The 56173-nt window shown below is 41.0% G+C and carries 69 protein-coding genes, 1 rRNA gene and 2 other annotated features; of the genes, 2 read left to right on the top strand and 68 right to left on the bottom strand.

Features of this window, described 5'->3' with window-relative positions; all coding sequences use genetic code 11:
- Positions 1–150: 150 nt before the first annotated feature.
- Positions 151–699, bottom strand: a complete 549-nt coding sequence (locus Q8G36_RS22575) for a TetR/AcrR family transcriptional regulator (protein WP_305161990.1) — start codon at positions 697–699, stop codon at positions 151–153.
- A gap of 172 nt (positions 700–871) precedes the next feature.
- Here Q8G36_RS22575 and Q8G36_RS22570 point away from each other — a divergent pair, with 172 nt between their 5' ends.
- A complete protein-coding gene (locus Q8G36_RS22570; protein WP_305161989.1) occupies positions 872–1045 on the top strand; it encodes a hypothetical protein in 174 nt (57 codons plus the stop codon).
- Positions 973–2325: a DHA2 family efflux MFS transporter permease subunit gene (locus Q8G36_RS22565; RefSeq protein ID WP_336622982.1), complete on the top strand. Its 1353-nt coding sequence runs from the start codon at positions 973–975 to the stop codon at positions 2323–2325. Before Q8G36_RS22570 ends, Q8G36_RS22565 begins: the two co-directional genes overlap by 73 nt.
- A gap of 183 nt (positions 2326–2508) precedes the next feature.
- On the opposite strand, the gene rpsI is transcribed toward Q8G36_RS22565, so the two are convergent.
- From rpsI to rrf, 67 genes are all read right to left on the bottom strand, one after another.
- A complete protein-coding gene (gene rpsI, locus Q8G36_RS22560; protein WP_034304957.1) occupies positions 2509–2901 on the bottom strand; it encodes a 30S ribosomal protein S9 in 393 nt (130 codons plus the stop codon).
- A gap of 20 nt (positions 2902–2921) precedes the next feature.
- Entirely contained in the window at positions 2922–3359 is a 438-nt protein-coding gene (gene rplM, locus Q8G36_RS22555) for a 50S ribosomal protein L13 (RefSeq protein WP_034304960.1), read from the bottom strand.
- A gap of 267 nt (positions 3360–3626) precedes the next feature.
- Positions 3627–4367, bottom strand: coding sequence for a tRNA pseudouridine(38-40) synthase TruA (gene truA, locus Q8G36_RS22550; protein WP_305161988.1), 741 nt, complete (start codon positions 4365–4367; stop codon positions 3627–3629).
- 14 nt (positions 4368–4381) lie between these two features.
- Complete coding sequence (locus tag Q8G36_RS22545) at positions 4382–5179, bottom strand: energy-coupling factor transporter transmembrane component T family protein (protein WP_305161987.1); 798 nt, start codon at positions 5177–5179, stop codon at positions 4382–4384.
- The gene (locus Q8G36_RS22540) at positions 5179–6045 is read right to left on the bottom strand and encodes an energy-coupling factor ABC transporter ATP-binding protein (protein WP_305161986.1); all 867 of its coding nucleotides are present in this window, start codon (positions 6043–6045) and stop codon (positions 5179–5181) included. Before Q8G36_RS22540 ends, Q8G36_RS22545 begins: the two co-directional genes overlap by 1 nt.
- A complete protein-coding gene (locus Q8G36_RS22535) occupies positions 6021–6860 on the bottom strand; it encodes an energy-coupling factor ABC transporter ATP-binding protein (RefSeq protein ID WP_034304970.1) in 840 nt (279 codons plus the stop codon). The genes Q8G36_RS22540 and Q8G36_RS22535 overlap by 25 nt, the downstream gene beginning before the upstream one ends.
- A 367-nt stretch (positions 6861–7227) precedes the next feature.
- Positions 7228–7590: a 50S ribosomal protein L17 gene (rplQ, locus tag Q8G36_RS22530; RefSeq protein ID WP_034304973.1), complete on the bottom strand. Its 363-nt coding sequence runs from the start codon at positions 7588–7590 to the stop codon at positions 7228–7230.
- A gap of 83 nt (positions 7591–7673) precedes the next feature.
- Positions 7674–8618, bottom strand: coding sequence for a DNA-directed RNA polymerase subunit alpha (locus tag Q8G36_RS22525; RefSeq protein ID WP_034304976.1), 945 nt, complete (start codon positions 8616–8618; stop codon positions 7674–7676).
- A 177-nt stretch (positions 8619–8795) separates the two neighbouring features.
- The gene (gene rpsK, locus Q8G36_RS22520; protein ID WP_028390438.1) at positions 8796–9185 is read right to left on the bottom strand and encodes a 30S ribosomal protein S11; all 390 of its coding nucleotides are present in this window, start codon (positions 9183–9185) and stop codon (positions 8796–8798) included.
- A 22-nt stretch (positions 9186–9207) separates the two neighbouring features.
- Complete coding sequence (gene rpsM, locus Q8G36_RS22515) at positions 9208–9573, bottom strand: 30S ribosomal protein S13 (RefSeq protein WP_034304978.1); 366 nt, start codon at positions 9571–9573, stop codon at positions 9208–9210.
- A gap of 22 nt (positions 9574–9595) precedes the next feature.
- Positions 9596–9709 (bottom strand): 50S ribosomal protein L36, encoded by a 114-nt coding sequence (gene rpmJ, locus Q8G36_RS22510; protein WP_003156543.1) that lies wholly within the window; start codon positions 9707–9709, stop codon positions 9596–9598.
- A gap of 40 nt (positions 9710–9749) precedes the next feature.
- Positions 9750–9968 (bottom strand): translation initiation factor IF-1, encoded by a 219-nt coding sequence (infA, locus tag Q8G36_RS22505; protein WP_028390440.1) that lies wholly within the window; start codon positions 9966–9968, stop codon positions 9750–9752.
- A gap of 565 nt (positions 9969–10533) precedes the next feature.
- Positions 10534–11187, bottom strand: a complete 654-nt coding sequence (locus Q8G36_RS22495; protein WP_305161985.1) for an adenylate kinase — start codon at positions 11185–11187, stop codon at positions 10534–10536.
- A 58-nt stretch (positions 11188–11245) separates the two neighbouring features.
- Positions 11246–12541, bottom strand: coding sequence for a preprotein translocase subunit SecY (secY, locus tag Q8G36_RS22490; RefSeq protein WP_305161984.1), 1296 nt, complete (start codon positions 12539–12541; stop codon positions 11246–11248).
- A complete protein-coding gene (gene rplO / locus Q8G36_RS22485) occupies positions 12541–12981 on the bottom strand; it encodes a 50S ribosomal protein L15 (protein ID WP_034304982.1) in 441 nt (146 codons plus the stop codon). Before rplO ends, secY begins: the two co-directional genes overlap by 1 nt.
- Positions 12982–13013: 32 nt before the next feature.
- Entirely contained in the window at positions 13014–13196 is a 183-nt protein-coding gene (rpmD, locus tag Q8G36_RS22480) for a 50S ribosomal protein L30 (RefSeq protein WP_034304984.1), read from the bottom strand.
- Between the two features lie 16 nt (positions 13197–13212).
- Positions 13213–13713, bottom strand: coding sequence for a 30S ribosomal protein S5 (gene rpsE / locus Q8G36_RS22475; protein ID WP_034304987.1), 501 nt, complete (start codon positions 13711–13713; stop codon positions 13213–13215).
- Between the two features lie 22 nt (positions 13714–13735).
- Positions 13736–14098 carry a 50S ribosomal protein L18 gene (rplR, locus tag Q8G36_RS22470; protein ID WP_053349055.1) on the bottom strand — a complete coding sequence of 121 codons (363 nt, stop codon included), beginning with the start codon at positions 14096–14098 and terminating at the stop codon, positions 13736–13738.
- A 32-nt stretch (positions 14099–14130) separates the two neighbouring features.
- A complete protein-coding gene (gene rplF / locus Q8G36_RS22465) occupies positions 14131–14667 on the bottom strand; it encodes a 50S ribosomal protein L6 (protein ID WP_251436452.1) in 537 nt (178 codons plus the stop codon).
- A 30-nt stretch (positions 14668–14697) separates the two neighbouring features.
- Positions 14698–15096 carry a 30S ribosomal protein S8 gene (rpsH, locus tag Q8G36_RS22460; RefSeq protein ID WP_034304995.1) on the bottom strand — a complete coding sequence of 133 codons (399 nt, stop codon included), beginning with the start codon at positions 15094–15096 and terminating at the stop codon, positions 14698–14700.
- Positions 15097–15126: 30 nt separating this feature from the next.
- Positions 15127–15312, bottom strand: coding sequence for a type Z 30S ribosomal protein S14 (locus Q8G36_RS22455; RefSeq protein WP_034304998.1), 186 nt, complete (start codon positions 15310–15312; stop codon positions 15127–15129).
- Between the two features lie 25 nt (positions 15313–15337).
- Positions 15338–15877: a 50S ribosomal protein L5 gene (rplE, locus tag Q8G36_RS22450; RefSeq protein ID WP_063235797.1), complete on the bottom strand. Its 540-nt coding sequence runs from the start codon at positions 15875–15877 to the stop codon at positions 15338–15340.
- A gap of 29 nt (positions 15878–15906) precedes the next feature.
- Complete coding sequence (gene rplX / locus Q8G36_RS22445; protein WP_034305002.1) at positions 15907–16218, bottom strand: 50S ribosomal protein L24; 312 nt, start codon at positions 16216–16218, stop codon at positions 15907–15909.
- Positions 16219–16261: 43 nt separating this feature from the next.
- Positions 16262–16630 carry a 50S ribosomal protein L14 gene (gene rplN, locus Q8G36_RS22440; protein ID WP_034305005.1) on the bottom strand — a complete coding sequence of 123 codons (369 nt, stop codon included), beginning with the start codon at positions 16628–16630 and terminating at the stop codon, positions 16262–16264.
- Between the two features lie 41 nt (positions 16631–16671).
- On the bottom strand, positions 16672–16935 hold the full coding sequence (rpsQ, locus tag Q8G36_RS22435; RefSeq protein WP_034305007.1) for a 30S ribosomal protein S17: 264 nt from the start codon (positions 16933–16935) through the stop codon (positions 16672–16674).
- A gap of 18 nt (positions 16936–16953) precedes the next feature.
- Positions 16954–17157 (bottom strand): 50S ribosomal protein L29, encoded by a 204-nt coding sequence (gene rpmC, locus Q8G36_RS22430; protein ID WP_034305010.1) that lies wholly within the window; start codon positions 17155–17157, stop codon positions 16954–16956.
- Complete coding sequence (gene rplP / locus Q8G36_RS22425; RefSeq protein ID WP_034305012.1) at positions 17147–17581, bottom strand: 50S ribosomal protein L16; 435 nt, start codon at positions 17579–17581, stop codon at positions 17147–17149. Before rplP ends, rpmC begins: the two co-directional genes overlap by 11 nt.
- A 1-nt stretch (position 17582) precedes the next feature.
- Entirely contained in the window at positions 17583–18239 is a 657-nt protein-coding gene (rpsC, locus tag Q8G36_RS22420; RefSeq protein WP_063235795.1) for a 30S ribosomal protein S3, read from the bottom strand.
- 3 nt (positions 18240–18242) lie between these two features.
- Complete coding sequence (rplV, locus tag Q8G36_RS22415; protein ID WP_034305017.1) at positions 18243–18584, bottom strand: 50S ribosomal protein L22; 342 nt, start codon at positions 18582–18584, stop codon at positions 18243–18245.
- Between the two features lie 17 nt (positions 18585–18601).
- The gene (gene rpsS / locus Q8G36_RS22410) at positions 18602–18880 is read right to left on the bottom strand and encodes a 30S ribosomal protein S19 (RefSeq protein ID WP_034305018.1); all 279 of its coding nucleotides are present in this window, start codon (positions 18878–18880) and stop codon (positions 18602–18604) included.
- 60 nt (positions 18881–18940) lie between these two features.
- Positions 18941–19771: a 50S ribosomal protein L2 gene (gene rplB / locus Q8G36_RS22405; RefSeq protein ID WP_034305021.1), complete on the bottom strand. Its 831-nt coding sequence runs from the start codon at positions 19769–19771 to the stop codon at positions 18941–18943.
- Positions 19772–19797: 26 nt separating this feature from the next.
- A complete protein-coding gene (gene rplW, locus Q8G36_RS22400) occupies positions 19798–20082 on the bottom strand; it encodes a 50S ribosomal protein L23 (protein WP_057915217.1) in 285 nt (94 codons plus the stop codon).
- Positions 20082–20705 carry a 50S ribosomal protein L4 gene (gene rplD, locus Q8G36_RS22395; RefSeq protein ID WP_034305025.1) on the bottom strand — a complete coding sequence of 208 codons (624 nt, stop codon included), beginning with the start codon at positions 20703–20705 and terminating at the stop codon, positions 20082–20084. The genes rplW and rplD overlap by 1 nt, the downstream gene beginning before the upstream one ends.
- A gap of 25 nt (positions 20706–20730) precedes the next feature.
- Complete coding sequence (gene rplC / locus Q8G36_RS22390; protein WP_034305028.1) at positions 20731–21360, bottom strand: 50S ribosomal protein L3; 630 nt, start codon at positions 21358–21360, stop codon at positions 20731–20733.
- A gap of 40 nt (positions 21361–21400) precedes the next feature.
- Positions 21401–21709: a 30S ribosomal protein S10 gene (rpsJ, locus tag Q8G36_RS22385; RefSeq protein WP_019244375.1), complete on the bottom strand. Its 309-nt coding sequence runs from the start codon at positions 21707–21709 to the stop codon at positions 21401–21403.
- A gap of 422 nt (positions 21710–22131) precedes the next feature.
- Complete coding sequence (gene tuf / locus Q8G36_RS22380; protein WP_251436454.1) at positions 22132–23319, bottom strand: elongation factor Tu; 1188 nt, start codon at positions 23317–23319, stop codon at positions 22132–22134.
- A 120-nt stretch (positions 23320–23439) separates the two neighbouring features.
- Positions 23440–25518 carry an elongation factor G gene (fusA, locus tag Q8G36_RS22375; protein ID WP_061440380.1) on the bottom strand — a complete coding sequence of 693 codons (2079 nt, stop codon included), beginning with the start codon at positions 25516–25518 and terminating at the stop codon, positions 23440–23442.
- A 44-nt stretch (positions 25519–25562) separates the two neighbouring features.
- Positions 25563–26033 carry a 30S ribosomal protein S7 gene (rpsG, locus tag Q8G36_RS22370; RefSeq protein WP_048677878.1) on the bottom strand — a complete coding sequence of 157 codons (471 nt, stop codon included), beginning with the start codon at positions 26031–26033 and terminating at the stop codon, positions 25563–25565.
- 41 nt (positions 26034–26074) lie between these two features.
- A complete protein-coding gene (rpsL, locus tag Q8G36_RS22365) occupies positions 26075–26497 on the bottom strand; it encodes a 30S ribosomal protein S12 (RefSeq protein WP_034305038.1) in 423 nt (140 codons plus the stop codon).
- 104 nt (positions 26498–26601) lie between these two features.
- Positions 26602–26850 (bottom strand): 50S ribosomal protein L7ae-like protein, encoded by a 249-nt coding sequence (locus tag Q8G36_RS22360; protein WP_034305040.1) that lies wholly within the window; start codon positions 26848–26850, stop codon positions 26602–26604.
- Between the two features lie 291 nt (positions 26851–27141).
- Positions 27142–30741, bottom strand: a complete 3600-nt coding sequence (gene rpoC / locus Q8G36_RS22355) for a DNA-directed RNA polymerase subunit beta' (RefSeq protein WP_305161983.1) — start codon at positions 30739–30741, stop codon at positions 27142–27144.
- Positions 30742–30921: 180 nt separating this feature from the next.
- On the bottom strand, positions 30922–34491 hold the full coding sequence (gene rpoB / locus Q8G36_RS22350; protein WP_305161982.1) for a DNA-directed RNA polymerase subunit beta: 3570 nt from the start codon (positions 34489–34491) through the stop codon (positions 30922–30924).
- 238 nt (positions 34492–34729) lie between these two features.
- Entirely contained in the window at positions 34730–35335 is a 606-nt protein-coding gene (locus Q8G36_RS22345) for a class I SAM-dependent methyltransferase (protein ID WP_251436487.1), read from the bottom strand.
- A gap of 195 nt (positions 35336–35530) precedes the next feature.
- The gene (gene rplL / locus Q8G36_RS22340) at positions 35531–35890 is read right to left on the bottom strand and encodes a 50S ribosomal protein L7/L12 (RefSeq protein WP_053349071.1); all 360 of its coding nucleotides are present in this window, start codon (positions 35888–35890) and stop codon (positions 35531–35533) included.
- A 63-nt stretch (positions 35891–35953) separates the two neighbouring features.
- Positions 35954–36454 carry a 50S ribosomal protein L10 gene (gene rplJ / locus Q8G36_RS22335; RefSeq protein WP_305161981.1) on the bottom strand — a complete coding sequence of 167 codons (501 nt, stop codon included), beginning with the start codon at positions 36452–36454 and terminating at the stop codon, positions 35954–35956.
- A gap of 39 nt (positions 36455–36493) precedes the next feature.
- Positions 36494–36644 (bottom strand) — a sequence feature (ribosomal protein L10 leader region).
- A 46-nt stretch (positions 36645–36690) separates the two neighbouring features.
- Positions 36691–37386: a 50S ribosomal protein L1 gene (gene rplA / locus Q8G36_RS22330; protein WP_061440375.1), complete on the bottom strand. Its 696-nt coding sequence runs from the start codon at positions 37384–37386 to the stop codon at positions 36691–36693.
- A 104-nt stretch (positions 37387–37490) separates the two neighbouring features.
- Positions 37491–37916, bottom strand: coding sequence for a 50S ribosomal protein L11 (gene rplK, locus Q8G36_RS22325; RefSeq protein WP_034305057.1), 426 nt, complete (start codon positions 37914–37916; stop codon positions 37491–37493).
- A gap of 174 nt (positions 37917–38090) precedes the next feature.
- Positions 38091–38624 (bottom strand): transcription termination/antitermination protein NusG, encoded by a 534-nt coding sequence (gene nusG / locus Q8G36_RS22320; protein WP_048677866.1) that lies wholly within the window; start codon positions 38622–38624, stop codon positions 38091–38093.
- A gap of 257 nt (positions 38625–38881) precedes the next feature.
- Positions 38882–39064 carry a preprotein translocase subunit SecE gene (gene secE / locus Q8G36_RS22315; RefSeq protein WP_214751063.1) on the bottom strand — a complete coding sequence of 61 codons (183 nt, stop codon included), beginning with the start codon at positions 39062–39064 and terminating at the stop codon, positions 38882–38884.
- Between the two features lie 50 nt (positions 39065–39114).
- The gene (gene rpmG / locus Q8G36_RS22310; protein ID WP_251436461.1) at positions 39115–39264 is read right to left on the bottom strand and encodes a 50S ribosomal protein L33; all 150 of its coding nucleotides are present in this window, start codon (positions 39262–39264) and stop codon (positions 39115–39117) included.
- Positions 39265–39464: 200 nt separating this feature from the next.
- Positions 39465–40097: an RNA polymerase sporulation sigma factor SigH gene (gene sigH / locus Q8G36_RS22305; RefSeq protein ID WP_094246690.1), complete on the bottom strand. Its 633-nt coding sequence runs from the start codon at positions 40095–40097 to the stop codon at positions 39465–39467.
- Between the two features lie 85 nt (positions 40098–40182).
- Positions 40183–40692 (bottom strand): NYN domain-containing protein, encoded by a 510-nt coding sequence (locus Q8G36_RS22300; protein ID WP_305161980.1) that lies wholly within the window; start codon positions 40690–40692, stop codon positions 40183–40185.
- A 4-nt stretch (positions 40693–40696) separates the two neighbouring features.
- A complete protein-coding gene (gene rlmB / locus Q8G36_RS22295; protein WP_063235788.1) occupies positions 40697–41440 on the bottom strand; it encodes a 23S rRNA (guanosine(2251)-2'-O)-methyltransferase RlmB in 744 nt (247 codons plus the stop codon).
- The gene (locus Q8G36_RS22290) at positions 41437–41859 is read right to left on the bottom strand and encodes a Mini-ribonuclease 3 (protein ID WP_034305071.1); all 423 of its coding nucleotides are present in this window, start codon (positions 41857–41859) and stop codon (positions 41437–41439) included. Before Q8G36_RS22290 ends, rlmB begins: the two co-directional genes overlap by 4 nt.
- A gap of 3 nt (positions 41860–41862) precedes the next feature.
- Positions 41863–43260, bottom strand: a complete 1398-nt coding sequence (gene cysS, locus Q8G36_RS22285) for a cysteine--tRNA ligase (protein WP_305161979.1) — start codon at positions 43258–43260, stop codon at positions 41863–41865.
- A 1-nt stretch (position 43261) separates the two neighbouring features.
- Positions 43262–43912 (bottom strand): serine O-acetyltransferase, encoded by a 651-nt coding sequence (gene cysE, locus Q8G36_RS22280; RefSeq protein ID WP_305161978.1) that lies wholly within the window; start codon positions 43910–43912, stop codon positions 43262–43264.
- Positions 43913–43996: 84 nt separating this feature from the next.
- Positions 43997–44244, bottom strand: a binding site (T-box leader).
- A 43-nt stretch (positions 44245–44287) separates the two neighbouring features.
- The gene (gltX, locus tag Q8G36_RS22275) at positions 44288–45745 is read right to left on the bottom strand and encodes a glutamate--tRNA ligase (protein WP_305161977.1); all 1458 of its coding nucleotides are present in this window, start codon (positions 45743–45745) and stop codon (positions 44288–44290) included.
- Between the two features lie 90 nt (positions 45746–45835).
- Positions 45836–46315 carry a 2-C-methyl-D-erythritol 2,4-cyclodiphosphate synthase gene (gene ispF, locus Q8G36_RS22270; RefSeq protein WP_305161976.1) on the bottom strand — a complete coding sequence of 160 codons (480 nt, stop codon included), beginning with the start codon at positions 46313–46315 and terminating at the stop codon, positions 45836–45838.
- Positions 46316–46329: 14 nt separating this feature from the next.
- Positions 46330–47019 (bottom strand): 2-C-methyl-D-erythritol 4-phosphate cytidylyltransferase, encoded by a 690-nt coding sequence (gene ispD, locus Q8G36_RS22265; RefSeq protein WP_305161975.1) that lies wholly within the window; start codon positions 47017–47019, stop codon positions 46330–46332.
- A gap of 21 nt (positions 47020–47040) precedes the next feature.
- Positions 47041–48138 carry a PIN/TRAM domain-containing protein gene (locus tag Q8G36_RS22260; protein ID WP_305161974.1) on the bottom strand — a complete coding sequence of 366 codons (1098 nt, stop codon included), beginning with the start codon at positions 48136–48138 and terminating at the stop codon, positions 47041–47043.
- A gap of 226 nt (positions 48139–48364) precedes the next feature.
- A complete protein-coding gene (disA, locus tag Q8G36_RS22255; RefSeq protein ID WP_305161973.1) occupies positions 48365–49438 on the bottom strand; it encodes a DNA integrity scanning diadenylate cyclase DisA in 1074 nt (357 codons plus the stop codon).
- Positions 49439–49440: 2 nt separating this feature from the next.
- Positions 49441–50829 carry a DNA repair protein RadA gene (gene radA, locus Q8G36_RS22250; protein ID WP_305161972.1) on the bottom strand — a complete coding sequence of 463 codons (1389 nt, stop codon included), beginning with the start codon at positions 50827–50829 and terminating at the stop codon, positions 49441–49443.
- A 198-nt stretch (positions 50830–51027) separates the two neighbouring features.
- Complete coding sequence (clpC, locus tag Q8G36_RS22245) at positions 51028–53469, bottom strand: ATP-dependent protease ATP-binding subunit ClpC (protein ID WP_305161971.1); 2442 nt, start codon at positions 53467–53469, stop codon at positions 51028–51030.
- Positions 53470–53599: 130 nt separating this feature from the next.
- Positions 53600–54676 carry a protein arginine kinase gene (locus Q8G36_RS22240; RefSeq protein ID WP_305161970.1) on the bottom strand — a complete coding sequence of 359 codons (1077 nt, stop codon included), beginning with the start codon at positions 54674–54676 and terminating at the stop codon, positions 53600–53602.
- The gene (locus Q8G36_RS22235; RefSeq protein ID WP_305161969.1) at positions 54673–55224 is read right to left on the bottom strand and encodes a hypothetical protein; all 552 of its coding nucleotides are present in this window, start codon (positions 55222–55224) and stop codon (positions 54673–54675) included. Before Q8G36_RS22235 ends, Q8G36_RS22240 begins: the two co-directional genes overlap by 4 nt.
- Before the next feature lie 21 nt (positions 55225–55245).
- Complete coding sequence (locus Q8G36_RS22230) at positions 55246–55707, bottom strand: CtsR family transcriptional regulator (protein WP_048677843.1); 462 nt, start codon at positions 55705–55707, stop codon at positions 55246–55248.
- A gap of 375 nt (positions 55708–56082) precedes the next feature.
- Positions 56083–56173: ribosomal RNA gene (gene rrf / locus Q8G36_RS22225) — 5S ribosomal RNA — on the bottom strand; the annotation flags it as partial.

Here is a 56173-nt window from a genome sequence, read left to right as displayed (position 1 = left end):
GATTTTACAAAAAAATATGTATTACATAAATAAACTCATGTGTAAACAAATGGAACATACCTGTCACCAACGTCGCTGAGCGTTTCATTTGGAACTGATGCTGAAGATGTGGTCAAATCTTTTTCCGGACATAAAAAAACACCCCCAACATCATTGCACTCTGTACATTAAATAAATTTGATTGGCCATATAATCTGAACTAAAATGAAGCCCCTTTCTTAACCACCATATGATAATGCCTACCAATGAGGCCGTTTTAATATCAATATCAACATAATCAGCAGGTAAATCCTCCTTGGTATTTTTCCTTCTTATTTCTACTAATTGCTTTAATAATGAAAACAATTGTTCCTCAAACTGATTCGTTTTAAATAAAATAAGCAAATAATTTCGATGGATATATAAATAATCAAGTAATTGAGTTAGCTGTTGTTTTTCTGATAAATCTTTTGCATGTATTAAAGCAAAAATTTTATCAGATAGCTCATTTAAAATCTCATCGGTGATTTGCGTTAGTAAATCTTGAATATCCTGATAATGCAGGTAAAATGTTGTCCGATTTAACCCTGCTTTGGCTGCAATTTTCTGAACCGTTAAATTCGAAATAGCAGGGTCCTCGCATAAGAGAGCAATGACAGCGCTTTTAAACATTTCTCTTGACCGAATAGTACGAGGATCTTCTTTTTTAGGTATAGACATTTTTAACTCCTTTATCGATTTTTCTCTGACTTTCTCAACAGCATATATTTCTATGTCGATTAGTGAACATTTCCAAGAAAACTGTTCATGGTAAGCAACATATATTTTTGTTACCATCGATTTTATCGACACGATGTTGAGAATGCAAGTCAAAAATAAAGGGGTTTTACGAATGAAAAATGACATAACGGAAAAAAATAAAAAAGTTTTATTGATTGTACTGATTGCTGGCTGTTTTTTATCAACATTAAATCAGACTTTATTAAATGTTGCATTGAGTGGTTTAATGGACGTATTTCATGTAACTGCTGCAACTGTACAATGGTTTCAACAGGATTTATGCTAGTAAACGGTGTTTTAGTGCCGATTACGGCTTTTTTAATGAAACATTTTACAACAAGGCAGCTGTTTATTAGCTCGATGTTCTTTTTGTTCATCGGATCTGCACTTTGTGCATGTGCGGTGAATTTTGGCATGCTGTTAACGGGAAGAATGATTCAAGCAATTGGTGCCGGGATTATTATGCCTCTAATGATGACAATTATTTTATATTTATATCCTAGCGAAAAGCGTGGAAGTGTTATGGGGACAATCGGATTTGCGATGATTTTTGCTCCAGCCATAGCTCCTACATTATCTGGTTTTATCATTGAATATGTTTCATGGAGATGGCTATTTATTGGGTTAACCCCATTTATAATAATCGTCATTGTTCTAGCGTTCAAAAATTTAATGAATGTTGCAGAGACAACAAAAGCAAAATTAGATATCACAAGTGTCATTTTATCAACGATTGGTTTTGGCTGCATTTTATTTGGATTTAGTAGCGCAGGAAGCAAGGGATGGGATAATCTCGTTGTCATTACTACAATAATCGCCAGAATAATCGTGACGACTCTATTCTGTTTACGTCAAATCAAATCCAGCGATCCATTATTAAATTTATCTGTATTTAAGTATAAAGTTTTCACTCTAACATCTTTCATCAATGTACTAATTACCATGATTATGTATGCGGATTTAATTCTTTTACCAATTTACTTGCAGAATGGACGAGGTTTTACAGCATTTGAAGCAGGTTTACTGTTATTACCTGGAGCTGTGATTAATGCCTTCTTGTCCCCTGTCACTGGTAAAATGTATGATAAATACGGTGCTAAACCACTCTTTATTACTGGTTTAGTATTTATCATTGTTTCGATGTGGGGAGTCATAGATATAAACGAATCCACAACCTATATCTATTTAATGGTTCGTACCATTATCCTACGAATTGGATTAAGCTTTATTACCATGCCTTTAAATACAGCAGGGTTGAATGCTTTACCAAGAGAATTGGGTTCCCATGGTTCAGCTGTAAATAATACCATTCGCCAATTGTCAGGTGCTATTGGTACAGCAGTTGTCATCACAGTGTATACAAGGCAAGCAACTTTACATGCCTCTGAGCTATCAATGCAAAATGAAAACATTACAGCTATACAACTAGAGGCATTAGCTTCTATCTTTGGCTCAAGTGATGCCTATGTTTTTATGTTGATCTTATCTATTGTGGCGTTAATTTTTACATGTTTCATGCCGAAAAAAGCCGCAATTAAAAAAAGTGAAAGTGAATCTCCTAACTAAAATTGTTAACAATAGAGTCTTTAAAATAAAGCATATCTGGGATATCCCAGATATGCTTTTTCTCTAATATATTCCATCACCACAGAATAAGGTTCATGAAGCATGATATGGTCAAATCTTTTTCCAAGCATAAAAAAAGACTCCCAACCAAAATGGTTGAGAGCCTTCGAAACGGTAATAGAATTAACGTTTTGAGAACTGAGGTGCACGACGTGCGCCTTTAAGACCGTATTTTTTACGCTCTTTCATACGTGGGTCACGAGTTAGTAAACCAGCAGTTTTAAGAGATGGACGGTATTCTGGATCAACTTGAAGCAATGCACGAGCGATACCGTGACGGATTGCTCCAGCTTGACCAGTGTATCCACCACCGCTAACGTTTACTAGAACGTCGTAATTTCCAGTAGTTTCCGTTGCAACTAGTGGTTGGTTAACAACTTCACGTAATGCTGCGAAAGGAATATATTCATTGATGTCACGACCGTTAATAACGATGCGACCTTCGCCTGGTACTAAACGTACACGAGCTACTGAGCTCTTACGGCGACCAGTACCATAATATTGAACTTGTGCCAAGATAGTAACCTCCTTAGTAATTATCCGCGTAATTCGTATACTTCTGGTTGTTGAGCAGCGTGTGGGTGCTCAGCTCCAGCGTATACGTGTAATTTTTTGTAGATTTGACGACCAAGAGAATTCTTTGGAAGCATACCTTTGATAGCAAGTTCAAGCATTCTCTCAGGGTAGTTTGTACGCATTTCAAGAGCAGTTCTAGTTTTAAGACCGCCTGGATGCATAGTGTGACGGTAATAAATTTTGTCAGTCAATTTTTTACCAGTCAAATGGATTTTTTCAACATTGATTAGAATTACATGATCACCAGTGTCAATGTTCGGTGTAAAAGTTGGTTTATGTTTACCACGTAAGATGGATGCTACTTCAGTAGAAAGGCGACCCAAAGTTTTGCCTTCAGCGTCAATCACATACCATTTACGTTCTACTTCATTAGCTTTCGCCATAAATGTCGTACGCATGGTTAACCTCCTAAAAAACTTTTTAAATTTTTATATTTATTTTCAATCACAATAAACTTCCGGGGCTTATCGTGGGATTAAAATACATACCATATTATATTAACTTCTCCCAGATTCATTGTCAAGGGAATGTTACACTAGGATAAGTTGTCTATAAAACACTCTCTGCAACTCCATGAAAAGTTCAGAATAGCGTCAAACCGCACCATTACTGATTTCAACTCGTTTCCCAGTTGTAAAAAAACTGGTATCAATTCGAAGATATTTTTATTTGTAAAATACTTTCCATAAATACAACCCTTGGGCTGGTGCTGTTTTCCCCGCAAAACTGCGGTCCTTTTTGTCCAAAATCCCGCTCATATCACGGGGTGACATCTTGCCGCTGCCGACATCCAGGAGCGTCCCAACCAAGATACGCACCATATTATACAAAAAACCTTCGCCAACGAAGCGGAAAATCATGAAATCATCGCTCTCTTCAAAATCCATTTCTTTTATGGTTCGAACTTTATCGATCACTTCCGTTTTTGCCGAACAAAAACTTGTAAAGTCATGTGTCCCTATCAAATAGGAGATTGCTTCCCTCATCGCCTCCCCATCTAATGGGTAGGGATAATGATAGGCGTAATTTCGTTGGAACGGATCCCGTAGTTTCGAACGGGCTATGATATAACGGTACTCTTTCCCAGTCGTATGGAACCTCGCATGAAAATCATCAGGCACGATATCGACTTCCAGAACGATGATATCGGTCGGAAGAAGGGCACTGAACGCCTTTACCCAATTTTCAGTAGGGAATGTAAGGGGCGATTCAAAGTGAAGTACCTGCCCCTTTGCATGGACCCCTGAGTCTGTCCTGCCTGAAGCAGTCACTTTTATAATTGTGCCTTTATGCATTTGGGCCAAGACTGCCTCGAATTCACTTTGTATGGTGCGTTTCTCAGGCTGCACCTGATAACCAGCAAAATCCGTGCCGTCATAAGCGATCACACATTTATATTTTGGCATAGTTCTCTTCCTTATTATGAACGTAATAAAAATAACATGACCGTTAAAACGCCTATTGAGACCATCAAAAGACTATCGCTCGTCTTCCAGTTCAATTGGCGATATTTTGTGCGGCCTTCCCCGCCACGGTATCCTCTTGATTCCATGGCAGTTGCCAATTCCTCTGCCCGTTTGAACGAACTAACAAATAAAGGAACAAGCAGCGGTACAATCGATTTAACCCTGTCCTTTATCGGGCCAGATGAAAAGTCAACACCCCTTGCAGTTTGGGCCTTCATGATTTTTTCCGTTTCCTCCATTAGCGTTGGAATGAATCGAAGGGCAATGGACATCATCAATGCCAGTTCATGTACAGGCATCTTCCACTTTTTCAAGGGCCCCAACAGCTCTTCCATCCCATCAGTAATGGATATCGGGGATGTCGTCAAAGTTAAAAGTGACGTAACAAGGATCAGTAAAGTAAATCTAACGGATATGAAAAAACCTTGAATCAGACCGCCTTCATAGATTTCAAACCAACCGTATTCAAAAAGCAATTCCCCTTCTTTCGTAAACAATATATGGAGAAGGAAAGTAAATACGATCAAGAAAAAGATTGGTTTTAACCCATTATAAAGATAGCGAAGCGGTATTTTGGAAAGACTGATCAAAAGGATGGTGAATACAGCAAGCAAACCGTAAGAAACGACATTATTCGCCAAAAAGACGACACAAACAAACAGGAACACGAGGAGCAATTTAGCCCTTGGGTCCATCTTATGCATCAGTGAATTTGCAGGGACATAACGCCCGATAATCATTTTATCCAGCATCAGCGGTTCCCCCGTTTCATAGCCTTATCTATTTCTATCGCTAAATCACCAATATTAAGACATGGATGATCAAATCGAACACCAAGTTCCTTCTGGAGCTTTAGCTGAAAACGGACCGTATCAGGAACATCCAGGCCAAGCTCCATTAATTGTTCCGGCTCTGAGAAAATTTCCTGGGGGGTTCCTTTTTTGAACACCGTACCCTTGTGCATGATAATGATGTCATCCGCGTACTTGGCTGCATCCTCCATGCTATGTGTCACCAGAATCGTTGAAATGCCCCTTGCTTTATGCAGATCATAAAACATATCCATGATTTCTTTGCGTCCTCGCGGATCCAGTCCCGCTGTGGGCTCATCAAGTACCAATACTTCCGGCTCCATGGCAAGCACCCCAGCGATGGCCACCCTTCGCATTTGTCCGCCGGATAAGTCGAATGGAGATTTTTGAAGAATTTCCTCATTCAATCCGACTTGTGCGATGGCTTTCCTGGCCAGTTTCTTAGCATCGATTTCAGACACGCCAAAATTCATAGGTCCGAAACATATATCCTTTTCAACCGTTTCATCAAATAACTGATGTTCCGGAAACTGAAAAACAATTCCGACCTTTTGTCTTATTGGCCGCAAAGCCTTTTCTTTTCGTCCGGCCTCAATCGTCCGATCCCCAATGAAGACCCGACCCTTCGTCGGTTTTAAAAGAGCATTCAAATGCTGCAGTAGCGTGGATTTCCCGGACCCTGTATGCCCGATGATTGCGGTATAGGCTCCCGGCTCCATTGAAATATTGACATCATGAAGGGCCAGATGTTCAAAAGGAGTATTCACCTGATAGCGGTATTCTACATCATCGAGTGTAATTCGCATAAATCCTTCACCAACTCTTCCTCTGTCAAATGCCCATCAACTACACGAACACCATTTTTTTGTAACTCTTTGGTCAGTTTCACTGAAAAGGGAATATCCAGACCAAGAGCAATCAATTCTTCCTCTAACTCAAAAATATCCTGAGGCGATCCTTCACGATATAACCGACCTTGGTTCATGACTATCATTCGATCAGCTTTCGCAGCTTCCTCAAGATCATGGGTGATTGATATGACAGTAATCTCGTTTTCCTGTTTTAATTCCCTAACTGTTTCAAGCACTTCTTCACGGCCTCTTGGGTCAAGCATGGAGGTTGCTTCATCTAAGATGATTATGTCTGGCTGCAAGGCTATAACACCTGCTATGGCCACTCTTTGCTTTTGACCGCCGGATAGATGGTGCGGCTCTTGATTAAGAAAGGCATTCATTTTAACCTTATTTAACGCACCATGAACACGCTCCACCATAACCTGCTGAGAAACACCGGCGTTTTCTAAACCAAAAGCCACATCATCCTGAACTGTAGTGCCTACAAATTGATTATCTGGGTTTTGAAAAACCATGCCAATTTTCTGGCGTACATCCCAAACGGATTCTTCTGTCAAAAGTTGATCATTAATCGTAATGGTACCTGAGTTAGCGAACTGAAGACCATTCAGTAACTTCGCTAATGTCGACTTGCCAGAGCCATTATGTCCGACAATCGCAAGCCACTCCCCCTGATGAATATCAAAAGAAACATCATCCAAGGCGTTTCGAGACTGACCCTCATATTTAAAAACAATATTATTTAAAGAAACCAGCTTCTTCACCATGTGGCCCTCCTCATCCTCGACTGCACTCGTCTAATCTAAACTCTGCTCTCTCGATATAAATATAGTAGTTTTTCCTTCTGAAAATATAAAAAAACGCTGCACCCCTTCCACCGAAAGAATTTTCGGTAAATTAAGAGCAGCTAACAGCGGGCCTGTTACGAAAAACAGGTTATCTTATAATCGCTTATCAAAAGCGGGAAGGGATGCTTGAGCTAGACGTGAAGGCTCCCTGCATAAAACAGGTTCCGCCAGCCATCGTAACACTCAATGCGAATTTCTAAATGACAGAATTTCTATTTTAAAAAAAGAAAAAGGGCATGGAACAAGTGAGTATATTCATTTGTCCCGCCCTTTTTCATCGTTGTTATTAAACTAATTCAATAACCACGACTGGTGCACCGTCACCGCGGCGTGGACCAACTTTCATGATACGAGTGTATCCACCTTGACGTTCTTCATAACGTGGAGCCACGTCACTGAATAGTTTTTGAAGGGCATCTGTGCCATTCTCAGCGTCAGCGATTTCGTTACGGATGAATGATGCAGCTTGACGGCGTGCATGCAAGTCACCACGTTTACCAAGAGTGATCATTTTATCTACTACAGAACGTAATTCTTTTGCACGTGCTTCAGTAGTTTCAATGCGCTCATGGATAATAAGATCCGTAGCTAAATCACGAAGTAATGCTTTACGTTGTGCGCTAGTGCGTCCTAACTTTCTGTAACCCATTAGAGATTCCCTCCTTTGTTGAAGTTCTATATTGTGTGTCTAAAACAAGGCTCACAACATAATGGATTGATTCCGCCATGTTATCAGTCGTCTTTACGAAGACCTAAGCCTAATTCTTCTAGTTTCGCTTTCACTTCTTCAAGTGATTTACGACCTAGATTACGTACTTTCATCATATCTTCTTCCGTTTTATGAGCTAGCTCTTGAACGGTATTGATTCCAGCACGTTTCAAGCAGTTGTAAGAACGAACAGAAAGGTCTAATTCTTCGATCGTCATCTCAAGAACTTTTTCTTTTTGATCTTCTTCTTTTTCAACCATGATTTCAGCATTTTGAGCTTCATCGGTTAAACCGACAAAGATATTTAAATGCTCTGTTAAAATCTTAGCTCCAAGTGCTACCGCTTCTTGCGGACCAGTACTGCCATCAGTCCAAACATCGAACGTTAACTTGTCAAAGTTAGACAACTGTCCAACACGTGTATTTTCAACTTGGAAAGATACGCGTGAAACTGGAGTGTAAAGAGCATCGATTGGAATTACACCAATTGGCTGGTCTTCTCTCTTGTTTTGAACAGCAGGAGTGTAGCCGCGGCCGCGACGTGCAGATAAACGCATACGCATATGACCGTTTTTACCAATTGTAGCAATATATAAATCCGGATTAAGAATTTCTACATCACTATCATGAGTGATATCAGCAGCCGTGATGACTCCGTCACCTTGAACGTCAATTTCCAGCGTCTTCTCTTCATCAGAGTAAATCTTAAGAGCTAGTTTTTTCACATTAAGAATGATAGATGTTACATCTTCCACGACGCCTTCAATTGTTGAGAACTCATGTAGCACTCCATCAATTTGTATAGCTGTGACAGCAGCACCTGGGAGTGAGGATAAAAGGATACGACGTAAGGAGTTACCCAATGTAGTACCATACCCACGCTCTAGTGGCTCTACGACGAATTTACCGTATTTGGTATCGTCGTTGATTTCAACCGTTTCGATTTTTGGTTTTTCTATTTCGATCATCAATAAACCCTCCTTCAAAACGTCAAAACCCCGGCAAGTAAACGAAGTCACTTAAACCGAAATTCCCCATGTATACGTTCCCGCTGTGCGCAACAACTGAAAATTAATCCTCTGTAAGAACGCAAACTCAGTATTATATCCCATTATTGACAGGAATACAAAATCTATACAGAAAAATTAAACACGGCGACGTTTTGGTGGACGGCATCCGTTATGTGGAACTGGAGTTACATCTTTAATTGCAGTTACTTCTAGGCCAGCAGCTTGAAGTGCACGAATAGCAGCCTCACGTCCAGCACCAGGTCCTTTAACTGTAACTTCAAGAGTTTTCATACCATGTTCAATTGATGTTTTAGCAGCTGTTTCAGCAGCCATTTGTGCAGCGAATGGAGTGGATTTACGAGATCCACGGAATCCTAGAGCTCCAGCACTTGACCAAGAAATAGCATTACCATGAGAGTCAGTGATCGTAACGATGGTGTTATTGAATGTTGAACGAATATGTGCAATACCAGTTTCTATATTCTTTTTCACACGACGTTTACGTGTATTAGTTTTACGTGCCATGAAAAGTAACCTCCTTTACTAATTATTTTTTCTTGTTAGCTACAGTACGACGAGGTCCTTTACGCGTACGAGCATTGTTTTTTGTATTTTGACCGCGAACAGGAAGACCACGACGGTGACGTAAACCACGGTAAGAACCGATTTCCATTAAACGTTTGATGTTTAGGGAGATTTCACGACGAAGGTCGCCTTCTACTTTAAGCTTGTCAATGATATCACGAATTTTGTTCAATTCGTCTTCCGTTAAGTCACGAACGCGAGTTTCTTCAGAAACACCTGCTTCTGCAAGAATCTTGATCGCTGTTTGTTTTCCAATACCATATATATATGTTAATGAGATAACAATACGTTTGTCACGGGGAATATCTACTCCAGCAATACGTGCCATGCTTGAGTGCACCTCCTTCTATTTAGCCTTGTTTTTGTTTATGTTTAGGGTTTTCGCAAATAACCATAACTTTACCTTTTCTGCGGATAACTTTACACTTTTCGCAGATTGGTTTGACTGATGGTCTGACTTTCATTGCTATCTAACCTCCTTATACAGATCGGAGCGTAACCGGATTATTTGAACCGGTATGTGATTCTGCCGCGAGTTAGATCATACGGGGAAAGCTCAACCGTAACTTTATCTCCAGGCAAAATGCGAATAAAGTGCATACGAATTTTACCGGATACATGAGCTAAAACAGTATGACCATTTTCCAATTCTACCTTAAACATTGCATTTGGCAAAGTCTCTTGTACTGTGCCTTCTACTTCAATTACATCATCTTTCGCCATTAAAGTGATTCTCCCTTCTCTATGCGTGAACCTATTAAAGGTGCACATCTTTCCGTCAACATTACTACAGTCCAATTATCCTCATAAGTCTTACAATTCTGCATCAAGTATTCACCATTTTGTAGAACCAGGCTTTATCTGAGGACCTTTATCAGTTGGACCGAAATGAGGATTTTATGGGTCCTCATGTAAGTCTTGACCGATTCCGTGACCGACATACTCTCGAAATAGAGAAGCACTTAGTCTCGACATAGGTTTGAATAGCATGGGAGATGTTTGAAAGGCGCACGCCTGACATAGCTTCTTTCAACCCTCTATATCACGACTCTTTAGGAATCCCAATAGAGTCACTGCATTTCTTCATCAATTTTGCCGACCGGATATGTCCATGAAGATCACTTATAAAGTAATCGCCCAATTCAGGGAATACCAAGTACAAGAACCTGATTAATAAATGTGCGAATGCTCTCGCGAAATCCATTATACCCTTTGTATTATAGGAATGCACCAAGTTTAACTAGTAAGTTATAAAAATGGTATGAATTTCATAAATCAATTCGAATGATTAATTTTGTAAAGCACCAAGCAACACATCGATATCTTCAAATACCTTATTAATATCTTGCTGTCCGTTAATGTTGACCAAGTAACCTTTGTCTCCGTAGAAATCAAGAAGTGGCTTAGTTTGTTTCAAATTCACATCTAAGCGATTTTGAACCGTTTCTGCATTATCGTCGGCACGTTGATATAATTCTCCGCCGCAGCGGTCGCATAAATCATCTTTAGCAGGAGGATTGAATACAAGATGGTATGTCGCACCACATGATTTGCAAATACGACGTCCTGTCAATCTTTCCATTAAGATGCTTTTATCAACATCGATATTAATAACAAAATTCATTTTGCGATCTAAATCAGTAAGAATGCTTTCAAGTGCCTCTGCCTGTGCCACAGTACGTGGAAATCCATCAAGCAAAAATCCTTTTAGGCAGTCTTCCTTGCTTAAACGTTCACGTACGATGCCAATGGTAACTTCATCAGGTACCAATTCGCCTTTGTCCATGAATGATTTCGCCTTTAGACCTAATTCTGTTCCATCTTTGATAGCTGTTCGGAACATATCTCCAGTAGAGATATGAGGGATATTATATTTTTCTACGATTTGTTCAGCTTGAGTGCCCTTACCAGCACCCGGCAGACCCATTAAAACTAGATTCAATTTTCTTCCCCCTCAAACTCTATAATGGGTAAAGGGAACAAGCAGTTCCCAAAACTCATTACTTTATAAAGCCTTTATAGTGTCTCTTCACAAGTTGTGATTCCAGCTGCTTCATCGTATCAAGGGCAACCCCCACTACGATCAGCAAACTGGTACCACCAATCTGTGCAGATTGAGGTAGATCAGCAAGCTTAATGAAAAATACCGGTAAAACGGCAATGATGGCTAAAAATATAGAGCCTACAAACGTCAAACGGTATAAAACACGTGTTAAATATTCTTGTGTACTCTTACCTGGACGAATCCCCGGCACATAGCCACCTTGCTTTTTCAAATTCTCAGCCATTTGTTCAGGGTTAACCTGAATGAATGCATAAAAATACGCAAAAGCAATGATAAGAGCAACATATATGATCATACCAATTGGCTTGGTGTAATCAAGATTTGTTGATATCCAACTAGTCACGCTGTTCTTTCCAAAGAAAGAAGCGATTGTAGTGGGAGTAATGATAAATGCCATTGCAAAGATTACCGGAATAACCCCCGCAGCATTTACTTTCAATGGTAAATGAGTAGACTGGCCACCCATTTGTGTACGACCTACCGCAGCACGTTTCGCATACTGAATAGGAATTTTTCGTAATGCCTGCTGAATGAAGATAACAGCAACCACGATTGCTAATACTGCTAAAACAATGAGGATAATCGTTATGATTCGTAAGAATAATTGATCACCGGCATTTTCAAATTGTTGGGCGTAAATCTGATTTGCCGTATTTGGCAAACTAGCTACGATACCAGCAAAGATTATGATGGAAATCCCATTACCCACACCCTTAGCAGTGATCAGCTCCCCTAACCACAAAAGAAAAGCTGTTCCTGCCGTTAAGACAGTCGCAATAAGCAAGTATGTTGCAATTCCAGGATTTTCAATCAACTGGCCACCTGACATATTATTGAACCCATAAGACATACCAATTGCTTGGATAAATCCTAGGATAATAGTGAAGTAACGAGTGAATTGAGCTAATTTACGGCGCCCTGCTTCTCCTTGTTTAGACCATTCAGCGAACTTAGGAACAACATCCATCTGTAACAGCTGAACGATGATGGATGCCGTGATGTACGGCATGATACCCATCGCTAATATGGAAAAGTTTTGCAGTGCTCCGCCGCCAAAGGTATTTAAAAGGCCGATGACGCTCAGCTGGTCCTGTTCAGCGAGAAAATCGGCATTCACATGCGGTACAGGTATAAATGTACCGATGCGATAGACGATTAACATTAGAAGGGTAAAAATAATCTTATTCCTTATTTCACCCACGCGCATAAAATTGGAGATCGTGCGAAACATTAGATCACCTCTGTATTACCGCCAGCAGCTTCGATAGCTTCTTTAGCAGTAGACGAGAATTTGTGAGCTTTAACAGTAAGCTTTTTCTCAATGCTTCCTTTGGCAAGAATTTTGATTCCTGCTTTTTCTTTACTTACAACCCCAGTCTCAAGTAAAAGAGCTGGTGTTACTTCAGTACCGTCTTCGAAAAGATTTAACGTATCAAGGTTCACGATAGCATAGTCTTTACGGTTGATGTTGGTAAATCCACGTTTAGGTAAACGTCTGAATAGAGGAGTTTGTCCCCCTTCAAATCCAAGACGCACACCGCCGCCGGAGCGAGCGTTTTGACCTTTGTGTCCTTTACCTGCTGTTTTACCGTTACCAGATCCAATACCGCGACCTTTACGTTTACGTTCTTTACGAGAACCTTCTGCAGCTTTTAACTCATGAAGTTTCATGTTGGCACCTCCTTGTTAAGTTAAAAATTATTTTATTGTTCTTTTACAGTAACAAGATGAGCAACTTTGGTAATCATACCGCGAATCGCAGGGTTATCTTCTTGAACAACCGTTTGATGCATTTTGCGTAAACCCAAAGTGTTAACTGTAACACGTTGATCTTCAGGACGACCAATCAAGCTGCGAGTGAGGGTGATTTCTAATTTATTAGCCATAATTCGATTTCCCTCCTTATCCTAACAGTTCTTGTACTGATTTTCCACGTAACTTAGCTACGTCTTCAGCACGTTTCAATTGCTTCAATCCTTCAATTGTTGCGCGAACCATATTAATAGGTGTATTAGTACCTAGTGATTTAGACAAGATATCGCTAACTCCGCCTAATTCAAGTACCGCACGAACAGGACCACCAGCAATTACTCCTGTACCTTCAGAAGCTGGTTTCAATAGAATGTGACCTGCGCCATAGCGACCGTTCACAAGGTGAGGAATAGTAGTACCAACCATTGGTACAGTAATTAGATTTTTCTTAGCATCCTCAATAGCTTTACGGATAGCATCCGGAACTTCTTGAGCTTTACCAGTACCAAATCCAACATGACCATTTTTATCACCAACAACAACTAGTGCAGTGAAACGGAAACGACGTCCGCCTTTAACAACTTTAGCTACACGATTTACTGTAACTACGCGTTCTTCAAGTTCTAATTTATTAGGATCAATGCTACGCATCTGTTATGTCCCTCCTTATCCATTAAAATTCTAAGCCGTTTTCACGAGCAGCGTCAGCCAATGCTTTAACACGACCATGGAAGAGGTAACCACCGCGGTCAAATACCACAGCTTTGAAACCTTTTTCAACAGCACGTTTCGCAATAAGTTCGCCAACTTTTTGAGCTGCTTCAGCATTGCTACTAGCTTCGATACCGATCTCTTTATCAAGAGTTGAAGCACTTGCTAATGTTACGCCTTTTGCATCGTCAATTAATTGTGCGTAAATGTGTTTGTTTGAACGAAACACATTTAAACGAGGACGAGCTTCTGTTCCAGAAAGCTTAGCACGTACACGCGCATGTCTTTTCTGACGAGTAGCATTTTTATCAAGCTTCGTAATCATTTACGTCACTCCTTTCGTTTACTTATGCGGCATTACTTACCAGTTTTACCTTCTTTACGACGAACGAATTCGCCTTCGTAACGGATACCTTTACCTTTATACGGTTCAGGTGGGCGAACATCACGGATATTAGCTGCTAGAGCTCCTACACGTTCTTTGTTTGCACCTTTGATGATTACTTTTGTATTAGAAGGAACTTCGACTTCAACGCCAGCTTCTGGCTCTATTTCTACAGGGTGGGAATATCCTACGTTAAGGACAAGCTTGTTACCTTGCTTTTGTGCACGGTACCCAACCCCAATAAGTTCAAGTGATTTTACGAATCCTGTTGATACACCTTCAACCATGTTAGAGATAAGTGCGCGAGTAGTACCGTGTAAAGAACGGTGAGCCTTCTCGTCAGACGGACGTGTAACAGTTAACACGTTCTCTTCAACAACGATTGAAAGGTCAGGATTGAATGATCTAGTTAATTCACCTTTAGGTCCTTTAACAGTTACTTCACTTCCAGTAACAGTAACTGTCACGCCTGCAGGGATTTCAATAGGTTTTTTACCTATACGAGACATAATGTGCACCTCCATTCTTGTGAAAATGTATTACCAAACGTATGCTAAAACTTCTCCGCCAACTTGTTTAGAGCGAGCTTCCTTGTCTGTTAAAACTCCGTGAGAAGTAGAAACAATTGCGATACCTAAACCGTTAAGAACGCGTGGTACCTCTCCAGTTTTTGCATATACACGCAAACCAGGTTTGCTGATACGTTTTAGACCAGTGATAACACGTTCGTTGTTTGCACCGTATTTTAAGAAGATACGGATGATACCTTGTTTGTTGTCTTCGATTAATTCAAAGTCACGTACGAAGCCTTCACTTTTTAAGATCTCAGCAATTTCCTTTTTGATCTTTGAAGCAGGAACTTCCAGTTTTTCGTGACGAACCATATTCGCATTACGGATGCGAGTAAGCATATCTGCAATAGGATCTGTCATGACCATTATATTTTACCTCCTTCCCAAACTCGGGTTTTACCAGCTAGCTTTTTTAACGCCAGGAATTTGTCCTTTATATGCAAGTTCGCGGAAACAAATACGACAAAGTTTAAATTTACGTAATACAGAATGTGGACGTCCGCAACGTTCGCAACGTGTATATTCTTGTACTTTAAACTTCTGTTCGCGTTTTTGCTTTACGATCATAGACTTTTTAGCCACGATTTCGCCTCCCTTTATTTAGAGATTACTTTTGGAACGGCATTCCAACTTGAGTAAGTAGTTCACGAGCTTCTTCGTCAGTGTTGGCAGTCGTTACGATAACGATGTCCATACCACGAACTTTGCTCACTTTATCGTAATCAATCTCAGGGAAGATAAGTTGTTCTTTAACACCTAATGTATAGTTCCCACGTCCGTCAAAGGATTTCTTTGAAACGCCGCGGAAATCACGTACACGCGGTAAAGATACAGATACTAGCTTATCAAGGAATTGATACATACGCTCTCCACGTAATGTAACTTTCGCTCCGATAGGCATACCTTCACGCAAACGGAAGCCTGCGATTGATTTTTTTGCTTTTGTTATAACTGGTTTTTGACCAGTGATCAATGTAAGTTCTTCAACAGCTGTATCTAAAGCTTTCGAGTTAGATACTGCGTCACCCACACCCATGTTAATAACGATTTTCTCAATGTTTGGTACTTGCATTACTGATTGATAGTTGAATTTACCCATCAATGACGGTGTAATTTCACTTTTTAATTTTTCTTTAAGGCGGCTCATTGCTTAGTGTACCTCCCTTCATTTATGACTTATTTATCTAAAGATTCACCTGATATTTTAGCTACGCGTACTTTTTTACCATTTTCGATCTTATATCCTACACGAGTCGGTTTACCTGATTTAGGATCAAGTGGCATTACATTGGATACGTGAATAGCAGCTTCTTTGCTAATAATTCCACCTTGTGGATTAAGTTGAGATGGCTTGGAATGCTTTTTCACGATGTTAATTCCTTCAACAAGCACACGATTTTGTTTCGGATATGCAGAAAGAATTGTTCCTTGTTTGCCTTTGTCCTTACCAGAGATGACTACGACTTTGTCACCTTTTTTAACATGCATTAGCTTGGCACCTCCTTGAAAGGCTTTATACAAATTTTACATATTATAGAACTTCTGGAGCAAGAGAAACGATCTTCATGAAACTATTGTCACGTAATTCACGAGCAACAGGTCCAAAAATACGTGTTCCACGTGGGCTCTTATCGTCACGGATAATTACACATGCGTTTTCATCAAAACGAATGTAAGAACCGTCAGGACGACGCATACCACGTTTTGTACGGACAACAACAGCCTTAACGACTTCACCTTTTTTAACAACGCCTCCTGGTGTTGCCTGTTTAACTGTACAAACGATGATATCACCGATGTTTGCAGTTTTACGGCCAGAACCACCTAGGACTTTAATTGTTAGCACTTCACGAGCACCTGAATTGTCAGCGACTTTTAAACGAGATTCTTGTTGAATCATGTACGGTACCTCCCTTCGGAATTAGCTTAATCCGAACTATATTAAATGATTACTGCTTTTTCTACTACTTCTACAAGACGGAAGCGTTTAGTAGCTGAAAGTGGACGAGTTTCCATGATACGTACTACGTCGCCTGCTTTAGCTTCGTTTAGCTCGTCATGAGCTTTTAACTTTTTAGAGTATTTCACGCGTTTACCGTATAAAGAATGCTTTTTATAGGTTTCTACAACTACTGTAACTGTTTTATCCATTTTGTCGGATACTACGCGTCCAGTGTAGATTTTGCGTTGGTTGCGTTCGCTCATTCTGCAAACCTCCATTCATTATCGATTAGTGACACCGATCTCTCTTTGACGAACAACTGTTTTCATACGAGCAATCGATTTGCGAACTTCACGGATGCGAGCTGTATTTTCAAGTTGTCCAGTAGCTAACTGGAAACGAAGATTAAATAGTTCTTCTTTAAGAGATTTTAGTTTTTGTTCAATTTCAGCAGTGGTTAGATCTTTGATTTCATTAGCTTTCATTTGTTTCACCACCAATTTCCTCTCTTTTTACAAACTTGCATTTGATTGGAAGTTTGTGTGCTGCAAGGCGCAATGCTTCTCTTGCCACCTCTTCAGATACACCAGAGATTTCAAACATAACTTTGCCCGGTTTAACAACTGCTACCCAACCTTCAGGAGCACCTTTACCGGAACCCATCCGTACTTCAAGCGGCTTGGCTGTGTAAGGTTTGCTTGGGAAGATTTTGATCCAAACTTTTCCTCCACGTTTCATATAACGAGTCATCGCAATACGAGCTGCTTCGATTTGACGGTTCGTGATCCAGGAAGCTTCTTGAGCTTGAAGTCCAAATTCTCCGAAATGAACTTCAGTGCCGCCCTTAGCCATCCCTCTCATCTTACCGCGGTGTTCACGACGGTATTTTACGCGTTTTGGCAATAACATATTACTTTCCTCCTTCCTCAGATTTCTTCTTAGTAGGAAGAACTTCTCCACGGTAGATCCAAACTTTCACGCCTAACTTACCGTAAGTAGTATCTGCTTCAGCATGAGCATAATCTATGTCAGCACGAAGTGTGTGAAGTGGAACTGTTCCTTCGCTGTAATGTTCAGCACGAGCAATATCAGCACCGCCAAGACGACCAGAAACTTGTGTTTTGATTCCTTTTGCGCCAGAACGCATAGTACGTTGGATAGCTTGTTTTTGAGCACGACGGAATGAAACACGATTTTCTAATTGACGAGCGATGTTTTCAGCAACCAATTTTGCGTCAAGATCTGCTCTTTTAATTTCAATGATATTGATATGAACTCTTTTGCCAGTCAGCTGGTTCAAAGCTTTACGTAGTGCTTCGACTTCAGTACCGCCCTTACCGATAACCATTCCTGGTTTAGCAGTGTGAACAGATACATTGATGCGGTTAGCAGCACGTTCGATTTCAACCTTGGATACAGAAGCATCATTTAAGCGTTTCGCAATATATTCACGAACTTTAATGTCTTCATGCAAAAGAGTAGCGTAGTCTTTATCAGCGTACCATTTGGATTCCCAATCACGGATGATCCCGATACGCATACCGATAGGATTTACCTTTTGACCCACAGATTACCCCTCCTTCTTTTCTGATACAACGATTGTAATATGACTAGTACGTTTGTTTATTGCACTCGCACGACCTTGAGCGCGAGGACGGAAACGTTTTAATGTTGGTCCTTCGTTAACGTATGCTTCTGAAACGACTAGGTTATTAATATCCATTTCGTAGTTGTGTTCTGCATTTGCAATAGCAGATTTCAGAATTTTTTCTACGACTGGAGAAGCAGATTTTGGTGTTAAGCGAAGAATCGCTACTGCTTCACCTACTTGTTTTCCTCGAATTAAATCTGCGACTAAACGCACTTTACGAGGAGCAATACGAACTGTTTTAGCGACAGCTTTAGCTTGCATGAGATGCCCTCCTCTCATTAACGTCTTGTTTTCTTGTCATCACTTGCGTGACCTTTATAAGTGCGTGTAGGCGCGAATTCGCCTAGTTTGTGACCTACCATATCTTCTGTAACATAAACCGGCACATGCTTACGACCGTCATAAACGGCGATTGTGTGTCCGATGAATTGCGGGAAGATTGTTGAGCGACGAGACCAAGTTTTTACTACCTGTTTCTTGTCTGCTTCATTTAATTTTTCAACTTTTACCAATAAATGATCATCAACAAAAGGCCCTTTTTTTAAGCTACGACCCATGCGAGTACCTCCCTTCGTGACTGTTCTACGGTTCTATATATGAACCGTAGCTCAATCCCGTTATTTTTTACGACGACGTACGATAAATTTATCGGATTTATTTTTCTTCTTACGAGTTTTGAATCCAAGAGTAGGTTTACCCCATGGAGACATTGGTGATTTACGTCCGATTGGTGCTTTACCTTCACCACCACCGTGTGGGTGATCATTCGGGTTCATTACAGATCCACGAACTGTTGGGCGTTTACCTAACCAACGGTTACGGCCAGCTTTACCAATGTTGATAAGTTCATGTTGTTCATTACCAACTTGACCGATTGAAGCACGGCAAGTAGCAAGAATCATACGAACCTCACCTGAGTTTAATCGTACAAGTACATAACGACCTTCTTTACCAAGTACTTGAGCAGATGTTCCTGCTGAACGGACTAATTGTCCACCTTTTCCTGGTTTAAGTTCGATGTTGTGAATTACTGTACCAACTGGGATGTTAATAAGAGGTAGTGCGTTACCCACTTTGATGTCAGCTTCTGGACCTGACATAACTTCCAAACCTACTTCTAGGTTTTTCGGAGCTAGGATATAACGTTTTTCTCCATCAACGTAATTAATTAATGCAATGTTTGCAGAACGATTTGGATCGTACTCAATAGTAGCAACGCGTCCTGGTATACCATCTTTATTCCGTTTGAAATCGATGATACGGTATTGACGCTTGTGGCCGCCACCTTGATGACGAACTGTTAACTTACCTTGGTTATTACGGCCGCCTTTGCTGTGTAAAGGAGCAAGTAATGATTTTTCCGGTTTGTCTGTAGTGATCTCAGCAAAATCCGAAGTTGTCATATTACGTCGACCGTTAGAGGTAGGTTTATACTTCTTAATCGCCATTTGTATTTCCCTCCTTCTCTAATGAATTAAGCTTCGAATAGCTCGATTTCTTTGCTGTCAGCAGTTAATTTAACAATAGCTTTACGGCGCTTGTTAGTATAGCCTGCATGTTTGCCCATGCGTTTGAATTTACCTTTGTAGTTCATGATGTTTACTTTCTCAACTTTAACGCCGAAAATTTCTTGAACAGCATCTTTAACTTGAGTTTTATTAGCTCTAACATCAACTTCAAAAGTATATTTCTTTTCAGCCATTACGTCTGAAGAGCGTTCAGTGATTACGGGGCGCTTAATGATATCGCGTGCATCCATTATGCAAGCACCTCCTCTACTTTTTCGACAGCTGATTTAGTCAAGATCAATTTGTTGTGTGAAACAACATCAAGAACGTTAAGACCGTCAGCTTCAACTACAGTAACACCAGGGATGTTACGTGCAGAAAGAGCAACTTTCTCATCTAAACCGTCAGTAACGACTAACGTTTTAGTATCAACAGAAAGGTTTTTAAGTACCGCTACAAACTCTTTTGTTTTTGGAGCTTCGAAAGACAAACTTTCAAGTACCAAAATATTCTCTTCCAATGCCTTTGCAGACAATGCAGATTTAATAGCTAAACGACGTACCTTTTTAGGTAGCTTGTAAGCGTAAGATCTTGGAGTAGGTCCAAAAACAACGCCACCGCCACGCCATTGTGGAGAACGGATAGAACCTTGACGCGCACGTCCAGTTCCTTTTTGTTTCCAAGGTTTACGTCCACCGCCTGCAACTTCAGAACGGTTTTTAACTTTATGAGTTCCTTGACGTAAGGAAGCTCGTTGCATAATGATTGCTTCAAATAATACATGATTATTAGGTTCGATACCAAAGATGGATTCATTTAGTTCGATGTCGCCAACTTGTGAACCTGTTTGGTTGAACAATGTAACTTTTGGCATTCTATTGCTCCTCCTTTCTCAGAAATTACTTTGCTTTAACAGCAGTTTTAACTTTGATCAATGCTTTTCTAGCACCAGGTACATTACCTTTGATCAATAGTAGGTTGCGTTCAACATCAACTTTAACGATAGCTAAGTTTTGAACAGTAATTTGTTCTCCACCCATACGTCCTGGTAATAGTTTACCTTTGAATACGCGGTTTGGAGCTACAGGACCCATTGAACCTGGGCGACGGTGGTAACGAGAACCATGAGACATAGGTCCGCGAGATTGTCCATGACGCTTGATAGAGCCTTGGAAACCTTTACCTTTTGAAATTCCTGATACATCTACTAAATCGCCTTCAGCGAAAATACTAACATTGACTTCTTGACCGATCTCATATTCAGTAAGATCCGTTCCGCGGAATTCGCGAATGAAGCGCTTAGGAGTAGTATTTGCTTTTTCAACATGGCCCTTTTCAGGTTTGTTAGAAAGCTTTTCACGTTTGTTTTCAAAACCAACTTGAACTGCTTCATAGCCATCAGTTTCAACAGTTTTCTTTTGAAGAACCACGTTATTAGCAGCTTCGATAACTGTTACCGGAATAAGTTCACCGTTTTCAGCAAAAACTTGAGTCATACCGATTTTTCTTCCTAAGATTCCTTTGGTCATAAGTCACACCTCCTAGAGTAATTGTTCATATTTATATGAATTATAATTTGATTTCAATGTCAACGCCTGATGGTAAATCTAAACGCATCAATGAATCAACTGTTTGTGGAGTTGGATTAACGATGTCGATTAGACGTTTATGCGTACGCATTTCGAATTGTTCACGAGAATCTTTGTATTTATGAACCGCACGTAGGATCGTATATACCGATCTTTCAGTAGGTAATGGAATTGGACCAGATACAGCCGCACCAGAACGTTTTGCAGTTTCAACAATTTTCTCAGCAGATTGATCAAGAATTCTGTGATCATATGCTTTTAAACGGATACGAATTTTTTGTTTTGCCATAATTTTCCCTCCTTTTCGCCTATTTTAAAATAGACCTTCTCAATGGAAATTTCCCACACACTCGCCATGGCAAAGCGGCCGGGTGTGTCAGCAACCTTCCATATCATCGCAGTCAAAGACCAACATTGTCTATTATACATAAAACACAAGTAGAATGCAAGTTAAACTTAGATTTTTCTTGTGCAACACACTTTTATTATTATACATACTATCACAAGTATTTACAAGTACATTCTACATGGTCTTTCATATCCATTTTCTTCAATTCGAAAATCTTCATGAAACTTAATAAATTCACAAATTTTTTTATCGATATTATAGAAGAAGAAAATAAATAACCTTTAGAAAATAGAAAAGAAGCAGATGGCGTCCCATCTGCTTCTCCCGGAAGGCGTCCCTTCCAATATTGTTTTATGAATCAATTACTCTGTGATTGTAGCAACTACGCCAGCGCCTACAGTACGTCCACCCTCACGGATAGAGAATTTAGTACCTTCTTCGATAGCGATTGGAGCGATAAGTTCTACAGTCATTTCGATGTTGTCTCCCGGCATAACCATTTCTACGCCTTCAGGAAGGTTACAAATACCAGTTACGTCAGTTGTACGGAAGTAGAACTGAGGACGGTAGTTTGTAAAGAATGGAGTGTGACGTCCACCTTCTTCTTTAGAAAGAACATAAACTTCAGCTTTGAACTTTGTGTGTGGAGTGATTGTACCTGGTTTAGCAAGTACTTGTCCACGTTGGATATCTTCACGGGATACACCACGAAGTAGTGCACCAATGTTGTCACCAGCTTCAGCATAGTCAAGAAGTTTACGGAACATTTCAACACCAGTTACTGTTGTTGGTTTAGACTCTTCGTTGAAACCGATGATGTCAACAACGTCACCGACTTTAACTTGTCCACGCTCAACACGACCCGTTGCAACTGTTCCACGACCAGTAATTGAGAATACATCCTCAACTGGCATCATGAATGGTTTTTCAGTGTCACGAGTTGGTTCTGGGATATATTCGTCAACAGCTGCCATTAATTCATGAATTTTTTCTTCCCAAGCAGCGTCTCCTTCAAGAGCTCTTAGTGCAGATCCTTTGATAACTGGAATGTCATCGCCAGGGAAATCGTATTCAGATAGAAGATCACGGATTTCCATTTCTACTAATTCAAGAAGTTCTTCGTCATCAACCATGTCGCATTTGTTCATGAATACTACAAGGAATGGTACACCTACTTGACGTGAAAGAAGGATGTGCTCACGAGTTTGTGGCATTGGGCCATCAGCAGCAGATACTACTAGGATACCGCCGTCCATTTGTGCAGCACCTGTGATCATGTTTTTAACATAGTCAGCATGTCCTGGGCAGTCAACGTGTGCATAGTGACGAGTAGCTGTTTCATACTCAACGTGTGCAGTAGAGATTGTGATACCACGTTCTCTTTCTTCTGGAGCACCATCGATTTGGTCATAAGCGCGAGCTTCTGCGCCACCAGATTTAGCAAGTACAGTTGTGATTGCAGCTGTTAGAGTTGTTTTACCATGGTCAACGTGACCAATTGTTCCAACGTTAACGTGCGGTTTTGAACGATCAAATTTAGCTTTTCCCATTAGGAATTCCTCCTTAAAATTATAAATAAAAGATTAAGTATATAGGGCTGTGAAAGAAGACTAATTCTTCCATCACAGCTTACATAAGATAGTTATACTTTAATAAGAGATGAAAATCAATTATTCACCTTTATTTTTTTTGATGATTTCTTCAGAAATGCTCTTAGGTACTTCTTCATAATGATCGAAGTGCATAGAGAATGTTCCGCGCCCTTGAGTGTTAGAACGTAAAGATGTAGCATATCCGAACATTTCGGATAGTGGAACCATCGCTTTAACCATTTGTGTGTTACCGCGAGCTTCCATACCTTCTACACGACCACGACGAGATGTGATATCCCCCATGATGTCGCCTAGGTAATCTTCTGGAATAACTACTTCCACTTTCATGATTGGTTCAAGGATGACAGGCTTACATTTAGAAGCTGCATTTTTAAGTGCCATAGATGCAGCAATTTTAAATGCCATTTCGTTGGAGTCAACGTCATGGTAAGATCCGTCAAATAATTTTGCTTTGATGTCGACTAGCGGGTAACCAGCAAGTACACCACGGTCAAGTGAATCAACTAATCCAGCTTGTACAGCAGGGATGTATTCACGTGGTACTACACCACCGACAATAGCATTTTCAAATTCGAATCCTTTACCTTCTTCGTTTGGACCAAATTCAATCCATACGTGTCCGAATTGTCCACGACCACCTGATTGGCGAACGAATTTACCTTCAACTTTAGCTGAACCACGGAAAGTTTCACGGTATGCTACTTGAGGAGCACCAACGTTAGCTTCCACTTTAAATTCGCGACGCATACGGTCAACAAGGATGTCCAAGTGAAGTTCACCCATACCAGCGATAATCGTTTGACCAGTTTCTTGGTCAGTATGCGCACGGAATGTTGGATCTTCATCTTGTAGCTTTTGTAAAGCTTGACCCATTTTGTCTTGGTCTGCTTTGGATTTCGGTTCAACTGACAGTGAGATAACTGGCTCTGGGAATACCATGGATTCAAGAATTACTTGGTTCTTGTCGTCACATAGAGTATCACCAGTTGTAGTATCTTTCAAACCAACAGCAGCAGCGATATCCCCTGCGTATACAGTTGAGATTTCTTCACGGCTGTTTGCATGCATTTGAAGGATACGTCCAATACGTTCACGTTTACCTTTTGTTGAGTTGATTACATAAGATCCTGATTCTAATGTACCTGAGTACACACGGAAGAATGTAAGTTTACCAACGTAAGGGTCAGTCATAACTTTAAACGCTAAAGCGGAGAACGGTTCAGAATCATCTGAATGGCGTTCCACTTCATCTTCTGTATCCGGTAGAGTACCTTTAATAGCCGGCACGTCTAATGGAGATGGAAGGAAGTCGATAACGTTATCAAGCATTAATTGAACACCTTTGTTTTTGAAAGCTGATCCACAGATAACTGGGAAGAATTCAACGTTAACAGTTGCTGTACGAATAGCTGCTTTCAATTCAGCAATGCTGATTTCTTCGCCGCCAAGGTATTTTTCCATTAAGTCTTCATTAACTTCTGCTACTGCTTCAATTAACTTTTCACGGTATTCTTCAGCTAATTCCCGATGTTCTTCAGGAATTTCACCAACAGTGATATCAGTTCCTAGATCATTGGCATAGAAATGAGCTTTCATTTCAATAAGGTCGATGATTGCAGAGAATTGATCTTCAGCACCGATTGGTAACTGAACCGGGTGAGCATTAGCTTGTAGACGATCGTGGATTGTTCCAACTGAATATAGGAAATCCGCACCGATTTTGTCCATTTTATTTACGAATACGACACGTGGTACACCATAAGTTGTAGCTTGGCGCCAAACTGTTTCAGTTTGAGGCTCAACACCTGATTGGGCATCAAGTACTGCTACAGCTCCATCAAGTACGCGCAAAGAACGTTCTACTTCAACTGTGAAGTCTACGTGTCCCGGTGTATCGATGATGTTTACACGGTGACCTTTCCACTGTGCAGTTGTTGCAGCGGAAGTGATCGTGATTCCGCGTTCTTGTTCCTGTTCCATCCAGTCCATTTGTGAAGCACCTTCGTGCGTTTCACCAATTTTGTGGATTTTACCAGTGTAATATAGAACACGTTCTGTTGTTGTCGTTTTACCAGCATCGATGTGAGCCATGATACCGATATTACGAGTATTTGCTAAGGAGAACTCTCTTGCCATTTGTCTTTCTCCTTCCTTCTATAAGGATTTTATAGTGATTAATCTTACCAGCGATAGTGAGCGAAAGCTTTGTTAGCTTCAGCCATTTTGTGTGTATCTTCACGTTTCTTAACTGCTGCTCCAGTATTGTTAGCAGCATCCATGATTTCATAAGCTAAACGCTCTTCCATCGTTTTTTCTCCACGAAGGCGAGAGTAGTTTACTAACCAACGAAGTCCTAGAGTCGATTTACGGTCTGGACGCACCTCAACTGGTACTTGGTAGTTAGCTCCACCCACACGGCGTGCTTTTACTTCTAATACAGGCATGATGTTTTTAAGTGCTTGATCGAAAACTTCGATTGGCTCATTGCCAGTACGTTCTTTGATTAAATCAAATGCAGAGTAAAGAATTTTTTGTGATTTACCTCTTTGTCCATCAACCATTAATTTGTTGATTAAGCGAGTCACAAGTTTTGAATTATAAATTGGATCTGGTAATACGTCTCTTTTCGTTACAGGTCCTTTACGAGGCATTATATTTCCTCCTTTCAAGAAAGTTCAATTTTTGTTTAAGATTATTTTTTAGCTGCTTTCGGACGCTTAGTACCGTATTTAGAACGGCCTTGCATACGATTGTTAACTCCAGCAGTATCAAGAGCACCACGTACGATATGGTAACGTACCCCTGGTAAATCTTTTACACGACCGCCACGGATAAGAACCACGCTGTGTTCTTGTAGGTTGTGACCGATACCTGGGATATAAGCTGTTACCTCGATACCGTTTGTTAAACGTACACGCGCATATTTACGTAACGCGGAGTTTGGTTTTTTCGGTGTCATAGTACCCACACGAGTGCAAACACCACGTTTTTGCGGAGATGATACGTTAGTTTGTGCTTTTTTAAAGCTGTTGTAGCCTTTGTTAAGTGCTGGAGATTTTGAATTAACCTCTTTAGACTCGCGTCCTTTACGCACTAATTGATTAATAGTAGGCATTACATTTTTCCTCCCTTCACGTTTTCATTTCTAGTACCACACATCCAGGTGGTTCATAAATGGGTAAAAACAAAGTCTTTGCAAATATAATTGCAAAAACATCTTTACTTTTTAATGGCAACAGTTGCTGCTCCGACATCAATACCACATGCTTTGCCTAGCATTCTCATCGAATCAACATATGTGATAGGAACATCCAATTCTTTGGCGGTCTCAACGACACGCCCAGTCAAGTATATATCTGCATCATCAGCGATGATAACTTCTTGAATTAAATTGTTTTTAAGAGCTCTAACTGCTTGTTTCGTCCCTATAATCACTGACTTTGCCTGTATTACTTTTTCATAAGACATGGTCCATATCCTCCAAAGTTACAGGGTAACATAGGAGCACCTTTGCTATAGTATCATTAATAGTCGGATACTGTCAACTTCTTTCAAGAAAATAATTTCAGCAAAAGGTTTTCCTTACATAATTCTATTAAGATAATCAATTTGCCTAAAAGGAATATATCAAATCCTCATACGGCTTTTCAGTCAGCCATGAGTAATAAGAGAGACCAGCTCAATAAATCCTGATCCTTCAGTTCCCAACATACAGGAGTGCGGTTTTCAGTTTAAATTATTGAGCTGGTCCTTTTTCCTTTAATCCACTGTTACAGTATCGGCACTTTCGTCACCAACAACGACAGGGTTTGCTTTTCTGTATCTAAGCATTCCCGTTCCTGCAGGGACAAGTTTACCGATGATGACATTTTCTTTAAGTCCAAGCAATTCATCACGTTTTCCTTTTATTGCTGCATCAGTCAAGACTCTGGTTGTTTCTTGGAATGACGCGGCGGACAAGAAGGAATCCGTTTCAAGTGATGCTTTTGTGATACCTAGCAGTACAGGGCGGCCTGTAGCTGGTAATTTGTTAGTCAGCAATGCATCTGTGTTTGCAGTAGTGAACTGATTAACATCCAATAATGTTCCTGGAAGCACTTCAGTTTCGCCTGCATCAAGCACACGGACTTTACGCATCATTTGTCTAACCATTACCTCGATATGTTTATCACCGATCTCAACACCTTGCATCCGGTATACTTTTTGAACTTCATGAAGCAGGTATTCCTGAACAGTAAGCACGTCTGTAACCTTCAGCAATTCTTTCGGATCGATGGAACCCTCTGTTAACTCTTCACCACGACGGACAGGAGTATCAACAGTTACTCTTAAACGGGCAGTGTATGGCGCAGTATATGTGCGTGATTCAACTGCACCTTGAACAACGATTTCCTGTTGTTTATCCCGAATTTCATTAATCGAAACAACTGTTCCTTCGATTTCGGAAATGACAGCTTGACCTTTAGGATTTCTCGCTTCAAATATTTCTTGGATACGAGGAAGACCTTGAGTGATATCGTCCCCAGCAACCCCACCTGTATGGAATGTACGCATCGTCAACTGTGTACCAGGTTCTCCGATTGATTGAGCGGCAATGATACCGACTGCTTCGCCCACTTCAACTTCTTGACCTGTAGCCAGGTTGCGTCCATAACATTTTTTACATACACCATGGCTGGTGTTACATGTAAAGGCAGAACGGATCCATGCTGTTTCAATTCCAAGTGATTCAATATAATTAGCAAGATCTTCAGTAATAAGATCATTTTCAGCCACGATTACTTCATTTGTTTCTGGATGTTTGATCGCTTTTCTTGCATAACGGCCAACCAGGCGCTCTTCAAGATGCTCAATTATTTCAGTGCCCTCTCTCAAGGCTGAAATTTTCAAGCCGCGGTCGGTTCCACAATCGTCATCACGGATGATAACATCTTGGGCAACGTCAACAAGTCGACGGGTAAGGTAACCGGAATCGGCTGTTTTAAGTGCTGTATCGGCAAGACCTTTACGCGCACCATGTGTAGAGATGAAGTACTCCAACACTGTTAAACCTTCACGGAAACTTGATTTGATCGGTAATTCAATGATACGTCCAGCCGGGTTGGCCATCAAACCACGCATACCCGCAAGCTGCGTAAAGTTGGAAGCATTACCACGGGCACCGGAGTCACTCATCATGAAGATTGGGTTGCGTCGGTCCAATGAGTCCATAAGTTTGGACTGAATGGTATCCTTGGCCGCACTCCAAATTGAAATGACGCGATCATAACGCTCATCCTCAGTAATTAGACCGCGTCTGAATTGTTTCAAGACGTTATCCACTTTGGTTTGAGCTTCAGTAATGATTTCTTGTTTTTCTTTTAAAACGACAATATCAGCCACACCAACGGTAATACCAGCTTTTGTCGAATATTTGAATCCAAGATCTTTCATCCGGTCAAGCATTTTGGATGTTTCGGTAATTTTAAAACGTTTAAAGACTTCCGCAATGATATTTCCAAGAATTTGTTTCTTGAAAGGATCAATAGCAGGTTGAGCCTTAATCAATTCAGGGATATTAGCGCCTTTTTCCACAAAATATTTCTCTGGAGTTTTCGTTTCCAAATTATATCGTGTTGGTTCGTTAATATACGGGAATGATTTTGGTAAAATTTCATTGAAGATCAATTTACCGACTGTGGTAATTAAAAGTTGACCGTTTTGTTCTTCAGTGAATGTTTCATTATTTAGTGACGATGCATGCACAGCACAACGGGAATGCAAGTGTACATATCCGTTTTGGTATGCAAGTAATGCTTCACTTGTATCTTTAAAGATCATACCTTCACCGATAGCGCCTTCTCTTTCCAATGTTAAGTAATAGTTACCTAATACCATATCTTGTGAAGGTGTAACGACAGGTTTACCATCTTTAGGGTTCAAAATGTTCTGTGCTGCAAGCATAAGCATACGTGCTTCGGCTTGGGCTTCAGAAGATAGAGGAACGTGGACCGCCATTTGGTCACCGTCAAAGTCAGCGTTGTAAGCTGTACATACGAGCGGATGCAAACGAATTGCGCGACCTTCAACCAACGTTGGTTCAAATGCTTGGATACCAAGTCTATGAAGTGTCGGTGCACGGTTCAATAGTACTGGGTGTTCTCTAATAACTTCTTCTAGTACATCCCATATTTCAGGAGATAAACGTTCAATTTTACGCTTAGCTGATTTGATGTTATGCGCTAGACCTCTTTGAACAAGCTCCTTCATAACGAATGGTTTGAATAATTCAATCGCCATTTCTTTCGGAAGACCACATTGGTACATCTTTAAGTTTGGTCCGACTACGATAACGGAACGGCCAGAATAATCAACACGTTTACCAAGAAGGTTTTGACGGAAACGTCCTTGTTTACCTTTTAACATGTGAGATAAAGATTTTAACGGACGGTTACCAGGTCCAGTTACCGGACGGCCGCGACGGCCATTATCGATAAGAGCATCGACGGCTTCTTGCAGCATACGCTTCTCGTTTTGAACGATAATGCTTGGTGCTCCAAGATCCAGTAATCTTTTCAACCGATTATTTCGGTTGATAACACGGCGATATAAATCATTTAGATCAGATGTGGCAAAACGCCCTCCATCAAGTTGAACCATAGGACGAAGTTCCGGTGGAATGACCGGAAGCACGTCAAGAATCATCCATGAAGGCTCATTTCCGGAGTTACGGAATGCTTCAAGCACTTCCAAGCGTTTGATTGCACGGGTTCTGCGTTGTCCTTGAGCTGTTTTAAGCTCCTCTTTCAACGACTCTACTTCCTTTTCCGTATCAATATCTTGTAAAAGTTTTTTAATAGCTTCCGCACCCATGGCAGCTTGGAACTTCTTACCGTATTTTTCACGGTATGTACGATATTCCTTTTCAGAAAGAAGCTGTTTCTTTTCTAAAGTTGTATCGCCCGTTTCAGTTACGACGTAAGATGCAAAGTAAATAACTTCTTCCAATGCCCGTGGAGACATGTCAAGTACAAGTCCCATACGGCTTGGGATCCCTTTAAAGTACCATATGTGTGAAACTGGAGCTGCCAGCTCAATATGACCCATACGCTCACGACGCACCTTAGCACGAGTGACTTCAACACCACAACGGTCACAGACTACGCCTTTATAACGAACACGTTTATATTTTCCGCAATGACATTCCCAGTCCTTTTGAGGTCCAAAAATTCTCTCACAGAATAAACCGTCTTTTTCTGGCTTTAACGTACGATAGTTGATTGTTTCTGGTTTTTTAACTTCTCCATGGGACCAAGAACGAATCTTGTCTGGTGAAGCAAGACCAATTTTCATATACTCAAAATTATTAACGTCTAACAAGGGGCCTACCTCCCTTTTAATCTCCAGGTTTAACCCTTGATTGCCGTCAAATATCAGGCAATCTTACACCGGATGATGGTTGATTGAATCAATAAGGCTCTAACAAGGCAGCATGATCTTCAAAGGAACATCTTGCTGCCAGTCAGAGCGGGTAATAAATAACTAGATATGTTTATAATTTTATTCTTTGACAGGTGCCCCTACTTCGGAAGCAACCATATCTTTAGTTTCTGAATCAAGGCTTAATTTGTCTGCTTGGTTGGCTTCATCTTCATCTTCCAAATCACGCATTTCGATTTCACGATCTTCGGCATTGAGGATTTTAACATCCAATCCTAAACTTTGAAGCTCCTTAATCAATACTTTGAAGGACTCAGGAACGCCTGGTTCAGGGACATTTTCACCTTTGACAATAGCTTCGTACGTTTTAACACGACCTACGACATCATCTGATTTAACGGTTAGGATTTCTTGTAATGTATAAGCAGCACCATAAGCTTCAAGTGCCCATACTTCCATCTCACCGAAACGCTGTCCACCAAATTGCGCTTTACCACCAAGTGGTTGCTGCGTAACAAGGGAGTAAGGTCCAGTTGAACGTGCATGAAGTTTATCATCGACCATATGTGCCAGTTTGATCATATACATGACACCAACTGATACACGGTTATCGAATGCTTCACCTGAACGGCCATCATAAAGGACAGTTTTTGCATCACGGGACATCCCGGCTTCTTCAATCGTACCCCAAACGTCTTCCTCAGTGGCACCATCGAATACAGGAGATGCTACATGAATGCCAAGTGCGCGTGCAGCCATACCTAAGTGAAGCTCCAACACCTGACCGATGTTCATACGTGAAGGTACACCCAATGGGTTTAACATGATGTCGACTGGAGTGCCATCTGGTAAATAAGGCATATCTTCTTCAGGAAGAATCCTGGAGATTACCCCTTTGTTACCATGTCGTCCAGCCATTTTATCGCCTTCATGGATTTTACGTTTTTGAACGATATATACACGTGCGAGTTGGTTTACACCAGGAGGCAGTTCATCGCCGTCTTCTCTGTTAAACACTTTAACATCAAGAACGATTCCTCCGCCGCCGTGAGGTACACGAAGTGATGTATCCCTTACTTCACGTGCTTTTTCACCGAAGATTGCATGTAATAGACGTTCCTCAGCAGTCAGTTCCGTTACACCTTTAGGCGTGACTTTACCAACGAGAAGGTCTCCGTCTTTCACTTCAGCACCCACACGGATAATTCCGCGCTCATCAAGGTTACGAAGCGCATCTTCCCCTACGTTAGGGATATCACGGGTGATTTCTTCAGGCCCTAATTTTGTATCGCGTGATTCAGATTCATATTCTTCAATATGAATGGAAGTGTACACATCATCTTTAACCAATCGTTCACTCATGATGATGGCATCTTCATAGTTATATCCATCCCATGTCATGAAGGCAACCAATACGTTACGTCCAAGTGCCAACTCACCTTTTTCCATTGAAGGACCATCAGCAAGAATTTCACCTTTTACAACGTTGTCGCCAACACTTACGATAGGGCGTTGATTATAGCACGTTCCTTGGTTAGAACGAATGAATTTTAATAGACGGTATTTATCAATGTTTCCTTTTACTTGCTGTCCGTCAACCTCACTTACCCTACGTACCCATACTTCACGTGATTCCACGTGCTCTACGATACCAGGGTGTTTACAGATTACAGCAGCACCGGAGTCTTTCGCTGAAACATACTCCATACCCGTTCCGACTCGAGGGGCTTCCGGTTGCAGCAAAGGAACTGCTTGACGTTGCATGTTCGCTCCCATAAGGGCACGGTTGGAGTCATCATTTTCCAAGAAAGGAATACATGCTGTCGCAGCAGATACAACCTGTTTAGGAGATACATCCATGTAATCGACGCGGTCACGCGGAACAACGGTATTTTCACCGCGGAAACGTGCAACAACATCATTATCAAGGAATGAGCCGTCATCTGACAGGCGTACATTCGCTTGGGCAACTACATAATTATCTTCCTCATCAGCTGTTAAGTAATCGATTTGGCTTGTAATTTTACCTGTTTCAGGGTCCACACGGCGGTATGGTGTTTCAATGAAGCCATATGGGTTAACCTTTGCAAAACTGGATAACGAGTTAATCAAACCAATATTCGGTCCCTCAGGCGTTTCAATCGGACACATGCGGCCATAGTGGGAATAATGAACGTCACGTACTTCAAATCCAGCACGCTCACGTGTCAGACCACCAGGTCCCAATGCAGATAGACGACGTTTATGCGTCAATTCAGCCAACGGGTTCGTTTGATCCATGAATTGGGAAAGCTGTGAGCTTCCAAAGAACTCTTTAATGGATGCAATGACTGGGCGAATGTTGATTAGTTGCTGTGGAGTGATTGTATTCGTATCCTGAATGGACATTCTTTCACGAACGACACGTTCCATACGGGATAAACCAATTCTAAACTGGTTTTGCAGCAATTCACCAACGGAACGCAGACGACGGTTACCTAAATGGTCAATGTCATCCGTGATTCCCACACCATGCAATAAGTTAAAGAAATAACTGATGGAAGAAATGATATCAGCCGGTGTAATGTTTTTGACCTGGTCGGTCACATAGGCATTACCGATGATATTGATCACTTTTTCGCCTTCAGCATCGTTTGGTGCAAACACTTTGATAGGTTGAAGAAGAGTTTCTTCCTCTACTACACCACCTGATGGATGGAATGTTTTGAATCCGATTCCACCTTCGATATGAGGCAGAATCCTATCAAGAGTCCGGCGATCAAGCATTGTACCTTTTTCAACGATGATTTCACCTGTTTCAGGATCAATCAAAGTCTCTGCAATACGTTGTCCGAATAAACGGTTCTTAATATGCAGTTTTTTGTTTATTTTATAACGGCCTACATTAGCTAAATCATAACGTTTCGGATCAAAAAAGCGGGATACTAAAAGACTTTTGGCGTTTTCGACAGTAGGCGGTTCACCTGGGCGTAGACGCTCATAGATTTCTAGTAATGCTTTTTCTACACTCTCGGTGTTATCCTTTTCAAGAGTGTTGCGAAGATATTCGTTGTCTCCGATTAAATCGATGATTTCTTGATCTGTTCCGAATCCAAGGGCACGCATCAATACCGTAATCGGTAATTTCCTGGTGCGATCGATTCTAACATACACAACATCCTTGGCGTCTGTTTCATATTCGAGCCATGCGCCACGGTTAGGAATAACGGTCGCAGAGAATCCAAGCTTACCGTTTTTATCCATTTTCCCATTGTAGTAAACACTCGGTGAGCGCACTAATTGGGATACAATTACCCGTTCAGCACCATTGATGACAAATGTACCTGTTTCAGTCATCAGCGGGAAGTCGCCCATAAATACATCCTGGTCTTTCACTTCCCCTGTTTCTTTGTTAACAAGGCGCACTTTCACACGAAGTGGTGCAGAATACGTAACATCGCGTTCTTTTGTTTCTTCCACAGAATACTTCGGCTCAGCTAAGCTGTAATCGATGAATTCTAACGATAAATTACCTGTAAAATCCTCAATAGGAGAAATATCCTGGAACATTTCTTTTAAACCTACATCTAGAAACCATTGATAAGAAGCTGTTTGAATTTCAATCAGGTTCGGAAGATCCAAAACCTCACTAATTCTTGCATAACTTCTACGTTGGCGGTGTCGTCCATACTGAACAAGTTGACCTGTCAACTGATTCACCCCTTAAATCAAGCGTTATAAGGATCCATTTGCCTCGGAAAAGGAATCATTTCCATAGACAAAAAGAAAATGGTTTTTATTTTAAAAACCACTATTTCTCATAAAACGAACTATTATTTATATATTTTTCCCATATTATCCATTGGTTATACACCAATGGTATAAAAATTGCATAGTTACGGAATTATATATATGCATTTTATAATACTAACATAGCGAAAATTTTGAGTCAAACCTTTTTGGCTAATAGTATATAGTAACCTTTTTTCTTAACGGGCACTTCAATATTTCCAAATAATTGCTCCATTTTATCCATTGCGGATGGAGCCCCTTGTTTTTTTTGAATGACAACCCATAATTCTCCACCAGCTACCAAACTGCGATAGCTTTCTTCTAAAATTTCGTGGACTACACTTTTACCTGCGCGAATGGGAGGGTTCGTAAGAATCGCCGCGAATTGATTGGAGCCAACTTTGTCAAAACGATCACTTTCGTAAATCTTCACATTTGCAATCCCATTGGAAGCGGCATTCTCTTTTGACAATTCAACTGCCCGGCTATTTATATCAATCATTTCTATCGCTCTATCGGGATAAGCTGCCGCAATCGATATTCCGATTGGTCCATAACCGCAACCAACATCGAGAATATCTCCTTCCACAGCTTCATTAAGGTTAAAACTCTCAACCAAAAGACGCGATCCGAAATCAACTTCCTTTTTCGAAAAAACACCATTATCACTTTTGAAGCGAAAGGCACGTCCCTTTAATGTGAAATCCCAAAATTTCGGATTACTTACGACATCCGGTTTATGTGAGTAGTAATGCTCTGTCAGAGTCATCTCCCCCTATCAGAAAGGAATATTGAAGATTTAATGAGAGAAGAGAATTGAAGAATGGATGCTTGCACGCCGGAATGTCCGAATAACGAAATCCTCGTTATTAAATCATTAACGGCCAGTTTTCATCATTTCTTTAAAAATGATGAAAAAAAGCCCGCCAGTGATAGCGAGCTTTTTGTTTATGCAAGATTACTTAACTTCAACGCCAGCTCCAACTTCTTCAAGTTTAGCTTTAACTTCTTCAGCTTCTTCTTTAGAAGCGCCTTCTTTGATTGCTTTTGGAGTGTTGTCAACAAGTTCTTTTGCTTCTTTAAGTCCAAGACCTGTTACTTCACGTACAGCTTTGATAACTTTGATTTTTTGATCTCCAGCAGATGTAAGGATTACATCAAACTCAGTTTGCTCTTCAGCAGCAGCGCCACCAGCAGCAGCTACAGCTACAGGTGCAGCAGCAGTTACGCCAAATTCTTCTTCGATTGCTTTTACAAGGTCGTTTAATTCTAAAACAGTCATGTTTTTAACTGCTTCTAAGATTTGATCTTTAGTCATTTTTATTTCCTCCTCGAAATGGTTGGTTTTTTTTTGAATCAATAGGCTAAATAAGCGGTTAGCTTACGCGCCTTGTTCTTCTTTTTGCTCTGCAACTGCTTTTGTAGCAAGAGCAAGTCCGCGCATAGGTGCTTGTAGCACGCTGAGTAACATTGAAAGTAGGCCTTCGCGTGAAGGTAGTTCTGCAAGAGCTTTAATTTCTTCAGCAGTTGCAACATTTCCTTCGATAACTCCAGCTTTGATTTCTAAAGCTTCATGTTTTTTCGCAAAATCGTTAAGGATTTTTGCTGGCGCAATAACATCTTCAGTTGAGAATGCAATTGCGTTTGGTCCTGTTAATGATTCGTTCAAAGCGCTAAGTTCAGCACTTTCCGCAGCACGGCGAGTCATAGAGTTTTTGTAAACTTTAAACTCAACGCCAGCTTCACGAAGTTGCTTACGAAGTTCTGTTACTTCAGCAACAGTCAATCCACGGTAGTCAACAACTACTGTTGATTGGCTTGCAGTTAATTTATCAGTAATCTCAGCAACGATTTTTTGCTTTTGTTCAATAATTGCGTTCATCCTTACACCTCCTGTAGATTTGCTTGAAAACATTTATACCGTTTCAAAGAAAAAGCCTTCATCTCTATTGCAGACATGAAGGCAGTAATTTCAAAAGTCATAGTCAGAGACTATTATTATCGAATTACCTCGGCAGGGAATTAAGCTCGTAACGAGCACCTACTGTCTACGGTACAAATGATATTCATTTATTCACAACAAAACTTATTATAACAATAATAGTTTTGGAATGTCAATTATTTATTGAAAGTAGAAGGATCAACTTTCACGCCAGGGCCCATTGTAGTTGTTACAGAAACGTTTTTCATGTAAGTTCCTTTAGCAGCCGCAGGTTTAACTTTCATTAATGTATCATAGATAGTAGTGAAGTTTTCCACTAGTTTAGCATCCTCGAAAGATACTTTACCGATTGGAGCATGGATGTTTCCAGCTTTATCTACGCGGTATTCAACTTTACCAGCTTTGATTTCATTAACAGCTTTTGTTACGTCGAATGTTACTGTGCCAGTTTTAGGGTTAGGCATTAATCCTTTAGGTCCTAATACACGGCCAAGTTTACCAACTTCACCCATCATGTCTGGAGTCGCAACGATTACATCGAATTCGAACCATCCTTGTTGGATTTTGTTGATGAAGTCAGATTCGCCAACGTAGTCAGCACCAGCAGCTTCCGCTTCTTTTGCTTTTTCGCCTTTAGCGAACACTAATACGCGTTGAGTTTTACCAGTACCATTCGGCAGAACAACAGCTCCACGAATTTGTTGGTCAGCTTTCTTAGGGTCTACGCCTAAACGGAAAGCCACTTCAACAGTCGCATCGAATTTTGCGAAGTTTGCTTTTTTAGCAACTTCGATTGCTTCAGTTACAGCATAAGCCTTAGAAACTTCTACAAGCTTAGCTGCTTCAAGATACTTTTTACCTTTTTTCGCCATGATATAAATCCTCCTAAATTGTGGTTTTAACGGAATGACCTCCCACGAATAAAGGTTGCGAGTATCAATCGCAACCCCGTAGAAACAAATAGCAATTACATGGATTAGTCTTCGATGACAATACCCATGCTGCGAGCAGTACCTTCAACCATACGCATTGCAGCTTCAACGCTTGCAGCGTTTAGGTCAGGCATTTTAGTTTCAGCAATCTCGCGCACTTGATCACGCTTGACTGTAGCAACTTTATTACGGTTAGGTTCACCAGAACCAGACTCGATACCAGCTACTTTCTTAAGCAATACTGCAGCCGGTGGAGTTTTTGTAATGAATGTAAATGAACGGTCTTCAAATACCGTGATTTCAACAGGAATAATTAGACCAGCTTGATCTGCTGTACGAGCGTTGAACTCCTTACAGAATCCCATGATGTTTACACCAGCTTGACCTAATGCAGGACCGACTGGCGGTGCAGGATTCGCTTTACCAGCAGGAATTTGCAATTTAACCATTTTAATTACTTTTTTAGCCACGAGACACACCTCCTTATAAGTCCGTGATGTGGTAATAGGGTAATACCCTCCCACTCATCTTGAATTCTTTATATATTAATAAAGAATGCTTGTATCGTTGAGGCCTAAAAATTGAAACATACTGACCTTTGAAATTTTACCACTTTCAAAAGGCAATTTCAAGTTTTTTTCCGTTTATAATTTTTCCACTTGATTAAAATCAAGTTCAACCGGTGTATCACGACCGAACATATTGACTAGGACCCTTACTTTTCCTTTGTCTTTATCAAGTTCTTCAATTGGCCCTGCAAAAGTTGCAAATGGTCCTTCTTTAACCTGAACCGTATCACCGATTTCAAAATCAACTTCGATTTTGCTTTCATCCACGCCCATTCGTTTAAGGACGACTTCAATTTCTTCCGGAAGCAATGCAGTCGGTTTTGACCCAGCTCCAGATGAACCTACGAAACCTGTTACGCCAGGCGTATTCCGAACAACATACCATGAATCATCCGTCATGATGATTTCAACCAATACATACCCTGGAAATACTTTCTTTTTGGTCACTTTCTTTTTGCCGTCTTTCACTTCTGTTTCTTCTTCTTCTGGAACTACAACGCGAAAGATCTTGTCTTCCATCCCCATAGTTTCAACACGTTTTTCCAAGTTAGCCTTAACCTTGTTCTCATAACCTGAATAGGTGTGAACTACATACCAATTCTTTTCCATGTGTTAGGACTTTAACGTCCTTCCCTCCCTGCAATCAATCATTTTCTTTATTAATCTTTATCTTTGAACGTTTTAGCCAAAAAACCAAAAGGCGTCATCCCGAACTTAACTAGAAAATATTGTGATGATTCATATTACAGCAGTGCTCGTTTTTGAACTTCTTCACTTATTAAAAAAGACAAATTAAAAAACCCGTTTCCGGGCTTTTCTGCTGACACATATTATTCTATCACTATTATACCTTATTTTCGAATCTCTTATTCAATAACTAAGCGAATTAATTCGGAAATGCCCAAATCGACCACTGTAAAGAATAAAGCCATAAACAATACAGTCGTTACTACCACAATTGTATATTTGGTAAGCTCCTTGCGTTTCGGCCAGCTTACCTTTTGCATTTCGCGAGCGACTCCGCTGAAAAATTCGGTAAAACGTTTCATGAATGTACCTCCAAGCATTAGAAGCTTCTGTCAATCTATTTATAAAAAGGTTATTTCGTTTCTTTATGAATCGAGTGTGAGTTGCACGTACTGCAAAATTTCTTGATTTCCAGTCGTTCGCCGCTTGTCGATTGTTTGCTCTCATAACTATAATTTCTTGAACTGCAATCAGTGCAGGCAAGAACTATTTTTTTTCGCATTAGATACACCTATCCTATCTACTATATCCATAAAACCTTATCACGGGTGTTTTTTATTGTCAATATCAAAGCGGGTTTCACCCATTATGGACACCGGAAATCAAAACATCGGATTACTTAAATCCATTAAAAACCTTAGTGAATAATAAACTTCCATGTGGAGAATGGACAGATGAAATTAAGCGGAAAAAGCGGAGGGATTATAAACTGATTTCCCTTACTTCCAGATAGCGCTCGAGCTTTCTTTTCACCCGCTGAAGGGCGTTGTCGATTGACTTAACATGCCGGTTCAACTCTTCCGAAATTTCTTGGTAGGTTTGTCCATCCAGGTAAAGAGCTAACACTTTTCTCTCAAGATCACTCAGGAGCTCGGCCATCTTTAATTCGATATCGTCAAACTCTTCTTGGTTGATGATCAGTTCTTCCGGGTCCAAAACTTTCGTACCCGATATAATATCCATTAGAGTTCGGTCCGATTCCTCATCATAAATGGGCTTGTCCAGGGAAACATAGGAATTGAGCGGAATATGTTTTTGACGTGTTGCTGTTTTGATAGCTGTAATGATCTGCCTCGTAATGCATAGTTCTGCAAATGCTTTAAAAGAAGATAACTTATCCCCTTTAAAATCACGGACGGCTTTATATAAACCAATCATACCTTCTTGCACGATGTCTTCCTTATCGGCACCAATCAAGAAATAAGTCCTTGCCTTCGCTCTTACAAAATTACGGTACTTTTGGATCAAATAATCCAGCGCTTCACTGTCTCCAGTGTGCACCAACCCTATCAATTCATCATCCTCAAACTGCAGATACTTTTCGTTCAGCTTCATTCCGAATTTGAGACCCACATTATATCCCCCTGACCTGACTCAGATAGAAATATTATACAGCAGGTAAATTTTACCCGTCAATGGTTCAAATTTTACCCCGGCGCCATTTTTCGAAAATTTCTGCCACTTCTTCACTTAAAGGAATTTTAGCCACGGGTCTTATCGTCGTTGTTTTTCTTAAATCTTTCTTGATTTCGCCTTGAATTTCCTCCACTTCAATAAGCAGTTCACGAGCGGATTTCCTTAGAGCCCCTTGGCCAAAGATCACCCACTGTTCCGTGAAGTCAGAGGTTGCCACTTGAATTTGCGTTTTGACATTATTCAGCTCAATGGCCATCTTTTCTATTCTTTCATCCGCAGTTTCATTTTCTTTTGTAAAAATTACGTCAACTTTGTGATTTTTGAATATGCGGGCAATTCCCTGAACATATTGAGCGTCAAATACGACAATTACACGGTATCCGGTAAATGCTTGATATTCCGCCATCATTTCTATCAACCGATCTCTTGCAGCAGCAAGATCCCGCTCTTTTAATTCTCTCAGTTCCGGCCAAGCTCCAATAATGTTATAACCGTCCACCAACAGAATATTCATTCCATCATTGCCCTAGAGGATTTCTTTTTCTATAAACCTCATACATCAATAAACCGGCTGCTACCGATGCATTTAACGAAGTTACTTGTCCTGCCATAGGGAGACGGATGAGAAAATCACATTTATCCTTCATTAACCGGGCCATGCCTTTTCCTTCGCTGCCGATAACAAGTCCGATTGGCATCTTTCCATCCATGTTACGGTAATCATCGCTGCCTTTCGCATCGGTACCGACTATCCATACCCCTCGCTCTTTCAACTCTTCCACTGCTCTTGCCAAATTTGTAACACGGGCTACAGGAATATATTCTATTGCACCCGTCGAAGCTTTTGCCACTGTTGCCGTCAAGCCTACAGCTCTTCTTTTTGGAATGATGATTCCATGGGCCCCGACTGCATCAGCCGTCCTCATGATCGAACCTAAATTATGCGGATCTTCAACTTCATCAAGGATCATGAAAAAAGGTGCTTCGTCCCGTTCAGCCGCTTTTGCGAATAAGTCATCCAACTCTACATATTCATATGCAGCCACTTGTGCGATAACGCCTTGATGGATGCCTTCTGCCATTTGGTCAATTTTTTTCTTCGGTACGATTTGCACGAATACCTTCTTTTCCTTCGCCAGACCGATGAGTGGTTGCATCGAGCCTTTTTGCGAGCCCTCGGCTATCCAAATTTTATTAATATCCCGTTCGGAGCGAAGTGCTTCCAATACGGGGTTTCTGCCAATGATATATTCTTCGCTCATGGGTTACTCCCCTTTTCTTCTTCAATGTATTCAATGGATTTTTTGATGAGTTCTTCCATTCTTTCTATTCGACCGGATAAATACAAAAACCCCATAAGTGCTTCAAAGGCTGTACTGTAGCGATACGTTTGCACATCTGTATTCTTCGGTACCGTACCGGATTTTGCATTTCGGCCGCGCCGAACGACAGCGGATTCCTCTTCCGATAACCAATCTGACTCCAGGAAAAAGTGGATGATTTTATTTTGCGCTTTAGCCGCTACAAAAGATGTAGCTTTTTTGTGAAGTAGATTGGGCTTGACCGCTCCTTTTTGAATGAGGTGATGCCGTATATACGTTTCGTATACAGCATCACCTATATATGCTAAAGCAAGACTGTTCAGCATTTTTGCATCTACCTTACTATCGTAATGAAGCATTAATTACCCTCTTTTCCATCTTGTACCTTGAGGGGTATCCTCTAATATGATATTCATGTTTTTCAAGCGATCACGAATTTCATCAGATAACCCAAAATTGCGGTCTTTCCGCGCTTGAATTCTCTGCTGTATCAACCCTTCAATTTCTTCATCCAAAAGCCCCTCTTCTTCAAGTGACAAACCTAGGACAGAAAATAAGATGTTGAATTTATCAAGGAAAGCATCAATCACTTCCTTGTCTGTGTTTTTCTCCATCAAGTAATAATTTGCCTGTTTGGAAAGTTCAAAGAGCATGGATATTGCATTAGCTGTGTTGAAATCATCGTCCATTTCCTTAATGAATTGTTCATGTAATTCATTCAGCTTCTCCAACCAAACATCATTATTCTCAGTCAAACCGTCACTTACTTGAAGGCGATGCTTTAAGTTTTGATAAGATGTCCTTAAGCGATCAAGGGACGCTTTTACATTTTCAAGCACTTCTTCACTATAATTGATGGGATGACGGTAATGTACAGATAACATAAAGAAGCGTAACACTTGTGGATCATGCTTCTGAATGATGTCATGCACAAGGACGAAATTGCCTAAGGACTTAGACATTTTTTCGTTCTCAATATTTATATACCCGTTATGCATCCAATAATTCGCAAAGGTCTTACCCGTCAGTGCTTCGGATTGTGCAATTTCATTTTCATGATGCGGGAAAGCCAGATCTTGACCTCCTGCATGAATATCGATTGTATCTCCCAAATACTTTTTAACCATTGCGGAGCATTCGATATGCCAGCCAGGACGCCCCTTACCCCATGGGCTCTCCCAAGATATTTCATCATCCTTGGCCGTTTTCCAAAGGGCAAAATCAAGGGCATCTTGTTTTTTCTCCCCTATTTCAATACGGGCCCCCACTCTCAGCTCATCGATGGACTGATGCGAAAGTTTTCCATACCCCTCAAACTTACGAGTGCGGTAATATACATCTCCTTCAGATTCATAAGCGAATCCTTTCTCAATTAATGCCGAGATGAATTCAATGATTGCATCCATGTTCTCCATTACGGTTGGGTGAGCATCCGCTTTTTTGCAGCCCAATGCCGACACGTCTTCAAAATAAGCCTTGATGAAACGCTCTGATATGGCAGGGACATCTTCCCCCAATTCTTTTGCCGCACGAATCAGCTTATCATCCACATCCGTAAAGTTCGAAACGAATTGCACATCATATCCACGGTAATCCAAATACCTACGAACGGTATCGAATACGATTGCCGGTCTTGCATTGCCAATATGAATGTAATTATAGACAGTGGGTCCGCATACGTACATCTTCACCTTTCCCTCTTCCATCGGGACGAAGGTTTCCTTTTTTCTTGTAGCTGTGTTATATATTTTAATCGCCATATTATAGACTCCTTTCTTCCTGCTTCTGTTCAGCCAGCTTCGCTCTTAAGGTCCTGATTTCACTATCCAATTCCTTAAAGCGATCAGCGATTGGATCAGGAAGATCACAATGATTTAGGTCTTTGTTGATTTTGATACCATCTTGAATGACCACTTTACCTGGAATGCCCACCACTGTAGAATTAGGTGGCACTTCCTTTAAAACGACCGATCCTGCACCGATTTTTGAGTTTTCCCCAACAGTGATGGAACCCAGCACTTTTGCTCCTGTAGCAATCAAAACATTATCCTTTATCGTAGGATGACGTTTTCCCTTTTCCTTTCCTGTCCCCCCAAGGGTTACACCTTGAAAGACAGATACATTGTCGCCAATTTCACAAGTTTCGCCAATGACGATCCCCATTCCATGGTCAATGAAGAAACGACGACCAATCGTAGCTCCTGGATGAATTTCAATTCCGGTAAAAAACCGACTGATTTGAGATATACTTCTCGCCAGGAAAAAGAATTTCCTCTTAAATAGTGCGTGAGCCATCCTATGACTCCAAATCGCATGTAAACCAGCGTACGTCAATATGACTTCCAAATAGCTGCGCGCAGCAGGATCTTGATCAAAAACCACTTCGATATCCTCTTTAAACATCTTTAACAAAATGATTCCCCCTATGTTCCGTCCTTTTCCAACATCCCCTTTTGAAGCTTTTAAAGCATATAAAAAAGCGTCTCTGTCCAAATAGACAGAGACGCTTAAAGCGCGGTTCCACTCTGTTTGGAATGTACGAACCAGGTAAAGCTTTTTCCTGTTTTTCATCCCCAACTTTAATCCCTATAACGGAGGACATTCCGCCTGTGCCTACTATAAGTTAGTTCAGCAAAGGACTCAAGGGTGCATTTCAGAAAACGAGAGGCTTGAACCACTTTCAGCAGGTTATGGTTCTCTCTAAAAAGCTTCGTTTACTTACTTCTCCCCATCTACGCTTTTCTTTTGTAAGATTATTAAATACTATATTACATTTTCGACAAATTGTTAATATAAAATACTCTGAATACGCTGTTTAATTTTTTCTTTACCCAGTAATGAAATCGCCTTAGGCAAGTCAGGACCATGTGTTTGACCCGTGACGGCCGCCCTTATCGGCATGAATAATTTTTTCCCTTTATGACCTGTGCTTTTTTGTACGGCTTTAATCGACTTCTTGATTTCATCCGCATTAAATTCTTCAAGGCCTTCGATCTCCTGAAGGAAAGCTTTCATGACTTCCGGTACCTGTTCTTCAGCCAGCACTTCCTTAGCTTCTTCCTCGAACACGACCTCATCCTTGAAAAACAGTTCAGATAGCTCAACTATTTCCGCTCCGTAGCTCATTTGCTCTTGAAAAAGGGAAACGAGCCCATGTACCCACTCTTCTTCTTCGGCGGTCAGTGTCTCTGAAACCTTCCCGGCTTTAATTAAGTGAGGCATTGACAACTCCACTGCACGATTTCCGTCCAATTGCTTCACATATTGGTTATTCATCCATGTAAGCTTTTGTTTATCGAAAAGTGCAGGTGATTTAGACAACCGATCAGCATCGAAAAGATTAATGAATTCTTCCTTTGTGAAAATCTCTTCTTCCCCGACTGGAGACCATCCTAGTAATGTAATGAAATTGAATAAAGCTTCAGGAACATAACCCAGCTCTTCATATTGCTCAATGAATTGAATGATCGACTCATCACGTTTACTCAGTTTCTTCCTGCTTTCGTTTACAATCAGCGTCATATGTCCGAATACCGGCGGTTCCCAGCCGAAAGCTTCATAAATCATCAATTGTTTTGGAGTATTGGAGATATGATCATCACCACGAAGGACATGGGAAATCTTCATCAAGTGATCATCGACGGCCACTGCAAAGTTATAGGTTGGAATGCCATCTTTTTTAACGATAACAAAATCACCAAAGCCATCTGTTTCAAACGAAACCTCATCCTTAACCATATCTTTGAAAGTTAGGACCTTCCCAGCTGGAACGGCAAAGCGAATGCTCGGTTTTCTTCCTTGAGCCACTAGTTCGGCTTGCTCTTCTTCAGTTAAATGCTTGCACTTCCCTGAATATTTTGGCGTTTCATTCCGTTCGACCTGTCCTTCACGCTCTGCTTCAAGCTCTTCTTCCGTACAATAGCATTTATATGCCAAACCCTTAACTAAAAGCTCTTGATACAATTCCTGGTAAAGGTCGTTCCTTTCGGATTGACGATATGGCCCGAATTCACCGCCAACATCAACACCTTCATCCCAATCCATACCAAGCCATTTCAAATATTTAAGCTGACTTTCCTCTCCGCCTTCAATATTTCTCTTTTGGTCGGTATCTTCAATACGGATGATGAATTTCCCGCCTTTATTTCGTGCGTATAAATAATTAAATAAAGCAGTCCGTGCATTACCAATATGTAAATGTCCAGTCGGACTCGGTGCATAGCGAACTCGAATATCGCTGCTCATGATATATATAGACCTCCCAGTCGTTCTATTCTATTGTATATATTATCATTTAAATACATTGGGATAAAGGCATCCACTCTAAAAACGAATTTAGTTTGATTTAACCAATAAGACCACAGCCTGTGCCGCGATTCCTTCGCTCCTGCCTGTAAATCCAAGTTTCTCGGTAGTGGTCGCCTTTACATTAACTCTGTCTATCGACGCATCTAAAAGTTCAGCAATCCTGCCTCGCATTTCCTCAATATACGGTGCCATTTTCGGGCTTTGTGCAATGATCGTACAGTCCGCATTGCCTAGGGAATATCCTTCTTTTTTTACGATCGCCCAAATATACTGCAGCAGTTTTGCCGAATCGGCATCTTTAAATTCAGGATCGGTATCCGGAAAATGCTTACCGATATCCCCTGCACCAATTGCCCCCAAGCAGGCATCAGCAACAGTATGCAGAAGGACATCCGCATCCGAATGCCCTAGCAAACCCTTCTCATACGGAATCGTAATCCCGCCAATAATCAAAGGTCTGCCCTCCACAAGCTGATGAACGTCATATCCTTGTCCTATTCTAAACATATCATTCTCCCCAATCATCGTTTTCCATGTTGTTGTTTATGTAAAATCGCTTCTGCAAAATATAAGTCTTCCTGAGTCGTAATTTTAATATTATCATAATTGCCCTCAATAATAACTACCTGTTCATTGATCCGCTCTAGCAAACTTGCATCATCCGTCCCTAAAAATGCTTCCGCTTCTGCTTGTTCATACGCCTTTTTTAATATGGATACACGAAAAGCTTGTGGAGTTTGTACCGCCCACAAGCTTGATCGTTCCACTGTTTCCACTACCTTTTTATTTGCCGCTTTTTTAATTGTATCCTTAACGGGCACTGCAATTACGGCACCTCCATGAAGTGAGGCGGCAGTAGTCAATTCACTGATTTGCCCAAGATTGATAAAAGGGCGGGCACCGTCGTGGACCAGGATGATTTCTTCTCCCGCATGTTGCAGTCCATTATAAACGCTTTGTTGGCGCTCCTTGCCACCCATGACCAGTTTCTTGACCTTTTTAAACCCATACGCTGCTATCAATTGACTAAAATAATCCTTTTCTGCCGGGTTTATCGAAAGGATAATCCCCCGACAGTCAGGATCTTCTTCGAAAACACGCAGTGTATAAACAATAATCGGGATACCCGATAGTTCAATAAAAAGTTTATTCTTCCCCGCCTTCATTCTTTTGCCTTGTCCAGCTGCAGGTATCACTACTTCATAAAACATAACGGTTTCTCCTACTCTTCTTTATAATGCTTTTTCTAATAGTTTCGGTTTAGCGAATATCATACGGCCTGCAGATGTTTGCAATACACTTGTGACAAGTACATCGATGCGTTTCCCGATATGGTCACGGCCACCCTCGACAACGATCATCGTGCCATCGTCTAAATAAGCGATACCCTGGTTCTGCTCTTTCCCGTCCTTGATGACCTGGACATTCATCTCTTCCCCAGGAAGGACAACAGGTTTTACGGCATTGGCCAGGTCATTGATATTAAGGACCGCCACATTTTGAAACTCGCATACTTTGTTTAAATTGAAATCATTGGTAACGACCATTCCGCCCGATATTTTGGCAAGCTTCACTAGTTTACTGTCCACTTCCTGAATGTCTTCAAAATCCCCCTCATACATCTCCACTTTAATCGGAAGGTCTTTTTGAATCCGATTCAAGATGTCCAAACCACGTCTTCCGCGATTCCTTTTCAATGCATCAGATGAATCGGCAATGTGCTGCAGTTCGTTTAATACGAATTGAGGAATGACTATGGTACCCTCCAGAAAGCCTGTCTGACAGATATCCGCAATTCTACCATCAATGATCACGCTTGTATCGAGAATCTTCAGCCGCTTGCTATACCCCTCTTCATCCTCTTCGCTTGCTTCACCATCCGTATTCTTTTTCTTATTGCTTTTCGTGAATAAACTCAATAGTTCATCACGTTTTTTAAAGCCCACCTGAAAACCAAGATAACCAAATAAAAGCGTAAGGATGATAGGAACCACTGTATTTAAAATAGGAACCTTGATGGCACTGAAGGCGGAGCCAACCAAGAACGCCGCAAGCAGTCCCACTAAAAGACCGACGCTGCCAAAGATTATATCCGTAATTGGTATCTTTACAAGCTGTTCCTCCAGCCACTTCATAAAATAGATCACATGATCTACTGCCCAAAAAGTTATAAGATAAAAGATAATGGCACCCAACAGTACACTTACATAAGGATTGTTTATTAAAGCAATATCGCCTGCATGTAAAACAATTAATAATTCCGGAATAAGTAACATACCAAGTGTTCCACCGACTATTAAGAAGCATGCTTGTATAATGCGTTTTAACATCCCTTTCACCTCCCTCTACTCATTATTGACCAATAAAGTAAAATGAAACCTTCGAAAATTCGTTTTCATTATATACGTTAAATTCACTTAAGGAATTAGTGGATTTACAAATATGAATTCTTCTCTTTTTCGTAATATTAGCCTAGCACCCTGAGTTTTGAGTGTCAAAAATAAACACCAATCAATTTCAAGCTAGTTCAGAAGAATTAAAAAGGCCATCTGCACCTTACATCCTTCTATTTGTGACCAGCTGATTTTTTAAAATACGGAGTCCTTCTTTGATTTTATTGGCCCGGACTTCACCTATACCCTCCACATCGTCAAGGTTTTCAACCGTAGCTTTATTGACTTCACTAAAGCTTCCGAACTGTTTCACTAAATTTTCGATGATTAAACCCGGCAAGCGTGGGATTTTATGAAGAATACGGTAACCACGGGGATGTACTGACTCATCAAGATGTATGTATCCATGATAGCCCAGCACCTTTAGAAGAATGCTTTCATCCAGTTTTTCCTGCATGGCCAACTCTTGAAGCCTAAAAATGATTTCCTCAGGATTTTCATCATTACTGGAGGTATAATCCTTGATAAGCCATTTTCCTTCCGTTTCAATATCTGCCAGGATTTCATTCATTTGCAAACGGATCAATCTTCCTTCCGTACCAAGCTCATTAAGATACGTTAGTAGCTCCGCCTTGATCCTGAGCACCATTACATAACGGTGAAATACCTGCAAAAGGTCGGCATAGGTCACGATTTCCTCAAACTCAAGCGCTCCTAAAACCGATATGCTCTGCTGCAGGACCACCTTGTATTTTTCCAAGGTCTGTATGGCTAAATTAGCCTTAGCAAGTATGACTCCTATATCTTTAAGGGCATACCTGAAATTGCCTTGATATAAAGTGATGACATTCCGACGTTGTGAGATCGCGACGACCAACGACTTGGTCTCCCTTGCCACACGTTCCGCTGTCCTATGCCGCATTCCCGTTTCAGTGGAAGGTGTACTGTTATCCGGCACTAATTGGGCATTTGCGAAAATGATCTTATCGGCTGTTTCATTTAAAATGATGGCGCCGTCCATCTTCGCCAACTCATATAATGTGCTGGGGGTACAGCTGCAGTTGATTTCGAAGCCGCCATCCACGATCGTTCGCACCTTCTCGTTATATCCGACCACTATCAAACCACCCGTGTTTGCCCTCAGGACATTTTCAATACCCTCCCGAAGCGGGGTACCCGGAGCTACAATGTGCAGAATTTCCAATTTTGTTTTCTCATACCCTTTTTTATCTGTCATACTTAACCCCCTAACGATTGTTTAAGAGCCTCCGAAACCGATGAAACACCAACGATCTTAATACCTTTCGGCGCGGTCCATCCCCCTATATTATTAGCCGGTATTATAACTCGCTCAAACCCTAATTTCGCTGCTTCCTGCACCCTTTGTTCAATTCGTGACACCCTTCTTACTTCCCCAGTCAGCCCCACTTCACCAATGATGCAATCGGCAGGGTTTGTTGGTTTATCACGGAAGCTTGATGCAATGCTTATTGCGACAGCGAGGTCAATTGCCGGTTCATCCAGCTTGACACCACCAGCAACCTTTAAATACGCATCTTGGTTTTGGAGCAGCAAGCCCACTCTCTTTTCCAGAACAGCCATTAAAAGCGAAACCCGATTGTGGTCAATTCCCGTGGCCATTCGCCTCGGATTGCCAAAACTCGTAGGTGAAATCAATGCTTGAATTTCGACAAGCACCGGCCTTGTTCCCTCCATGGATGCGACGACTGTAGAACCCGAAGCTCCTTGCGACCGTTCTTCAAGGAAAATTTCCGATGGATTCGCGACCTCTTCCAATCCATGTTCTTTCATTTCAAAAATACCCATCTCATTCGTCGAACCAAAGCGATTTTTAACCGCACGTATAATTCGATATGTATGGTGTCTTTCTCCTTCAAAATATAATACGGTGTCAACCATGTGCTCAAGCAGCCGTGGCCCCGCAATGGCCCCCTCCTTTGTAACGTGTCCGACGATAAAAATCGCGATCCCGTTCGTTTTAGCAATGCGCATGAGTGAAGCTGTGCATTCCCTCACTTGTGAAACGCTTCCCGGGGCAGATGTAACCTCCGAATGGTATACCGTTTGAATGGAGTCAATAATGACCAAATCCGGTTTTACATCTGTAATTGCCTGTTGGATATAGTCCATATCTGTTTCAGCATAAACGAATAGATTTTCCGACATGGTCCCAAGCCGGTCCGCTCTCAATTTGGTCTGCTTGACTGATTCTTCACCTGATATATAAAGCACTTTTTTCTGTTTATGCGCCAATTGGGAAGATACCTGTAAAAGCAGGGTGGACTTACCGATACCCGGGTCCCCTCCGATCAATACAAGTGATCCCTGTACGATCCCGCCCCCAAGAGCACGATTCAATTCCATTAAATCCGTCTTAATCCGGGGTTCTTTTTCTGATTGAATAGTCGTTATAGGTGCTGCCTTCTCCCTTTCTCCGGAACCTCTAACCTCTGAATGGGTAAAAGCGCCTTTTCTAGCAGGTTTAACGATTTCGGTTTCCTCGACCATTTTGTTCCATTCTCCGCATCCTGGGCATTTCCCCATCCATTTCGCGGACTCATATCCACAAGACTGACACATAAATTTTGTTTTCTTCTTTACAGCCATAAATTACTCCTCTTCCTTTGGAAAAAATATCTATATTAAGGATATTATATCTCTGTTTTATTTAAACCTTCTTAAAGCTAAGTTTTATTAAAAAAATATTCACTCTGCTAGTCCAACTTATACTCATTTCTACCTATGGATAAAAAACAGAGGTACACTGCAAAAGAATCTGCGTGTACCTCGAAGTTTAGGATCAGGTTATTCACTTACATTAACAGGCTCGCCTTGTCGGATTGCAAACTCATTATTCACGACATCCATTACGACCGTTTGCCCTTTTTTCACGTTACCCTTAAGCAATTCTTCGGATAAATAATCTTCTACATGCTTCTGAAGCGCCCTGCGGATTGGCCGTGCCCCATATTCCGGATCAAAACCTTCCGTAGCAATTTTTTCTCTAGCCGCATCTGTCAGCTCCAAGTATATCTCCTGTTCTTTCAAACGGGTAGTAAGCTGATTTGACATTAATGTAACGATTTGTTTCAAATGATCCTTCTCTAATGAGTGGAACACGATAGTTTCATCAATACGATTCAGGAATTCCGGACGGAATGCACGTTTGAGTTCTTCCATCACTTTCCCTTTCATATTTTTATAGTCCTGGCCAGTATCCTGGATGTTAAAGCCGACATACTTATCAGTTTTCAAGGCCGAAGCCCCTACATTCGATGTCATAATCAGAATGGTATTCCTGAAATCGACAGTACGCCCCTTGGAATCTGTCAGTCTTCCGTCTTCCAATACTTGAAGAAGAATATTGAAGACATCCGGATGCGCCTTTTCTATTTCATCAAGCAGAACGACTGAGTATGGTTTCCTCCGCACTTTTTCCGTTAACTGACCGCCTTCTTCGTATCCAACATATCCTGGAGGGGATCCAACAAGACGTGAAGTTGAATGTTTCTCCATATATTCGGACATATCGATGCGGATCATGGCATCTTCATCACCAAAAATGGATTCAGCTAAAGCACGGGCTAGCTCGGTTTTACCGACCCCTGTAGGTCCCAAGAAGATGAATGAACCAATTGGACGTTTAGGATCTTTCAAACCTGCCCTTGCACGTCGTACTGCTTTAGAAACCGCAATGACGGCCTCTTCCTGCCCAATTACACGATCATGGAGGATTGACTCCATATTAAGCAGTTTGTCTGACTCTGTTTGCGCCAATTTAGTGACTGGCACTCCCGTCCAGCTGGATACGACGTGTGCAATGTCATCCACAGTCACTTCACTGTTCTCCTGCCCTTGTTTTTCTTTCCAAGTTTTTTTCGTTTCTTCCAACTGTTCTCTTAAGCGTTGTTCTGTATCGCGAAGCGAAGCAGCTTTTTCGAATTCCTGACTCTGAACGGAAGCATCCTTTTCCTTACGCACATCATCTAGCTTCACTTCAAGTTCCTTTAAGTTAGGTGGCGTTGTGTATGAACGCAGCCTAACCTTGGAACCGGCTTCATCAATCAAGTCAATTGCTTTATCCGGTAAAAAGCGATCGGAAATATAACGGTCGGATAATTTGACTGCGGCATCAATCGCTTCGTCAGTAATCGATACACGGTGATGTGCCTCATAACGGTCACGCAGCCCCTTGAGAATTTGGATGGATTCCAAAATAGTCGGCTCATCGACCTGGATTGGCTGGAAACGACGTTCAAGCGCAGCATCCTTTTCAATATACTTACGGTACTCATCCAAAGTTGTGGCACCGATACATTGTAATTCACCACGTGCCAATGATGGTTTAAGGATATTGGAGGCATCAATGGCACCTTCTGCACCACCTGCACCAATCAATGTATGCAATTCATCGATGAATAAGATGATATTACCCGCCTGACGTATTTCATCCATAACTTTCTTCAATCGGTCCTCAAATTCACCCCTGTATTTAGTACCAGCCACAACAGTACCCATATCTAGTGTCATTACACGTTTATCACGTAAAATTTCAGGTACCTCATTATTGATAATCTGTTGGGCAAGCCCTTCAGCAATCGCTGTTTTACCAACCCCAGGTTCACCGATTAATACTGGGTTATTTTTTGTACGACGGCTTAATACCTCAATGACACGCTGTATTTCCTTACTTCTTCCGATAACGGGATCCAAGCTTCCTTCCCTGGCAATCGCCGTTAAATCACGGGCTAGGCCATCCAGTGTCGGCGTGCTTGCATTTGAAGCGGCTGAACCTTGATGACCACCTGATTCATTACTGCCCAAAAGTTGTAATACTTGTTGTCGAGCTTTATTTAAACTTACTCCCAGATTATTCAATACGCGGGCAGCTACACCTTCCCCTTCTCGTATAAGACCTAGAAGAACATGCTCTGTCCCAACATATGAGTGACCTAATTTTCTTGCCTCATCCATGGAAAGCTCAATGACTTTCTTGGCTCTTGGGGTATAATGTATCGTTTGAGCCGTATCCTGTCCGCGGCCAATTAGATTTTCCACTTCTTTCTGAATCTTTTCCGGACCCAATCCAAGAGCATATAACGCTTTGGCTGCAATACCATCACCTTCTCGGACCAGACCCAGTAAAATATGTTCCGTGCCAATATTATTATGACCTAAACGGATTGCCTCTTCTTGGGCTAATGCTAATACTTTCTGGGCTCTTTCAGTAAAACGACCAAACATCATAGGGAATTCCTCCTTAAGAATTTTCGTTTTGAATAAAGTTGCTGGCAATTCTCTAAGTAATGGCAGAAGCTTCTTCTTGCTCCATATCTATTACATGAAATTTAATACTCCCTAAAGAGATCAATGACCTCTATGAGGAGGAAGATTCCGTGAAATTCAAGCGTTCCCGGATGAGTGCAGCTCTGCGGATATCCCTTTCATGGGGTCTTAAAGGTCCACCTGCGTACTTTTGTAAAAATCCCGACTGCGTCAAAATCATCAACTCATTTAGAATGCTTTTAGAAATGTTTTTTATATACCCAAGATCTATCCCTAACCTAACATCGGAGATACAGGTGGCTGCTTCCTTGGTCTCGATGATTCGAGCATTGGACAAAATCCCATATGAACGGAAAATTCTATCTTCTAATTGTATGTGGGAAGTCCTCGCTAATGCTTCCCTCGCTGACCGTTCCTGGGCTATGATTTGTTGCACTACACTTGTTAGATCTTCAACGATATCCCTTTCCGACTTTCCAAGAGTAATTTGATTGGAGATTTGGAAAATATTCCCCAACGCTTGACTGCCCTCTCCATAAATCCCTCGAACCACCAACCCCAATTGGTTGATAGCCGGTATGATATTATTCATCTGCTGTGTAAGGACCAGGCCCGGAAGATGCATCATGACTGAAGCCCTTAATCCTGTTCCCACATTAGTCGGACAACTAGTTAGGTATCCTCTTTCTTCATCATATGCATAGTCTATGGATTCTTCAATCCAATCGTCAAGAACATTTGCAATCTTTAAGGTTTCCTTTAGCTGCAACCCCGACATTAAGCATTGAATACGGAGATGATCCTCTTCGTTTATCATGATACTTATTTCTTCATTTTCCGAAAGGAGACATGCGCTTTTCGCTGAGTCTTCAACTAAATGAGGACTGATTAAATGTTTTTCAACGAGAACGCGCTTTTCCAGTGGCTGCAATTGGTCAATCTCTAAAAGTTCCAGTTTTCCAATCTCCGGAGTTACTTCCTCTTCGATTCTTTTTTTGACCAATTCAATGATTTTTTTAGCTTCTTCGTTAGAAAAGGAGGTTGGGAAGGTAAAGTCTTTGAAATTCCTGGCCAGCCGAATCCGCGAACTCAATACAATATCGATTTCCGGCCCTTCGGCACTCATCCAGGAACTCAAGGCGTTTTCTACAAACTTTTCCAAGCTCATAATTCCTCGCCTCCCTCTTGTGCTTCATACCTTTTTTCAAGGGAACGAACCTTATCTCTTACCTCTGCCGCTTTTTCAAACTCCTCTTGAACAATGTGGACCTTTAAAACTTCTTTCAAATCCAAAATTTGCTTTCGAAGATATATGGTGCCACCAATCCTTTTTGGAATTTTCCCTATGTGTGCTGTATTGCCGCTATGAACCCTCTTTAAAATGGGATTTAACTGTTCATTGAACGTTTTATAACACTCGGCACAGCCAAACTTACCAATATGGACAAATTCTTTATAAGATCGATGACAATGCGGGCAACGCATCTCTTCCGTTTTAGGAAATGCATTTGCCTTTGTCTGTTGAATATTCGACTCCATATTCAACAATCCTGCTAATAAATTATTTATTGAAAAACCAGGTCCACCTGCATCCATGAACATTTCACCTTTTTCCTGAGCACATTTCTCACAAATCATGACTTCAGTCTTTTTTCCATTGATGATTTTGGTGAAGTGCAGGGTAGCAGGCCTTTGATGACATTCTTGGCAAATCAACTTTCATCACCTCTGCCAGTTTCATTTATATTTTAAAGTCGTAAGCATCGCAGTTAAAATTCTTGCCCTAAGCTCATCCCGGTCAGGTAGGTCGATATAAATCACCGATCTATCTATGACGCTCATCATAATCTTTGCTTCTCTTTCATTAATGACGTCTTCATTCATCAGCCTTGAAATTACTCCTTCAGCCATCGATTGAGTTACCCTGGAACCAATAAGCGATAATAATTGGTTGATAAGTTGCACGGAATCCTGTGATTCCACTTTCATGATGCGTATATAACCGCCGCCTCCACGCTTACTCTCTACAACATAACCTCTCTCGATGGTAAACCTGGTATTGATTACGTAATTGATTTGAGAAGGAACACACTGAAATTTATCTGCTATTTCACTTCTTTTAATCTCTAAGATATCTTTTTGACTTATTTCAAGTACTTGCTTCAAATAAGTTTCGATAACATCAGATATGTTTCTCACTCAGCCTCCTCCATTCTGACTTTGACTATATTTGACTATTATTATACAAGGAATAATCCATTTTGCAACTTAAACGCACTTTCTTTCTGCATTATCCATTTTCTCCAAATTATATGTAGTTACATACCCCATTGAACATTAAAGTTGAAATATCTTACATAAATACCCTGAAAAGATACATGCAAAACCTGGTTTTTTTCTTCTCTTTAAGATTTCACCACTTAAATTCTGCCCAATTCCCCTGCTTACCCATTCCTCCTCATGATATTGCAACCAACTCAAATAAGGCCAGCCCTATGCTGTCCCTAGAAATATAAAACTTTTTTAATTACGAACATCAAAAAAGACCAGCCGGATGGCTGATCTTTTTAAATGGCTTGGCGGCGTCCTACTCTCACAGGGGGAAACCCCCAACTACCATCGGCGCTGAAGAGCTTAACTGCCGTGTTCGGAATGGGAACGGGTG

The sequence above is a fragment of the Peribacillus frigoritolerans genome (genome assembly GCF_030676415.1).
Taxonomy (GTDB): Bacteria; Bacillota; Bacilli; order Bacillales; family DSM-1321; genus Peribacillus; species Peribacillus frigoritolerans_A.
Note: the sequence above shows the minus strand (reverse complement) of the source record. Positions and strands in the feature narration are given on the sequence as shown.

Excerpts from the sequence above, each read along its gene's own strand:
- Q8G36_RS22540 (WP_305161986.1), bottom strand. The coding sequence starts at position 6,045 with ATGCGAATTACACTCGATGATGTAGAATACCGCTATCAGGTGAATACT.
- Q8G36_RS22545 (WP_305161987.1), bottom strand. The coding sequence starts at position 5,179 with ATGCTGGATAAAATGATTATCGGGCGTTATGTCCCTGCAAATTCACTG.
- rpsG (WP_048677878.1), bottom strand. The coding sequence starts at position 26,033 with ATGCCTCGTAAAGGACCTGTAACGAAAAGAGACGTATTACCAGATCCA.
- nusG (WP_048677866.1), bottom strand. The coding sequence starts at position 38,624 with ATGGAAAAGAATTGGTATGTAGTTCACACCTATTCAGGTTATGAGAAC.
- ispD (WP_305161975.1), bottom strand. The coding sequence starts at position 47,019 with ATGTTTTATGAAGTAGTGATACCTGCAGCTGGACAAGGCAAAAGAATG.
- rplA (WP_061440375.1), bottom strand. The coding sequence starts at position 37,386 with ATGGCGAAAAAAGGTAAAAAGTATCTTGAAGCAGCTAAGCTTGTAGAA.
- rplO (WP_034304982.1), bottom strand. The coding sequence starts at position 12,981 with ATGAAACTTCATGAGTTAAAAGCTGCAGAAGGTTCTCGTAAAGAACGT.
- tuf (WP_251436454.1), bottom strand. The coding sequence starts at position 23,319 with ATGGGAAAAGCTAAATTTGATCGTTCAAAACCGCACGTTAACGTTGGA.
- rplW (WP_057915217.1), bottom strand. The coding sequence starts at position 20,082 with ATGGATGCACGCGATATCATTAAGCGCCCCGTAATCACTGAACGCTCT.
- rplE (WP_063235797.1), bottom strand. The coding sequence starts at position 15,877 with ATGAGCCGCCTTAAAGAAAAATTAAAAAGTGAAATTACACCGTCATTG.
- infA (WP_028390440.1), bottom strand. The coding sequence starts at position 9,968 with ATGGCGAAAGATGATGTAATTGAAGTAGAAGGCACAGTACAAGAGACT.
- rpsQ (WP_034305007.1), bottom strand. The coding sequence starts at position 16,935 with ATGAGCGAACGCAACCAACGCAAAATCTACACTGGACGCGTAGTATCC.
- ispF (WP_305161976.1), bottom strand. The coding sequence starts at position 46,315 with ATGTTTAGAATAGGACAAGGATATGACGTTCATCAGCTTGTGGAGGGC.
- rplP (WP_034305012.1), bottom strand. The coding sequence starts at position 17,581 with ATGTTATTGCCAAAACGCGTAAAATACCGTCGTGAACACCGCGGTAAG.
- fusA (WP_061440380.1), bottom strand. The coding sequence starts at position 25,518 with ATGGCAAGAGAGTTCTCCTTAGCAAATACTCGTAATATCGGTATCATG.
- Q8G36_RS22575 (WP_305161990.1), bottom strand. The coding sequence starts at position 699 with ATGTCTATACCTAAAAAAGAAGATCCTCGTACTATTCGGTCAAGAGAA.
- rplV (WP_034305017.1), bottom strand. The coding sequence starts at position 18,584 with ATGCAAGCTAAAGCTGTCGCTAAAACAGTTCGTATTGCTCCTCGTAAA.
- secY (WP_305161984.1), bottom strand. The coding sequence starts at position 12,541 with ATGTTTCGCACGATCTCCAATTTTATGCGCGTGGGTGAAATAAGGAAT.
- rpsM (WP_034304978.1), bottom strand. The coding sequence starts at position 9,573 with ATGGCACGTATTGCTGGAGTAGATATTCCCCGTGACAAACGTATTGTT.
- radA (WP_305161972.1), bottom strand. The coding sequence starts at position 50,829 with ATGGCTGTAAAGAAGAAAACAAAATTTATGTGTCAGTCTTGTGGATAT.
- rpmG (WP_251436461.1), bottom strand. The coding sequence starts at position 39,264 with ATGCGAAAAAAAATAGTTCTTGCCTGCACTGATTGCAGTTCAAGAAAT.
- rpmC (WP_034305010.1), bottom strand. The coding sequence starts at position 17,157 with ATGAAAGCTAATGAAATCAAAGATCTAACCACTGCTGAAATTGAACAA.
- disA (WP_305161973.1), bottom strand. The coding sequence starts at position 49,438 with ATGACAGATAAAAAAGGGTATGAGAAAACAAAATTGGAAATTCTGCAC.
- clpC (WP_305161971.1), bottom strand. The coding sequence starts at position 53,469 with ATGATGTTTGGTCGTTTTACTGAAAGAGCCCAGAAAGTATTAGCATTA.
- gltX (WP_305161977.1), bottom strand. The coding sequence starts at position 45,745 with ATGAGCAGCGATATTCGAGTTCGCTATGCACCGAGTCCGACTGGACAT.
- rplR (WP_053349055.1), bottom strand. The coding sequence starts at position 14,098 with ATGATTACGAAGCTTGATAAAAATGCTACTCGTCAGAAAAGACATGCG.
- rplB (WP_034305021.1), bottom strand. The coding sequence starts at position 19,771 with ATGGCGATTAAGAAGTATAAACCTACCTCTAACGGTCGACGTAATATG.
- rpsK (WP_028390438.1), bottom strand. The coding sequence starts at position 9,185 with ATGGCACGTAAAACTAATACACGTAAACGTCGTGTGAAAAAGAATATA.
- rpmJ (WP_003156543.1), bottom strand. The coding sequence starts at position 9,709 with ATGAAAGTCAGACCATCAGTCAAACCAATCTGCGAAAAGTGTAAAGTT.
- Q8G36_RS22240 (WP_305161970.1), bottom strand. The coding sequence starts at position 54,676 with ATGAGCTTGGAAAAGTTTGTAGAAAACGCCTTGAGTTCCTGGATGAGT.
- rpsJ (WP_019244375.1), bottom strand. The coding sequence starts at position 21,709 with ATGGCAAAACAAAAAATTCGTATCCGTTTAAAAGCATATGATCACAGA.
- Q8G36_RS22360 (WP_034305040.1), bottom strand. The coding sequence starts at position 26,850 with ATGTCTTATGAAAAAGTAATACAGGCAAAGTCAGTGATTATAGGGACG.
- rpsE (WP_034304987.1), bottom strand. The coding sequence starts at position 13,713 with ATGCGTAGCATTGATCCTAATAAATTAGAACTTGAAGAACGCGTAGTT.
- rplQ (WP_034304973.1), bottom strand. The coding sequence starts at position 7,590 with ATGGGTTACAGAAAGTTAGGACGCACTAGCGCACAACGTAAAGCATTA.
- rplC (WP_034305028.1), bottom strand. The coding sequence starts at position 21,360 with ATGACCAAAGGAATCTTAGGAAGAAAAATCGGTATGACTCAAGTTTTT.
- rpsH (WP_034304995.1), bottom strand. The coding sequence starts at position 15,096 with ATGGTCATGACAGATCCTATTGCAGATATGCTTACTCGCATCCGTAAT.
- rplM (WP_034304960.1), bottom strand. The coding sequence starts at position 3,359 with ATGCGTACGACATTTATGGCGAAAGCTAATGAAGTAGAACGTAAATGG.
- Q8G36_RS22300 (WP_305161980.1), bottom strand. The coding sequence starts at position 40,692 with ATGAATATTCTGTTGGTGGACGGTTATAACATTATTGGAGCTTGGCCG.
- rpsL (WP_034305038.1), bottom strand. The coding sequence starts at position 26,497 with ATGCCTACTATTAATCAATTAGTGCGTAAAGGACGCGAGTCTAAAGAG.
- Q8G36_RS22525 (WP_034304976.1), bottom strand. The coding sequence starts at position 8,618 with ATGATCGAAATAGAAAAACCAAAAATCGAAACGGTTGAAATCAACGAC.
- cysS (WP_305161979.1), bottom strand. The coding sequence starts at position 43,260 with ATGGCGATTAAAATATATAACACAGCTACAAGAAAAAAGGAAACCTTC.
- truA (WP_305161988.1), bottom strand. The coding sequence starts at position 4,367 with ATGCCAAAATATAAATGTGTGATCGCTTATGACGGCACGGATTTTGCT.
- rpsS (WP_034305018.1), bottom strand. The coding sequence starts at position 18,880 with ATGGGTCGTAGCTTAAAAAAAGGGCCTTTTGTTGATGATCATTTATTG.
- rplF (WP_251436452.1), bottom strand. The coding sequence starts at position 14,667 with ATGTCTCGTATAGGTAAAAAACCTATTGAAATCCCTGCAGGCGTGACA.
- secE (WP_214751063.1), bottom strand. The coding sequence starts at position 39,064 with ATGAAACGTTTTACCGAATTTTTCAGCGGAGTCGCTCGCGAAATGCAA.
- Q8G36_RS22290 (WP_034305071.1), bottom strand. The coding sequence starts at position 41,859 with ATGCTTCATTACGATAGTAAGGTAGATGCAAAAATGCTGAACAGTCTT.
- rplX (WP_034305002.1), bottom strand. The coding sequence starts at position 16,218 with ATGCATGTTAAAAAAGGTGACAAAGTCGTAGTCATCTCTGGTAAGGAC.
- sigH (WP_094246690.1), bottom strand. The coding sequence starts at position 40,097 with ATGAAGCTGAACGAAAAGTATCTGCAGTTTGAGGATGATGAATTGATA.
- rplD (WP_034305025.1), bottom strand. The coding sequence starts at position 20,705 with ATGCCAAAAGTTACATTGTTCAACCAAACAGGTTCACAAGTTGGCGAC.
- rplJ (WP_305161981.1), bottom strand. The coding sequence starts at position 36,454 with ATGAACGCAATTATTGAACAAAAGCAAAAAATCGTTGCTGAGATTACT.
- Q8G36_RS22570 (WP_305161989.1), top strand. The coding sequence starts at position 872 with ATGAAAAATGACATAACGGAAAAAAATAAAAAAGTTTTATTGATTGTA.
- rpmD (WP_034304984.1), bottom strand. The coding sequence starts at position 13,196 with ATGGCTAATAAATTAGAAATCACCCTCACTCGCAGCTTGATTGGTCGT.
- rlmB (WP_063235788.1), bottom strand. The coding sequence starts at position 41,440 with ATGAGCGAAGAATATATCATTGGCAGAAACCCCGTATTGGAAGCACTT.
- Q8G36_RS22260 (WP_305161974.1), bottom strand. The coding sequence starts at position 48,138 with ATGTTAAAACGCATTATACAAGCATGCTTCTTAATAGTCGGTGGAACA.
- Q8G36_RS22535 (WP_034304970.1), bottom strand. The coding sequence starts at position 6,860 with ATGGTGAAGAAGCTGGTTTCTTTAAATAATATTGTTTTTAAATATGAG.
- rplL (WP_053349071.1), bottom strand. The coding sequence starts at position 35,890 with ATGACTAAAGATCAAATCTTAGAAGCAGTTAAAAACATGACTGTTTTA.
- rplN (WP_034305005.1), bottom strand. The coding sequence starts at position 16,630 with ATGATTCAACAAGAATCTCGTTTAAAAGTCGCTGACAATTCAGGTGCT.